Source organism: Sphingobacteriales bacterium (genome assembly GCA_016700115.1).
GTDB lineage: Bacteria > Bacteroidota > Bacteroidia > Chitinophagales > UBA2359 > UBA2359.
In genome coordinates this window covers 807,400-865,070 of record CP064999.1, presented here as the reverse complement: position 1 = coordinate 865,070, position 57,671 = coordinate 807,400, and the positions used below count along the sequence as shown (strand labels likewise).

Below are 57,671 nucleotides of genomic sequence, written 5' to 3'. Positions count from 1 at the left end.
GTTGATGCTGTTCCAGTAATATCGCAAGTATTCTTCAAATTTTTCATCCCCTAATTTCCCGGCTATTTTGCTCCAAATATTTTCCAGTTCTTCAATTTCTGAAATGTGAGGTTTCGTTTCATCAACAACTGAAAATAAATAATTTTTTAATAAATCAGATGATGATAACTGAACGCCTCTTGCATTCAGCGTTTCAAAAACTTTAAATGCGTTTAGCTGATCCGTTACCTCAATAACTGTAAAAAAAAGTTTGTCCACAATATTCTCAATAAATGCTGCCAAACTCTCCCTGTTAAAAAATCCTTTTTTATCCTGTTGTAATACCAAAGGAAACATTCCCTCATGTGCTTTTCGGAAGTGTTGGTGTTCCGTAAGGGCAATGTTTTTAGCAGGACTAAATGCTGTTTATAATAATCATCGCTGTTTCGGTTTAATTTTAACTTATTGTTTGAAATTAAAGTAACAGGGTCTATATAACCTATATAGCTGTTTAGTAAGCTATCATTTCTTTTAGTATTATTTTCAGGATCAACTCCTGCTTCAATCAATTCTTTTAAACACTTTAATGTGGCAAGTATCAACAAACTCAGGGTGGTTAATCTTTGCTGACCATCAATGATATGGAACTCTTTGTTATTGGATGTTTGCAGCACTAAATATCCCATATAATGCTCATTATCTTCATTTGCCAATAGTGCATTTATATCTTGCCACAAGTCATCCCAATGTTCAGCCTCCCAGGAGTAGTCTCTTTGAAATTTTGGAATTTCATACCGCAACCCATTTCCCATTAACTGCCGGTAGGTCTTATTCGAAGTTCCTTGAATCCCTTTCATCGTTTTTTTGTATTTTCAAATGCTTGATTTGCTTCTTTGTAACAGGCAAAGCGGCCAACGCCAAATCTTTTTCGCCAATATCAAATAACCACTTGTTGCTAAACAAAAACTTCAAAACATTTCGGAGTTGTGCTTGCAAACCTTTGCCGGTTTTTGCCTAATTTCTATGTTCATTCGCCTATCTCCTCTCCTCTTTTTGCTCAATATGGCAACCTCAGTGCACACTAAAATAGCTACTTTAAGGTAAGGACATTCACTTTTTTATCTCCATTTCAGCCATTTGGCGTTAATAATTTATGCTGATTTATGATGTCAAAAGTAGTAACTTGTTTTGAATTATTGCCATTTAATTGACCAAAGTTTCTACAAACAGTTCACCTGGCAGCAGGTAAACAGGAAAGAGCTCCGGAGCTGTGTTGATAAATTTGGTGCAAAAGAATGCTTTATTTCTCTTTCACCTCCACAAAAGGCGAGCGGAGCAGAAAACCTGCTTTTTGCCGTTCTGTGTCGGCAAATTCTTTGAGACCGTAGGTGATTTCATCGGGATTTACCGGATGCCAGGTGCCGAAGATTCTATCCCAAAAAGTGAATACATCTCCATAATGACTGTCGGTAAATTTTTGGTTGTCGGAATGATGTATTTTATGCCAGCCCGGAGTTGAAAATACAGTTCGCCCGTATTTTTCGAACCAATCCGGAAACTTAATATTGCTGTGCTGAACGATGACAAAAACCAAAGCAATGGTTCCGTAAAGAATGAAGGAGGTCATGGAAACTCCCAAAACAAGGATGGCGACACAAAAATAGACTCCCTGCGAATAAATCACATCGAAGGGATGAAAACGCAGCGAGGAAGAAGTGTTCAGATAGAGGTCGGAATGATGGACTCTGTGAAACCGCCATAAAAAAGGGATTTTATGCTGAAGGTTATGGTTGCAATAGCTTCCGAAATCAATCAGCAATATGGTGGCGATGATTTCTACTGCCGGCGGCAAAGCAATTTGGTTAAATAGTCCAATCTGATGGTCGGTAGCATATACAACGGTCATGACCACAATGCTTCCGACAATGATATTGACAACAATGGAGATAAAAGTAAGGATGAAATTGTGCAGGTCGTGTTGTTTTTTGTTCGCCGGTTTAGTCAGATAAGGGCGTATATTTTCTATGCTATACAACGCGATTAACAAGCTAAACAAGATGACAGGTTGGAGGTCGGCTAAAGTTTGCATGGTTTTTATATGTTTTGGTGAATGATGATAAAAGAGGTTTAATTTACTTTTGGCAATTCAGAGGCATGTAAATAAGCCAATCTCCATTTGTTGCTGACGAGTTGCCAAAGTATGGAAATGGCAGTTAGCCCGGACGTGGAAGTGCTTCCGTCTTTCAAATAATCAGTTTCGACAGCGGTAAAAGTTTCTATCACGTTTTCGGCATTAATGATTAAAAAATCGCGTTCTTTTACCTGATAGTCAAAGCTTTGAAGCCCGTTTTCGATGCCTGCCTTGATTCTGTTTTCCAGCATTTCGTAAGTTTTGATTTCTCCGTTCCAGATATTCCGGTAATCGGGCGAATGGAGATGAATGGCTACTCCACGCATCAATTCTCCCTGTCTTAGCAGGTTAAGCAGGTTTTGTTCTGCCTGAATGACTTCTTCGATGATTTTATCTTTTTCCATATCGCAATTGTTTTAAACAGATAGGTTAGTATGTAAAACCATTAAAATAGCTTTTGTCAAAGAGATGTCAGGCATTGAATTTAAAAACTGCATGTAGATACAGCAGGTCTTTTAAAAGTTCGGATTGGGGCAGATAAAATTTTTACCGGACGGTATCTCGGGCAGAGTCAAAAATATGGAGATGGCTGACGAGGTTGTTTGTTCGAAAAAATACCAAAACCGTAGTGGAGGCACAACGGCCGGGAAATTCAGAAGAATTGACGTTAAACCCTTCAACCACTGAGAGGTTTTCGCAACTGTTTATATCGGAAATGTTTAATTTTGATCCATGATTTAAGTCGTCTAAAATTTCATTTTCAACAATTGAGCTGCCCGTTGCCATTTTACCACTTGTAAAACGAACTTTTAAGCTTGGGTTGAAGTGCCTGAAAAATTGGTTTCGGATGGACGTATCTTTATAAAGGTTTTCCATCGAATACCGGTAGTAATCCGACCATTCTTTTGACCGGTTCATCGCTTTATTTCCGGCATCCTGATGAATACGATAAAGCGAGGACAGTTTTTCTCTTGCAGCCGACAACCTGCTTCGAACCGTTCCGACCGGAATGCCCAAAATGACGGCTATTTCTTCGTAGCTGTTGAAACTGCTGAAATATCTCAAAATCAGGCAGGATTGAAGTTCGCCCGACAACCGGCTTATCAACGAATATAAAACCTGTTGGTTGGAGCTTTGGTCAAATTGCAGGTGGATACTGTCGTAAATGTCAGAGTCCGTTCCGGCAAAACGCTGCAACCGGTGCAGCGATTTTTCTTTTCTCAACAATAAATGGCAATGGTTGAGCAAAATTTTCTTCAACCACGGATAGAATGAAGCATGTTGGCGCAGTGTGTGGATATTCGTAAAAGCAGAAATAAAGGTGTCTTGAAGGGCATCCTGAGCATTGCCGGAATTACCGCAAACCCGAAGGGCATGAAGGTAAAGATAGGGTCGAAACCATTGAAATGCCGCCCCAAACGATTGGGCATCGCCATTCATCGCCGTCTGAATATGATGTTTGATGGGTTCGGATATTTCTAACGCTTTCATACTGTTGACGTTTAACCTGTTGCGTTAAAATGGCGGATTTGTAAGAAAGGGAAACCGGGAAAAGACCTTTTCAATTGAATATACCGTGTTTTTGACTGATCTGCCGGGGTCTTTCAACAAATGTACGGTTCTGATTGCAGATTTTAATGTGGTCAACCTTCAAAAAAAGCTAAAAATCGGGAAATTGCCGGACCGGTTGTTTATCATTTGCACTTCCGATGTTCTTTTCCTGTTTTTGGCGCATAATTTTATGGGTTGGTAATACCACTCATTTTCAGGGATTAACCCTTTGACAGGATATCCTTCCATGATAATAACATTGAATTAAAAACAGCCCGAAACACCAGTTTTGGTTACTGTGGTGAAAACATGCAGCACAACCCTACGGTCAAAAACGCCACCCCGCAAATCAAAAACGGCGTTGGTTCTGTCAAAAACCAACTACCTGCCCCCTGTTTTACCCCTGCCCTGTTCGGTTTTTACTAAAAGTCACTGAAAAAAAGGGTCAAAAAGGTTTCAATTAAAACTTCTAAAATTACAATTTTAAGAAAGAAAATGATGATTTTAAGGAATAAAATTGCAATTAAAATCTCCCAAACCACAATTAAATTTTTTGAAATTGCAATTGAATCGAAGAAAAAAGAGATTTTAAAGAGGAAAATGTCAATTGAAAAGAAGAAAATTGAAATTTTAGCCTCAAAAATTGATTTTTAGCTCTTTAAAATTGCAATTTAAAAGGGTAAAATTGCAATTTAAATGTTTAAAATCGCAATTAAAATCTTTAAAAAAGCAATGTTTTTAAGCGGCAAATCGAAAAGCTGAGGCGAATCTACGGGTTTGGGACTTAGGAAGTATCGGGGAGTTTTTTGTTGCTAAGTTAGCGGGTTCGGGGTTAAAAAAACAGGAGTTTTACCTCAAACTGTCATAGATGGTTTTGAGTTGAGAATCGCCAAAGCCATAGATTCCTTCTTTCTCTGAAAAAACGGAAAACACGGTTTGAAAATCGGCGGCTTGGGAGTTTATCAGTTCCTGCACGAACCTTTCGGGTCTGCCTAAAGTATGGTCTGCCGGAAACCGGTCTGTATGTGCGCGGCATACTTCTTCCAAAAATCGGAAGCAACGGGATTTAAGTTTGGACAAAGTTGTCAATAGTCCGAGGTTGTGGTGTTGATAGGCGATCCATAAATTTATACCAAGTTCTAAGTCTTTGGGTTCAAACAATACCTTGTCGAGGTATGCCTGTTCAAGAATTTCGGGAGTTGCGATTCCAAAACCTTTCCACCGGTCTGCTTCGTTGTCTGTGATTGGAAAAATACGGTAAAGGGTTAAGTCGGAACGATTGGAGAGCAAAAAAAGGACAAACCACAGATTGACCTGACAAAACAAGTCGTTTTCAAACCAAAGACAGACTTCCGCATTGCGGGGCAGGTTATTTAGTTTGTTCAACTCGCTGACAGTTCTGGTTTTATATTCCTGAGGTGAAACCCGATAGGTTGATGAGATAAACATTGCCCGTTTTTCCCAAAACTCGTCCAAATTTCCGGCACTGACATCACCGACAATCAAACATTCGCGGCAAACAATAAAGTCAGGAGGTATAGTGGTCTGACTTAACTGTGTGGCAAGACTATCGCCGTTCAGGATATGGAAAGGAGTCATGGTTTTGATGATTTATGGTAAAGGTTTCGGTTGAAGCGGGTGTTTTTTGGCTAACCGGATGGCATAGTTGTTTATTGAATCACAAATTTTCGTTTCGCTACGATTTTTCCCTTCGGGTTGATGACAGATATCCAATACATTCCCTTTTCCCAGTTGGAGGTGTCGGTGTAAAAACGGGTTTGATGAACTGGGCTTTGAAAAACGGTTTGTCCGGAAAGGTTGGTTATGATGAGCAAAAAACCGGAAAGGTTTTCAAATTCGGTAAGGTCAACAATGATTTGGTTGCCGGCGGGGTTTGGATAGATAAAAAGCGCCGGTTCCTGAGTTTCGGGCATGGAAAGTCCGGTTGTGCCGGTTACGGTTAAAACTGTGTCAAAACTGGCAATCGTGGCATCAAAGCCGCTAATCGGGCAAACGCTGCCCTGATGATATTCTATGCGCAGCGTGTAATTGCCAACCGGAAAAACTCCTATCTTAAATGTATCAATACTGTTGCAAGGGGTGGTTAGCCAGTACCCGCAATAAGTGGGTATAATGAGTATCATGGTATCTTCTATCATGGTTTGATAGGAATAAACCATGCCATAAGAACATTCTCCGAAATAGGACAAGTCAGATACAATGATGATGCTGTCGTTTTCGGCAGGGTTTTCGGGAAAAATGGAAATTTGGTTGACCTGTTGTGCCTGTAAGGTTAAAAAGAAATTTAAAAAAGGAATTAACAATAAGTGCCTGAGTTTCATGGTAAGGATTTTAAGAATGAACTTTAAGTTGACAAATTCTTTTTTAATCAAAAATGAACAGAGATAAAAAAAGAATCGGAGTTGGCATCAGGTTAGATTTAATGAATTTAAAAATCTTTTTTTCACAATTCAAAAATCTTCCCTGTTTGGCAATTCAATCAAGGTAGATTGAGAAGCGGCACATAGTTTTTCCAATCCGTTGTTGACCACAAACACATCTGAACGGCAAACCGTCAGGGTTTTTCCATATTTCAAAACGCGCGATTTTCCGATCAACAATTCCCCTTTTGCCGGCGAAAGCAAATTGAGTTTAAACTCAACGGTCAGTACGGAAGAGTTATTTTGCATCAGAGAAAAGGCTGCATAACCGGCTGCATTATCTGCAACAGTGCCGACAATTCCGGCATGGAAAAAAGCATGTTGTTGGGTGATGTTGATATTATAAAGGACCTGAATTTCGCAATAACCCGGTTCTATCAGGCCGAGTTGGGCCTGAATATGTTCCATAAATTTTTGGCGGGCAAAACTTTTTATGACCCTTTCTTTATAGTTGTTGTCTTTAGGTATGAACTGCATCGGAATGCCATATTTTGATGTGGGTTGAGGGTAAAGTTAATAGATTTTCAGAAAATGTTTCAAAGCCGGTTGCCGGTTGTTGATCTGTTCATGTTTGTGGAATTAAAACGATGAAATTTGTAAAATTTGCAGGCAAAACCATTTCGTCTAAAAAATCAAGGCGTTAGGCCGGTGTTTTGTCCAGCCTGACAAAGGAGTTTCAAGGGCTGTTGTTTGACCGTTGAAAATCAATTCGGAACCGATTTAATAAATTTAATAACCCCTGACATATAGCGTTCCTGATCGTCATACATACACATGTGGCTGCCGTTTTCACAGAGTAAAAACTGACCATTAGGAAGTTCTTTGCTCATCCATTCCATATATTTCGGATCCATGGTGTCGTGAGTAGCGCCAATGACGAGGGTAGGAACCTGAATGTTTTTCAACTCTTTGCTCACATCCCAGGTAGCAAGTTTGCCGGCAATACCAAACTCGCTTGGCCCCTGCATGATGACATACAAATCGCTGTTCAGTTTGTTGAAAGGACGGCTCACGGGCTCCGGCCATTCTTCTAATCTCAGGATATGTTTTGCATAAAAATTGGGCAGGAGTAATTCCATGTATTCGGGGTTTTCAAAATCGCCTTTTTCTTCAATAGCCCTGATTTTCTGGAGCACATCAGGGGGCAGTTTTTTTGCCAACACCTCATCGGCATATTTTCCGTATTCGGGTGCACTTGCCATCATGTTTGAAATAATCAGCCCTTTCAGATGTTGCTGATGCTTCAGTGCATACTCCATGGCGAGAATGCCGCCCCATGAATGTCCGAGCAGGTAAAAATTGCTTTTATCTAACCGTAAGGCATTTCTAACCTGCTCCACTTCGTCCACATAGCGCGCCAAATCGTAGAGTGAGGTGTCTTTTGGGTTGTCCGAGTTGCCACAGGCCAACTGATCGTAGTAAATAAATTCAATCCCTTCTTTTGGGAAAAAGCTTTCAAAAAATTCAAAGTATTCGTGGGACAATCCGGGTCCGCCATTGAGCAACAAAACTTTTTGAGACGGATTATTGCCAAAACGCTTTGTCCAAACGTTAAATTCTCCTTTTGGAGTGTTGATGCGGATGGTCTTTACCCCGCCTGTTTGTATGCCATGCTCATAAGGGGTAAAGTATGAGGGTGTATTTTCTTCAATAGCCGTTTTCGGTTGGGTTGTGCATGAGGTGAGTGCAGAATAAATGGTCAGCAAACAGATGAAAAGTAGAGTTTGGGGTTTCATAAGCCTAAAATTTTGTTAGAGGAGGTTAATATGGCAATATAGCCGTAAAATATGCACAACTTACAAAGCTTTTTACTCAAATTACGCCTCCCCTGCCCGAAAAGATTTGTTCCATCCAAGTCTTCGGGTGAAAACACCGATTGCACATTCAATATAGTCTCAAAACAGCTGAATTTGATTACAGCTATTGTGTTTGCCCCTCTATGCAACAAATTTAGCTGATGATTTTCAAAATAACATCGGGATTGCACGGATGCCTCACAGAGGTTTATTCTTTTCTCTGTACAATTTTTACACAGAGGTTCACAGAGGCATCACAGAGTTACACAGAGGTTTATTCTTTTCTCTGTAGTTCTATGTGTAAAAAAATCTCTGCGGTTCTCTGTGCTATTATTTACACAGAGGTTCACAGAGGCATCACAGAGTTACACAGAGGTTTATTCTTTTCTCTGTAGTTCTATGTGTAAAAAAATCTCTGCGGTTCTCTGTGCTATTATTTACACAGAGGTTCACAGAGGCATCACAGAGTTGCACAGAGGGTTATTCTTTTCTCTGCGGTTCTCCGTGCAAAAAAATCTCTGCGGTTCTCTGTGCTATTATTTACACAGAGGTTTATTCTTTTCTCTGCGGTTCTTCGTGCAAAAAAATCTCTGTGGTTCTCTGTGCTATTATACGAAAATGACATTTTAAGCAGCCCAAAAGGTATTTAAGCAGATATATTGGTAACTACAGATAGATTTTACCATATCCGGTGTAATGTTATTTATTGTTTCAGTAAAGAAGTTGCTGATTAGTTCAAGGCTTGTGAAGTGTTTGTTGGTGAACTTTCTTTTGATGTGGTGCCATATTTTTTCAGCTGGATTGAGTTCGGGACTGTAAGGAGGCAGAAAGACAAGAAAAATATTTTCGGGTATTTTGAGCTTTTTTGCCTTGTGGAAAGCCCCGTTGTCTAAAACAATGATTTTGTATTCAGCAGGAGTTTGAAGGGAAAATTCATGGAGAAACACCTGAAAGGTATTTGCACTGCAACAAGGCATTTCCAACTGAAACTGATCCCTGTTACGGGAGAAAATGCTCCGAAAAGATAAGTGTATTGAAACACCTGCTGAAAATTGCAAACCGGCTGTATGCCTTTGGCGGTCAATCCCCTCCCGTGCCTGGTATGCAGACCAAAGCGGCTCTCGTCCTGAAAGTATAAATTTATGCTGTCATAGCATGGCGGAACAGACAACGCTATTTCCGCTATTTTTGAACTAAAGTTTTTTAAAAAAAACTACAGCCTCCGCATCCTTTTTCACATGACTTTTGCGTGCTGCCTTCACTTTGCTGCCAAATTTCCTGCCCGCATATTTTAGTAGCGTGTTATACTTCAATAGTTCGGTAAAAAAGTGTTTACATTGTACAAAAGAAAGGTAAAACGATTATTTTTAATTGACAGAAAAAAAACAAACCGTTTTACCTATGAAAGCAGAAACCTTCACAGTGGCAATATTACGAAAAATGAGCGATATTGGTATGAGCCAAAAGAAATTTATAATACACATTGTTGTTTTATTATTGAGTATTCGCAGCCGGATAAATTACCTGATGCTGTCACGTTATGGGAAATATAGCGAAAAAAGCTACCGCTTGAATTTTGAAAAAAGACTTTGATTTTGAGACCTTTAACAGAGAGTTAATTCTTTCAAATTGTAGCAACTCCCTGCTGTGGATATTTGATCCGAGCCATATTGCCAAAAGCGGGAAGCATACGCCGGGTGTGGGCTATTTTTGGTCGGGCTGTGCCAGTTCAGTGAAATGGGGTTTGGAGTTAAGTGCCTTAGCGATAGGGGATATAGAAAACCAGACAGCACTGCATTACCATGCCTGGCAGACCGAGTGGCAAAAGGGACGGAAAGTTTGCGAATATGGTATGCGAAGCTGCTTTGCAGTCGGGCGTTGGAATTGCAGCAGATGACCAAAATATTGACGGCAGATGCCTTTTTCTCCAAAAACCTTTTGTGGATATGGTTTGCGCTGCCGGCTTTACCTTCGTTAGTCGCTTACAACACAATAGCTACCTGCGCTATGCATATACAGGCGAACAAAAACCGGGTAGGGGACGGCGCAAAGAGTATGGCGGGAAAATTGACCTCAGAAACCTGGATGTAGCACATTTTACCATACTCAAAAAGGTGGATCATGAAATTGTTTATGAAGGCATTGCCCATGTGCGCAGTTTGAAACGTTGGTGTAAATTAGTCGTTGTTCATGTACTGCGCAATGGAGCAGTAAGCAAAGTAGCCGCCTATTTTTCAACCGATAAGGATATGGAAGGCTTAGTCGTTTACCAATGTTACAAAATGCGCTATCAAATAGAGTTTCTATTCAGAGATGCCAAGACCCACCTGGGGTTGGAACACTCACAAAGCAGACAGAAAGATGCCCTTAATTTTCATTTCAATATAAGCCTTTCTACAATCAATGTGGCCAAAGCAGCTCACTGGCTCAACATTCCCAAAAATGAAAGAGGACCTTTCTCAATGGCAGACATTAAAACGCAATATATCAACGAATTGCTACTCGACCGATTAATTTCCTTGTATGGCAAAGACCCATCTGTGGAAAAAAATAAACCCGAAATCAAAAAACTATACCAATTAGGGCGTATTGCCGCTTAGAATTTTACCGAACTATTGATACTTAACTTCCTTTTTAAATTCCTGCTCTACCCATTGCTGCAACTCTATATACCCCGCCAAACCATTATTGGGATCCTTTAACTTCTCTTCTATTCTATCTTGTTCTTCTTGCGTAAACACCGAGTGTCTGCCTGTTTTTCCTTTTCTGCCATTGTGAAGCAAGGCTTCTATTCCCCCTGTTCTATAATTTTTACGCCATGTGTTAATACTTTGACCCCATACCCCTACTCGCGCTTCTTCGTAATACCTTTTTCTCCGACCTTCTTCATCTCTATCAACATCAACAGTCGTAAACGAATCATCGCAGGTGACTGACGAAGTAGTTTCCTTATTTCCTCAAAACTCTCTTTTACAGGTATATATAGTGCCTTTGACATAACTATGACTCGGTTTTAAAATGACAAAGATAAAATTAATAACACAATTACTAAATCAAGGCTAAATTGTTTTTCATTTCTGTATTATTTACACAGAGGTTCACAGAGGCATCACAGAGTTACACAGAGGTTTATTCTTTCTCTGTGGTTCTCCGTGCAAAAAAATCTCTGAGGTTCTCTGTGCTATTATTTACACAAAGGTTCACAGAGGCATCACAGAGTTACACAGAGGTTTATTCTTTCTCTGAGGTTCTCCGTGCAAAAAAAATCTCTGAGGTTCTCTGTGCTATTATTTTCATAGAGGCATCACAGAGTTACACAGAGGGTTATTCTTTTCTCTGTGGTTCTCCGTGTAAAAAAATCTCTGAGGTTCTCTGTGCTATTATTTACACAGAGGTTCACAGAGGCATCACAGAGTTACACAGAGAGTTATTCTTTCTCTGAGGTTCTCTGTGCTATTATTTTCATAGAGGCATCACAGAGTTACACAGAGGGTTATTCTTTTCTCTGTGGTTCTCCTTTCAAAAAATCTCTGTGGTTCTCAGTGCAATTTATTCACAGAGTTATACCGACTGCACATTCAATTTATTGTCCAATATCTACTGCATCTGATTGCGTCAGTTTCGTTTGCCCGTCTATTCGAAAAAAATATCAACTCATTTTCAAGGTAACATTTTGATACCAAACGATTCTACGAGTCTATTCCTTTTTGGTGGTGGAACAGTTTTGCCATGTTCTTGATAGGCTTATATGCAGGGAAAAAAAGGTTTTTCCAAAGAATAAACGAGATAAAACCCTCCTTAACAAAACTTTGGGTTGTTGCCGGCTTTTGTGCTATTGCGGGTAATGCAGTTTTTGTTTGGGCCTATCATCTTCAAAACCTATTTGTGCCTAACCTGTACAATGTGGTTTATGCAGGAACGCAGATTATAGCGATTCCGGGGATGACCTTGTATTATATATTGTCGTTTTGTTTGGTTGCCGGCAGTCAGTTTGGAACGAAACTGTTTAGATTGTTTGCACCTATGGGGAAAATTGCCCTGAGCAACTATGTTCTTCAATCGCTCATTCAGAACATCCTGCTGTTTGGGTTCGGATTTGGATTATACGGAACTGTATCACCGGCACAGGGCATTCTTTGGTGCCTTGGAATATATAGTGCTCAGTTAATATTCAGCCATTAGCATGTTTCAAAATTTTCTTACGGCCCTTTAGAGTGGATTTTGCGTAACCTTACCTATTCCAACCTCAAAACAGCAAAAAACCGTTAACCGGGCAATCCCAAATACAGAGTTGCGGGGAAAATCTAAAAGTGTAAGAATCGCAAGGCGCAGATTTTGAAAAAACTTAAAGGTCGGCATCATACTCTGTTTGAAGGTCGCGAAGAAATTCATCCATTGCGCTGTTGACCTGATCGGGCTCTTCAATGGTAGAACTATGTCCGGCACCTTTTAAAATGAGCAATTGGGCATTGGGAATTTGGCTGTGTATGCGCTCGGCTTTGGCAGGAACGGTTGCGATATCCTGATCGCCAACCATGACTAAAGTGGGAGCGGTAATTTTTTTCAGTTCGTCAAAAACAGGTTTCCGGTCAATCACGCCATCCACTGCTCTGACAATGGTTTTGGGATTTTTTTCAACATACATTCTCCACTTATCCCGTTCGGCTTTTCTGACCGGGTTGTTCAGAAAATTTTGTCCAAACATAATTTTCATTATTCGTCTTGCAATAGGGGCTGCCCCAAACAGCCTGTAAATTACAGTCAACAACCGGTATTTGAAAACAAAAGGCTCTTCGTCAGCGGAAGTTTCCAATAGAATCAGCGATTTGACCAAATCGGGATACCGGACTGCCAAACGCATTGCCACAAACCCTCCCATAGATAAACCGACAATATGACAACTTCCCAGTTGAAGGGCATTGATGAGTTGAACAGCATCTTCAGTCAGGGTGTCCATATCATAACCGGTTTCGGTTAATTCGCTTTGCCCCTGCCCTCTGTGGTCATAAGCCACACAACGGTATCTGTTTTTGAAATAATTGATTTGCGCACCAAACATTTGAGAATTGAGCAGTAATCCGTGGCTAAACAGGATGGTTTCTTCTCCTTCACCGTGAATTTCATAATACAGTTTTACATCGTTGACAGTAACAAAGGGCATAAAAAATTTCGTTTAATTAAAAATGCCTGTCAGGGAGCGCAATTTAAAGTGAATTTCACCGATAAAGGTAAACATTTTGATATCAACCGATGTTTTTTGTTTCTAACAATATACTTTTATCTAATAAAGGCAGGCAAACGCATAGAATTATCAAATAGCCTCTCGTCTTTCGTCCGTTTAAAGTGTTAATTTAACTGTTTTAGCATACGTTTTACAAAATCACACTTTTTGGATGCATATGCCATGATATTTTTTTTGATTACTCATTATTTAATTATGTTTGCTGCCACAAATATAGGACTTTCCTGATGAAAATTAATTTCAATTTTCTGATTTTATTGTTTGGGTGTTTGATTAGTTTCGGCGCAGCCGGACAAACTGCTTCAGTGCAAACGGACCCGATTTCCAAAACGCTGCATTATTTGTTTCAACACGTCAACTATTTGTCTGCCGATAGTCTCGAAGGAAGACAAACCGGTTCGAAAGGGGAACAAATGGCCTATCGCTATATTTCCGAACAGTTCAGGCTAATCGGACTTCAACCCAAAGGCAGTTCGGATAGTTATTTGCAGCCTTTTACTTTTGTGGCAGGACGCAGTTATACAGGAACCAACAAAATCACAATCGGCAAAACCGTTTTTGAACCTGAAAAAGACTATTTCGCCCTTCCGGAATCAGGCATTGGACAAGTTAAAGCTAAAGTGGTCAATGTAGGATTTGGAATAGATGCCCCCGATTTGAAGTATTCCGATTATGAAGACAAGAAAGATTTAAAAGGTAAAATATTTTTAATCAACCTGTCATCCCCCGATGGCATTCATCCTCACTCGAAATATCTGAATTATTCGGGGGTGAATATAAAAATAGCAACGGCAGTCGAAAAAGGCGCTTCTGCCATCTTATTTTACAATATTGACCCTACCCTTCCCGATCCTGAAAACAAAATGAATGCCAAGGTAATTGCTGCCGGTATTCCGGTTATATTCATTCTTAAGGACTCCTACAAAAAAATTGAAACAACAAACCCCAAGCTATCCGCAAACATTCAGTTAAACCTTCAGAAAAACGAACGTACCGGACATAATGTGATCGGATATTTGGACAACAAGGCGCAAAACACAGTGGTCATCGGCGCACACTACGATCATTTGGGATATGGTGAAAGCGGAGGCTCACTTCATGCCGGACAACCGGCAATTCATAACGGCGCAGACGATAATGCAAGCGGGGTTGCCGCAGTCATAGAACTGGCACGCGCATTAACTAAGTTTCCTGAAACCCAAAACAATAATTACCTGTTTATTGCTTTTTCGGGAGAAGAACTCGGTTTGTACGGCTCCAATTATTTTGTTCAAAATCCCACCATTCCCTTGAACACGGTCAATTATATGTTCAATTATGATATGGTAGGGCGTTTGGATACACAATCCCGTGCTTTGACCATCAACAGTGTCGGAACTTCTCCGCAATGGGCTTCCCTCAAATCTTTGGAGGTTGGCAACCTCCACCTGATTACCACTGAGTCCGGAATTGGACCATCAGACCACACTTCTTTTTTTTGGCAAAAAATACCGGCACTTCACTTTTTTACCGGACTGCATACCGATTATCATAAACCTTCGGATGATGCACAGTTAGTAAACTTCGAAGGTATAGAAACGGTTGTCAACTTTACACTCAAAGCTATTCAGACGTTTAATCAAAGCGATAAACTGACCTTTACCCCCACCAAAACCGAAGAAAGCAAGAAAGCACCCAAATATAAAGTTACACTCGGTATCATGCCAGATTACGCTTTTGAAGGCACAGGCGTTAAAATTACCGGAGTTATTGACGGAAGACCGGCACAAACAGCCGGGCTTGAAGCAGGAGACATCATCCTCCAGATCAATGAAACAGAGGTAAAAGATATGTACTCTTATATGGATGCTCTCAGCAAATTTAAAACAGGGGATAAGGCTACGATTATTATAAAAAGATTGTCTGAAACGCAAAAAATAAATGTGTTTTTTTGAAAAAAAGAAAAAAATCTGTATTTTTGCAAATTAGTATAGAACCTTTGCGAAATTTATCAGGTTTTTCCTTTAAATTTGGGGAACAGTTTAAATGTATTGCCTTTTAAATAAAAAACAGCAACAATGTTGATATTGGGCATAGATACAAGTACCCGTATATGTTCGGTAGCTTTGTCTTTAAAAGGCGAAACGCTGGATTATATAGAAAATTCAGAGGGTATGTTACATGCTTCGGTCATTACCCTTCAAATACAAGAGATAGTTAAAAGAAACGGGTATGAAATCAGTCAATTGGATGCAGTTGCCCTCAGTAAAGGACCCGGATCATATACCGGACTGAGGATAGGAACTTCTGCAGCAAAGGGGTTATGCTATGCTTTAGATATTCCGTTGGTTGGTGTCGGTACTTTGGAAGCTCTTGCCTGGAAAGTTTCAAACAATATAAATGAAACTTATGCGTATTATATGCCTATGATAGATGCCATGCGAATGGAAGTATATACGGCTGTTTACACCGCTTCTTTAGAATGTGTTGAAGAACCAGGCGCAACCATAGTTACTCCTGCAACATTTGAAAGTTTTTTTAACGAAAGAACCTGTTATTATTTTGGTAACGGTGCCTCAAAATGCACAGAAACCCTGACCTCTTCCAATGCGGTTTATGTGCCCGGACAAGAATGTTCAGCTTCAAACCTTTCAACAATAGCCTATCAAAAAATTAATTCAAACGAAACAGAAAATGTTGCGTATTTTTACCCCGAATACATTAAGCAATATCATTTTGTAAAACAGAAAAATTTGTAAATCATCACCTTTTTATTTTCATCAACCAAAAAATTTTCACAATGGGAACACAATCTAAAAAAACCGAAGCACAAGTTGTTCTGCGTGCAGGTTCAAGCAATCCGATCACCCTTGACTATACCGTTTTGCGCAAAGCTGTATTGGTTTTGCGGGCGGTAAACCACAAACTTCGCCAGTCAATCGTTATCTTGTTAGAAGAAAACAAACGCATGACAGTTACTGAAATTTATGTAAAATTAAGGCTTGAGCAATCAGTAGCTTCTCAGCATTTGGCCATCCTTAGAAGAGCCGGCGTAGTTAATACCGAACGTATGGGTAAATTTATTTACTATTCATTGAACCACGATCGCATTGCCGAAATCACTGCTTTTATCGAAGACCTTACCAAGTAATAGGTATTCTTAAATTAATTCAAATTTCAATGGCAGTATTGTTATCTTTTTTATAACAGTACTGCCATTTTTTATTTTTTTCGGTAAATTAAAACTTTTTCATTTTAATTTTATAGATTTGTATCAGTTTTAAGAACTTTAATGTAGCTTTTACGTATTTAATAATTACTACTTTAACAACAAGGCTGCCACAAATATAAGATAAGACGGTCGTGTTTTTTCTTCTATATTATAGATATTTAAGCGACATTGACCAAATCTGTTGGCATAAACCCGTCTGCGAATTGAGTATTAAAAATTGAATCGGGCGATTTTCGTACCAATTTAATAACTGTTTTGACCGTAAAACGCGTATTACAGAGTATTTTGAGGTCTAAAATGCTAAAGTTAGGGTTATTGTATTTAACCTGATATTGTGCCTGCAAAATTTTAGCCGTCAAGGTAGCGGTAAAGCATAGATTAACAAAATTGGTCAGATTTTTCGAGGTGTAGTTTTGAAATCGGATAGTCCGAAAAATTGTTTGGCATCCCGAAAGTCAAACTCAATCTGAAAACGCAAACTATAATAATCTATCATAGTTTGCCAGTCGAGGTTAGGGTCGGTGGTGCAAAATTTAGAGAAGGCTACTTTTTGGGTTTTCAAATTGGTTATTTTTACTATCCCCACATTTAACAGGTTTTTGCTTAAGGATTTGTTGTAACAGGGCAGTTGCCATATCTGAGTAAGGAGACCATTTTCGGTTTTGGTGTCTTTCAGTTCTTGGTTATCAAGGTTGTTCAAATCTACTTTTTCTCCGTATTTTTTGGGTCTTCCCCGATGTTTTGGGGCTACTGGGTCTGAGTAGGCATAGACGAGGGCGGCATTTACAGGCAAACGGGTAATCAGGTGGAAGTCCGGTCTTTGTTACCGCAGAGAAATAATCTGCCGAGGCATAAGCACAGTCTGCTACCATATAGGTCAGGTTGATGCCCGGTAAGCACGAAAGCAACTTGTTTAACAAGGCGGTGAATGCCCGAAAGGATGCCGTAGGATTGGGCTGCTTGGGTCGGTTTTTGCTGCCTTGCTTCCTGCCACGAACCAAACATCTGCCTTCGGCACTGCGCTGCTGCCAGCTAATGCCTTCTTTTTCTGTTCCGCTATCCGCTTCCTGTCCCCCTCTGTCTGTACGACTTGCTCTACCACCATCGGATATGATTTCCGTTTCCCCACAGCTATCAGAGAAGCACAAAAAAAACAAATCCCGAATATGGGGCATTTCTGAATGCTGCTCCAAAACTTCGACAAACCATAGGTCTTGTCCCGACTTTTCCCTTCTACCACTTCGTCTATGGCTATAATATAATTCTCCTCCGGTTGATACACCCACTTCAAAAACAACTTCATACGAATGCGCTCCCACAGGTAGTCCTCTGACATAAAACGAAACCAAGTGCGAACAGAGTAGTTACTATAGCGGCATAAACTCCGTACACTTACTCCATATCGAATACACATAAAACAGTACAGAAAATCCCTTAATTGTAATATCTTTGCTACTGACAGGATGTCTTTATATAACTCTAAAGGCAGAATGTTGGGAGGCATATACTTTGATTTTGGGTTTGCAATTCGCAAAATTACAAAGATATCGCCTCCCTTCTTTTTTTTAATGTGTGGCAGCCATGTTGACTTTAACATAAATTTTTTCTAAAAACCTGTTCTTATGCCTACAATCAATCAACGAAAACTTGACAAAGCAACTGAACTGCTTAGGGCTATTGCTCACCCGCTCAGAATTTCCATGATAAAATATCTGGATGAAAAAGGGGTAACTAACGTAAATAAAATTTATAGTTCGCTTCAGTTAGAACAATCCATCACCTCTCAGCATCTCAAAATACTGAGAACAACAGATTTGGTGAATACTAAAAAAGAGGGCAAGTTTATTTTCTACAATGTGAACTATGACAATATAGTCAACATCAATCAGTCATTAGCTAATTTCTACCCCCAAACCAAAAAGACAAAGGTTAAGGAATTAGTTGAGTGATAACATTACAGAATTCTGAAACAGCAACATTAAAAAAGGCAGCCAAAGCAACAGGGCTGCCTTTTTTTGTTGAAAAAAAATTCAAAACCTCGATAGAAACAGAGATAGTCCTGTTCAGAATATGGTGCAGAATAACTAAATAAAATCAGGAGGGATGTTTCAAGATCAGGAAAGCAGGATAATAAAAGCCCTCAAAAAACAAAAAATCCAATTCCGAATTAAAAAGCTGTAATTATTGCCCAAATCTAAAGTTTAACTTTAATTAACAATCAACGGGTTGGTTTTTAGAAAGCCGGTATCATAAGTTGAAGCGAACCAAAAGTTTAAATTTTTTACCAAAAAAGGCAGCAGGTCTTGGGTTGAAGGGTTAAAGCCAACACATGTTGGTAATGAAACTGATACTGATGCAATACAGTTTTTGGAATACCTAACCATTATTTTGCAGAGGTTTTATATGGTTTCGGGGAAACAAATTTTAAGATTAAAAAAATAGTAATTCAAACTATGAAATTGTTTAACCTACCTTCCGCACCCCCTATTCCAATTTGTAGTATTTTTGAATTTCCTCAGAAAAGAGACCTAAAATGCGCCTGTGTAGGTCTTTAACATTGATGATGAGAGTTTTGTTTTCGTTTAATATGTACAGTATATGTATTCCTGTAAACAAAGCAAATATCCATCGCATCGTGGGTTTATCTGTTGGTTTTTGTGACTGATTGGGAACTGTTTGGTTGTTTTTTTGCAATTGTTCTCTCAATTCTTTCTCCAAACAACTATAAACGGTCAGGCACATAGCCATCAGCATCAAAATAACCTCTAATCGTTCAGGCTTCTTGACAAACATGGTGGATGCCATAAATTGCTTGTCTTTCATAAAACGAAAACCGCGCTCAACTTTTGCCTGCCCCTTATAGCCGGCAAGCAGTTCTGTGTCGGAAAATTCTTCTTCAAAAGTGTTGCTTGCCAGAATAAACCTACCCAATTTGGAGACGGACTGTTGGTAATCCGCCGGGCAGCAAACATAATCACCCTTTATCCGCCAACCTACCAGTTCCTTTACTGCATCTTTAGACGGTTTCCCCTTTTGTTTAAAGCCCTTTACGCCGCAGAGTTGCATTTCGTACAGGCAGCCATACTTCAAGTCCGCAACAAATTTATTCGCTGCTTTTTTGAGCATCTGCCTGACAGTTATATACTGTTCCCGATAACTTCTCAAATGCCTTATATTCCTTTATACTGCCACTCAAAAATTGCTTGTTAAAGGTTTTCTTCTCCCGCTCGTGCGCTTGTTCCGAGCGGACGATTAGCCAGCGTTGTGGAACATCGGCATAGTTGGTGCGAACAGAAACGTACTGATAGCCCGAATACTCCTCCCGGTCAAAGAATCCCATTTCTGCCGTTTCGGTGTTTAAAATGAGTGCTTTCGCCGCTTTGTTCGTTTCCGGTACACGAGTGAGCCATTTTTGTCCGGCAAGGCTTTGAAGGGTTGTCTGGGTATATAGCGCACTGTCTGCCACCCAGCACTGCGGCTCCATACCCTCTGCGCTCAAACTTGCCGCATATTTTTCGATAAAGGCTCTGAAACTTGTCTTATCATCTGTATTCCCACTCAATGCTTCCATCATCAAGGGAATACCCGAAGTATTTTCAACTAACAAGTTCAGCATTACTTGTTTCAGATCAGGGCGATGGTCGCGACTGTAGCCTTGACGAACTTCTAAACAGTCCTCACAACCTGATGACGGGTAGTTGCCATCTACATGAAAACTGGTGCTGTCTAAATGATAAAAACGAGGTGATTTATCCAAACCCATCTTCTGTGCAGCCTGTTTGCCAAATTCCATAAAAAACTCACTCACCCCAAACTCGTAGATAGCATCTAAACTTCTGCCCAACCGATCATCGTTCAGCATCCTGGCTTCTACCCCCTCACCTAAAAGGTGCGCCACAGGTTTGTCTTCAAAAAATGAGGAAACCATGTACAGCCGCCTCTCAGAAAATCCTAAACCTATTAAAATCAATGCTTTTAAGCAGATCCCAGTACTAACTTTTTGTCGCTCTTCATCTCCCCAAATTAATCTGTCTGTTAACCCAACAACTCCAAGCTTATCGCACATACCTGCTACTATGCCTAAGTGAGACAAATTTACACTCTCAAATTGTGTTTCCATTAATTATGATTACTTGTTTAACTCAAGTATCCGAATAATTCCCGAATTTTAAACATTAGGGGTGCGGAAGGTAGGGTTTAATTTAGCCTTTTGTTAAGAGATTGTGAATCCAAAAAAAAAATTTAACCTTTTTTTACACTAAAAACTATCTATTTCCAAAATTAAACTTAGTTTTGCCCTCAACTATATTCATTAACTTGCACATAAAACCTTAAAAACAAGGAAAAAAGACACTCAAAATAGTAAGTAAAAATATCTGTCAAGAATAAATTACTGAACGCAAATGAGTTATGCGTTCAGTAATTTATTAATATTTTTTTTGACAACTTATAGTTTAAAAACAAACACAATTTAAAGAGAAGAACGGTTTAGCTTGCGGATTTGATAAAATCACAGCCATTAAATTTGAAACCCTAACAAAAAATATACCATAACAGTCAGATAAAAGCCAAAATCTTCCAACAAAGACGTACTTCAAAATTTGTTTAAATCATTCAAGAAAAATCAAATTATAGTCAATGCCTTTTTTGTTACAGAATTTATATCGTTATTTATTGCCCCTTATTATGGTTTGCCTTTGGATTTCCTGCTCTCAGGATAAAGATGAAAGTGTGAAAAAAGAAAAGCCAAAACCATCTGCAAATGCTTCTTTGGGCATAGGAACAGATACCTTACCTACTGAAAGGCAACTGCAGAGATACACGGCAGCATTAGAAAGTTTGGAACGATTTCAACAAGAACAAAAAGATCCGATGACACCTGAAATGAAACAGGAACTCGAAGAAAAATTTAAAGCCTTTAAACATAAAATTGACTCATTGCAATCGCTCATTCCTAAATAAAAAATATTTAGATATGAAAAATAAAACTACCCAATCAAGAACAAACTATTTGTATGCTTTACAAAACTCCTTTAGCATGTTAAACCAACAACGTAAAAAAGTAAACAGTTTTAATATGAAAAGAATCTTACCCAACCAACTTGAAAGCAGCAGGCTATTTTCTGTGCTTTTTTTGCTTTCTTTCTTCTTGCTCATTGCAGAAACAACAATGGCACAATGTGTAACCTGTACGGGAACCCGTACCGTTCGTGTAACAGGGATTGATATAACCGATTGCGACGATGGAGCATGCGGCGACCCTGACCCCGATATTACTCTGAACGGTGTTTTGTTTTCCGCCGATGGAGTTTGCGGTGCATTTCCACTAACCCCATTTGTACCGGGTGTCATTATTGTTACCACTTCAGCCACCAACATTACGATCGGTGTTGTTGCAACAGAAGATGATGGCGGTGGATTGTGCGGAGGTGATGATTCTGTGGTAAATACAACCTGGAATATTGATACTTCAATACCCGCATATAATCAATCAGAATTTTTTCCTGATGATAATAGCGATGGACAGGATTATGATTTTACAGTGTATTATGAAGTATTGTGTGCTACAGAAGGAGGTCCGGATATTATAGGAGCTGACGGACCATTCTGTGTGAACGATCCTAATGTAAGTCTTAATACAGACCCTTCCGTAACCGGCACTTTTAGTGGTACTGGTGTTACTGATGGAGCCGGAAGCACAGGAACTTTTAGCCCAAGTTCAGCAGGTGCCGGCACTCATACAATTTCATTCACGCCCACAGGTTGTCCTACTCCGGTTACAATGTTGGCAACAGTATATCCAAGTTATAGCCCGGCATTTACCTTGCCGACAAATGCTTGTGTGGGCGGGTTATCAATGACCTTAAGCCTGACCACAGCAGTAGGAGCCCCTCCTGCCGGAGTAACTGCCACGCAATTGGCGGATTGGTATGGAGACGGCGTAACAGACAATCCTGCAAATGCCAATGGTTCTTTTGATCCTGCAACCGCTGGTGTTGGCATTCATACGGTTTGTGTTGATGTAGGGGTTTCCTCTTGCCTCGCTACTTTTTGCCAAACCATACAGGTATTTCCCGCAGCAAATTCAACAATGACCACGCCAACGGTTTGCGTTACAGGTGCTTCGGGCAGTTTTACACTGACAGGCTTGTTTAACGCTACCACTACTACCGGAGGCACATTTAGCACACCGGTAACTATTTTAGGCGGTGGAACTTATACTATAAGCGGCAATGAATTATTATATACCAACCTGAATCCAAACGTGTTAAACACCGTTCAGGTAGAATATTCAGTGTCCACATTTACAGGAGCATTAGGAACTTGTACGGCTACCAGCAATACCACGTTCTCATTCCGTTATATTGATTCGTTTTATGATGCACCTAGTTCTTTTTGTTTGCAGGATGGAACGATTACTATGACCGACTTTCTGCCTGCCACCTCAACAAGCGGAGGCACCTGGAGCATGAATTCAGGGGGCGGGTTTAATAATACAGTGATTAACACTTCCGGCGTATTTGATGCATTAACTGCATTTAATGCAAGTTTGTCATCCAATTATGTTACGATCAGATATACAGTTACACTTTCGGGATGTACCTACACTCATGATGAAATAGTGTTGATAACTTCCGATTGCAATTGCCCGGAAATTTCGTCTTTACAGTTAAGTGCAATAGATTTATGTACCGGCTCTAATTTTAATGTAGCCGCTATTGTTGATGAAGCATTATTAGGACAGCCAATTTCTTTTGCTTATGTACTGGCATCATCAGTTGCGGTAAATCCTTATGCAGGAGCGCCGTTTACTGCATTAGGCACCGGTATAGTAACAGGTACAACTCCAACAGCAAGTAATACTTTTGGTCTTCCGGCCAACAATACTTGTGAGCCGATACAATATAGGGTAGTTGCCTATTTATCCGGTTCAGCAATTACCAATTTGTCTCTTTCTGCCGAATGTCGGCCGGTTGTCGTTGCTACGATTACAGTATGGCCGAATCCTGCTACGGTAGCAGTTCCAGTTGTAACGACGGTTGATTGTGTGTCCACAATTACGGTTAATTGCGGAGGTTCAGGAAATCCGCAAGGATTCACGGTTTCACCGGCTACTTACGTTGCCAACGAAAACGATCTTGCAACCTCTATCAATGTAACGATTAGTGCGGGAGTTGGAAGCCCCTGTGCAGATTTTAACACTACTGCAAATATCCCTACCTGCAATATTGATTGCCCTGATATTTACGATATTATTACTTCTAATCAGGACTTATGCACAGTTACACCTTTTACGGCATCCCAACTTTTTACGGTCAGCGTTGCTACAGAAGCAGAATTGGTGGGTAGCAGAATTTTCTTTAGTTACGCCTTGTCAAGCACATTAGATCCGTATGCAGGAGGTGTTACAATTTTCCCGACCTCACCTACAGGCGCATTGGTTACTACAACAGCCGGCGGTGTGCACAGAGCAACTTTGGCAACTGCCTCTTTACCGGCTAATAATACCTGTAACCCGATTACTTATTTTGTGTATGGCTATATTAATTTAGCAAGCGTTCCGGCACCGGGTATTCCGGCAAACTGCCGTCCTCTTGCTATCATTCCGGTTACTGTTTGGCCAAATCCCGAAGCTCCTGCTTTTGCTCCCGGATTGGTAACCACCACCGATGGATGTACTTCCTATTTTGTTTACTCAGCTTGCCCCAACTGGTTGGTCAATCCCGACGGATTTACCGCCAATATTGGGGATGCAAATAATAATGGAGTTGAAGACGATCTTAGCGTAACTGTTACGGTTACCGTAGGAGGAGGCGTAGCTCCTGCTTGTGAGTTTAATACAACTCAAACGGTACCGGAATGTTGGCAGGGAGAGCTGACCGGTATGGTATTGCCAACTGCTGCCGGAGTTGGCGGAGGCGTTCGTAATGAACCAATTGATGATCCAACGACTCACTCGTTTACGCATGGCACCTGCCCTCCTGATGGAAGTGCTACAGTACTGGCATTTTGTGATTACTTAGACCATAACCTTCAACCGACCTATCAGGGCGATGATGAACTTTACGATGGAGTTACTGCCGATTACCTCGATTGCGGTCAGGTTGAAGTTCGCGGTATGGGAGGCAATCCGTTCGATTCCCCCAATGCAGGGTACGATTACAGGGTAGAGCGCGAATTAGCGGGAGTATTTTCTCTGTTTACCCCGACCAATATCACTACAACTGTTGTGTTTACTGATGCGGTTCAAGGAACTTGGCCGGTAAATGCTACCCGCGCCGGAACGCTTAATTTCTTCGGCTTACCCGATGGCTACTATCGCGTTATCATTACTGATGAGGATGCTAACAGTTACAATGTTTATTTTTATGTTCATTGTAACAGACCAGAATTGACCACACAACCAACGATGACTCATAGTTCGAACCTTTTCGACCCGGCAGGCGCTTTGTCTTATGCTCCGGTTCCCGTGCCGGATGCCGTGGTTGTGGTTGATGCTCAGCGTTTGTGCTTATTGGGTGATAATACGGTAACTTTAAATGCGGCTATTGCGTCATTTGACCCGACTACTTTGGCAGATGCAACAACAGGAGCATTGGTTAACCCCGATAATTTGTGTTTTGATGGAGGATCTTATGCAGGCGGTACGGTGAATCTCGTTCCGGCCTTCTTGCAATCAACCGTACAATATATATGGTCAGTTTCTCCAAACTTAGATGTTACAATCTCTGACCCCAATATCGCCAATCCGGTATTAACATTTACCAATTCCGTAACCCGTTCTTACGAAATTAATGTGATCGCAATAGACCGTTTTGGTTGTGAACTGACTGAAACTTTACTGCTAACTGTTGACCCACCGGTAGATGCAGATTTGGAAGACAGAACAATCTGCTTTGACACCGATCTTCAATACGACTTAACCCACATGTTTGCAGATGCTGCATTAGGGGTAGTTTCACCCGGATTGCCCGGACAAACGGTTCAAGGCGCTACAACAACCGGCGGTGTATTTGAGTTGGTCAGTGCGTTAGATCATCTTGGTGCAGATGTTTCAGGGTTGACTACGATTACAGCAGGAAACGAATTGTTTTATCCGGTTGCAGGTATTTACACCATTCGCTACTATATAGACAATAACGGAAACACCAGCGGACTTGACAATAATTGCGAAGATGAATCCACGGCTGTACTGTATATCATCCCGCAGCCGGAAATTACTTTTGATGTGATTGATGGTTTATGCCTTGGTGATGACGATTATCCAAGAGATCTCCGTCCTTATTATGCGCTTGCTGTTCCCCCCGGAACGGTAACAATTTTTCCCGGCGATCCGGTGTTTACTATCGCACCTGCTTCAGCAGCAAACGCAACAATTAATCCTGACGGAACAGGATTCCAACCGACATTGGGATATTACGGACCTGTTGAAGTTTGTGTTACCTCTTCTTACACATTGAATGGGGTACTTTGTACAGATACTAAATGCGACATTATTCAGATTTTGGAACCCATTACACACGTAAGAGTGTGTAATTGTACCGGAACTCAAAACTTTAATTTGGACATCACCCTTAATGGCGGATTACCCGAATTGTTTGCAACGGGTCCGGAATCTTTCTATAATATTGATTTCATTTTAGGGGTTACATCACCGGCTACTCCTCCTACAGATGTCATTGCAGGAGGCACTTTTACGGTAACAGTTGTCGGTGGTATGCCTTATATTATAAGGATAACCGATGGAGTAGGATGTGAGTACTATGTAACCGGTACTTGCGGTACAGACGGCCCCGTTGATTATTTAGGGTTAAATGGCAATTACTGCCAGAATGATCCTCCGACTACACTATACGACTACCGCTTCTTTGATTTGGAAATAGGCAACGAACCTCCGCTCTTATGCGATGGTTTCAACCTGTTGGAACTTTATACCTGGGAAATCAACTCAAACTTCGGCGGATTCGTCAATGGTACAGATGTCAATGGTTTGGATGACGACCTCACCAACCCCGGTCAGGCAGTCTTTATCCCACAAAATGCAGGCCCGGGTATGCATGTCATCCGATATTGTATAGACTATTCTCAATGCCCCGATTATAATCAGGCTTTGGGACAGTGCATAGTTTGTACCGAAAAAGTAGTTTACGTATATCCCGAATTTGACCCATCCTTTGAAACTAACGTTCCGGCAGTTATATGCGTTTCTCCTGCAACCCCGGTTTCTCTTGTTTTAGACGATATTGCCAATGTTGCAGCAACTTTTGCAACCTATGAACCAATATTTGATCCCAACGGAACAAATGCTATTCCCGATGTTCAGGAATATATTCAATGGTCCGTAAATGGCAACCCGCTTGGTACCTTACCCGATGGAAGTGCTGATTTTGTACCTACGGAAGTAGGTGTTAACATCATTAGGGTAGTAGTTGGATATCAGGACTGTGCTTATGAAGCACAAAGAGCCGTACAAGTTGTGGAGAGTGTTAACGCTACACTTGGTTCCGATATCACCATTTGCTCTAATGCAAGTCAGCAATTTAACCTGACTCAACTATTTATTCCTGCCATCACTACTCAGGGAGGCACTTGGTCGGTTGTTGGAGCTGCTCCTACAGGAACGGCAGTTAGCGGTGATGTACTGAGCTATGATGTTGACCTAATAGATCCCGTATCTGTAATTACTGTTCGTTATTCGGTAGGAGACCCAGCTAATGGCACTACAGACCCTGCAGACGGTGATTGCTATGGAGAAGATGATGTGGAGATTACACTTAACCGAACTCCCGATACCAGAAACTTTGATCTTCCGGATGTCGCTTGTTCCGGTGATCCAAATTTAGTTTTGGCTGATTACTTGCAGCCAATTGCAGGAGCAACAGGTTCGTTTACTTCTACGGCAGTGTTAACTGCAGGCGATACTGAATTTGACCTTTCTGCCACCGGACCCGGTATATATACAGTTACTTATACAGAATCAGTTGGCACACCTCCCAATGATTGTGTGAACAGCATTACTGAAACCATCACAATTTTAGAAGGAAGCGGTATCGTATCGTTACCTTCTGCTACCATTCAGGTTTGTATTGACCAGTTACCTTATGATTTGACAACATTACAGGGAGGATCAACTCCCGGTGGAACATGGAGCGGTCCGGGAGTAGTTGGTAACACTTTAACTGTACCAACTACCGGTAATTATCCGGTTACTTATTGTGTAAACAATCAGGCATGTCAGGAATGTCAGACTATGATGATTCAGGTTGTGCCTACTGTTGTGTTACCTCCTGTATTAGATAGCCAAAACATTTGTATCAATCCTTCTGATTTGGCAAGCTTTGCTGATTTTGAACAATTCGATTTATCGGTTTTGCTTGGAGGAGGAACTCCCGGGGGAACATGGACATTAGGAATTTTGCCTATTGGATCAGTGGCGGTTATTGAAGACGATGTGTTAAATTATCGTATCGTTGATGGTGGTGCTGAGCTTAATTATACATTTGTGATTAGCTATACTGTTGGTATAGATGGTGCCGGCGGAGCTTGCGAAGATGCAACTGCCGTTGGAGATATTACCGTTCATGTTGTAAATCCTGAATGGGATGGACCATCATCGCTATGTACCTCTCAAGGAAGCATTACGCTCAATGACTATTTTATACCCGAAAATATTGTAGGTACTATCGGAACAACACCTAATGGTACCTGGCATATTCAGAATGCAGATGGAACACCTTATACCGGAACCTCTTTTGTCGGTCAGTTTTCACCAACTGCAACATGGAATACAGGAACTGAAACTCCCGGTTTATATGCTGTAACCTGGGTGATAGATGGCACTCAAGCAGCTTGCTTTGGCACATCTCATACCGAAATTATTGCTATTGAAAGTTGCACCTGCCCGCAGTTTAACATCTTAACAGCTACTGCAAACAACCTCTGTGAAGATAGTTCAAACAGCACAACAGTAACCGTTTTTGCAGATCCCGTTTTTGCAGGTGCACAAGTAAACTTTGGCGCAACCTTGAGCGAACTTGGCGCTGATAATCCTTACGCTTCTCCTCCGGGAATTAGCCTTGGATTTTCAGGAGCAGTTGTGGTATCCAGTACTGTTCAGGCATCTTTCACCTTCAGCAATTCAGATTTAGGAGCTACCCCTGATTGTGACCCGGTACAATTCACCATTTACGCATATCTGAACGATCCAACTTCAGTAATAGGAATGGATGCAGCATGTGAACCTTTTGCAATCAGAACAATAACGGTTTACCCTGATCCAACAGATGCCATTTTGACTACTACAACAAACGAGTGTATTACTACTATTACAAGTAGTTGTCCTAATTTTATAGTATCTCCTGCTACTTACGTTGCCTCTCCCGGTGATCCTGCCACAAATATTACAGTTACAGTAAGTGGCGGTACAGGAAACCCCTGTGCGCCTGAAGTAGTTACAGACGTTGCAATTCCGGCTTGCGACCAAAATTGTCCTGATATTGATGACTTGCAAACTAATCTGCCAATTGCCTGTGGTGACGGAAACGCACAATTCAGCTTCCTGGCATTAGTTGATGCGGAACTAAACGGAGTGGATCTGGTTTTTGGATACAGTTCAAGCCTGATTAACAATCCGAATGAATTACCCGGCACTTTGACAGTTTTGGGAATTAATCCCGTAAGTTTGGTTGCAGGCTCTTATCAGGCATCATTGGATAATATTGCTATGCCAACACCGCCTCCCGGAACTTGCGGACCAACAACTTACATTATTTATGCTTTTGTAACAGATGCCGATGCAATTGCAGCAGGACTTACAGCCGACTGCAGACCCAAAGCTATGACTTCAGTTACAATATATCCGGATCCGGCTACCATTACGGTAAATGCCGTTCCAACAACCGATGGTTTGTCATGTACCTACCAACTTGTACCCTCCTGCCCGGGCTTCTTTGTCTATCCCAACGCATATACAGCCAATCCCGGCGATTTGGCAACAAGTGTAGACGTTCAGGTCACCAATGGAGCTGACAGTCCCTGTGCAGTGAGTATCAATCCGGTGAATGTTCTAATTCCGGCTTGTGATGCCTGTCAAATTGGTTTTGATGCCCCCAACCTGGTTTGTGCAGACCCCGCAACTATTAATCTCGATGATTATACAGTATTTACAGGTGGTACCTGGACAATTGAAAATATTGGTATTGCAGGAGGTACAATTGACGGTGGTGTTTCAGGCAATATAGGCATTCTTGATTTAAGCACGGTAAACTATATTGGAGGAGCTGCTTTATTGGAAATATCCTACACACTTCCGTCAACATCTACCTGTTCGGTTACCACCGAAACTCAGTTTATTACAGTTTATGAACCGGTAAACATTACATTAGATCCTTCACCGGTAACTGATTTTTGTTTAGGTGGCGCACCTCTTCCTTATGATATTGACAACTATTTAAACGCACCAACCACACTCGGAGGAACATGGACGGTTTCCGGCCCGGATGCAGCATCTCTAACCGGATCCATCTTCGATCCTTCACTGGCCGGTACCTATGTATTTACTTACAGTGTCAGCAATGAATTGTGTGAAGCAACTGCAAGTGTTACAGTTACAGTTCATCCTGAATTGGTAGTCAATATCGGTACTATAACTATTTGTGAAAGCCCGAGCGGAACCATCAATCTGTTGGCTATGTTAGAACCCGGCACAACAGAAGGCGGAACATTTACGGTCGGTACTTTGACAGGAGTATCAAGTGCTACACTTAGTCCTTCAGAAACACAATTGGTTTATACAATTGAGCCTACGGCAACACCGCCCTACTCAATAGAAATAACTTATGATGTAGCCAATCCTGCAGCACCCGGAGCTTGTGATGCCGCAACCGGTACAGCGCTTGTTATCATTACCGGTTCATCAGGAACAGGGTTCGATCTTCCCGATCAATGGTGTGCCGAAGGAACTTTTGATTTAAGCAGTTATACGGCACTTCTTGGCGGTGAATGGACATTGGTTTCCGGAGGTGGAAGCATAGCAGGTAATATATATACCCCTGATTTAGGTTTCAACGGATTAATTCAAATTGAATATCAACCATCCGCAGGTGGTTGTGGTACTCCTACTACTGAAACTATGGAAGTGTTTGATCCTGTTTCAGTAACTATTGACCCATCTCCCGGAATTGACTTCTGCATAGGTGTACCTGATTTGCCCTTTGATGTTGATAACTATCTGTTTCCTCCGACAACTCTTGGAGGAACATGGACATCAGTAGGTCCGGATCCAACTGCGCTAAGCGGTTCAAGTTTTAATCCGACATTACCGGGTACTTATGTCTTGACTTATAGTGTATCCAATGGTTTGTGTAACGCAAACGGATCAATTACCGTAACAGTCTATCCTGCTTTAACAGTTGCAATTACTGATGTGACAGTTTGCGAAAGCCCAAGCGGAACCGTCAACTTGTTAAGTATGTTGGATCCTTCAACTACACCGGGCGGAACCTTTACGATAGGTGCAACAGCAGGCGTAACTGCAAACTTAAGTCCTTCACTCAATCAGTTGGAATACTTAGTAATACCCGGTAATACCTCTCCCTATACCATAGAAATAAACTATACGGTTACCAATCCTGCTGCTCCGGCAGGTTGTGATATCGAAACTGGGGATGCAACCATCTTTATTCAGGGCGCTCTTGAAACAGGCTTTGACCTACCGGACGCATGGTGTGCAGATGGATTATTTGACTTGAGTGCCTTTACTGCTGTTGGTGGTGGTTTATGGACACTTATAAGTGGACCTGGCACAATTTTAGGAAATATTTATACCCCGGATCCGGGCATAAGCGGGTTAGTTGAAATTCAATATCAACCAGCTCCGGGTGGATGTGGTGTTCCTAAAACTGAATACATGGCTGTATATGCTCCGGTTTCTGCTGATTTAAATGCGGCAACTGATGAGTTGTGCTTAGGCAGTACCATAGACCTGACAACCTATTATTCAGTTGGAACAGATCCGAGTGGTGTATGGACATCAAGCGGTCCTGACGCAACAGCAGTTAGCGGAACGACTTTCGATCCTTCATTGCCCGGCACGTATGTGTTGACTTACAGTGTGAGCAATGGCTTATGCAATGACAGCGACAATATCGTAATTACAGTTTATCCGGCATTGGATGCCACAATTAACCCGATATTGGTTTGTGAAAGTCCGAGCGGTACCATCAATCTGGTAGCTATGTTTGGAGCGACTACAACCACAGGAGGTACATGGACAGTAATTGGAGGCGGTACGACAGCAACTGTAATCGGTATCAGCAATAACGTATTGACCTATACCATACCTTCAGCAGGAACTTCACCTTATACCATTCAGTTGACTTATACAGTTGATGGAGTAGCCTTATTGCCGGCACCTTGTGCAACAGTAACAAGCGCACCGACAACGATAACGATAAGCGGAGCAACTGAAACGGGCTTTGACTTACCCTCAACCTGGTGTGAAGACAATGGAGATATTACACTGGCAAACTTTACAGCAGTAGGCGGAGGAACCTGGTACTTGATGAGTCAAAATGGAGTACCGAGCGTACCTCCTACCGGCGTAGTGATACCCGGCGGCGTGGTAAGTGTTGGTACATTGGCTTATGTGGGTGGTGCTTCGACCTTAGAAATTCGTTATCAACCCGGTGAAGGTGGATGCGGTGTACCGATGACCGAGTTCATTACCGTATCTGAAGGAGTTGATGCTACCTTAAATGCAGCAACAGATGAGTTGTGTTTAGGAAGTACTATTGATTTGACAACTTATTATAATGGCGGCACGACAACTGTTGGCGGTACTTGGACATCAAACGGTCCTGATGCAACAGCAGTTAGCGGAACAACTTTCGATCCTTCATTGCCCGGCACGTATGTGTTGACCTATACGGTTAGCAATGGTGTATGCAGCGACAGCGAGAACATCGTGGTAACGGTTTATCCGGCATTAGATTCAACAATAGAAGATATTACTATTTGCGAAAGTCCGAGTGGAACAGTTAACCTGGCAGCTATGTTGACTCCTGCCACCACAACCGGTGGAACCTTTACAGTACAAGGCTTTACAGGAGTTGCAAGTGCAACCTTAAGCCCGTCAGGTACTCAATTGGTTTATACCATATTGCCGAGCGGCACACCACCTTATACTATTGATGTAGAATATACAGTAACAGGAGGCAGTTTGACAATTCCTTGCGCAACAACAACTACAGTAGCAACCATCATCATCACCGGAGCTACCGAAACAGGATTTGACCTTCCTGATGCTTGGTGTGCAGATGAAGAATTAAACCTTGATTTATATACTGCAGTTGGCGGTGGCGAATGGACTTTAGCAACCGGAAGCGCAGGAACAATAGCAGGAAGCATATTTACCCCTTCAACAACCTTTGACGGTATTGTTCAAATAGATTATCAACCCGTAGATGGAGGTTGTGGAAGTCCTTCTTCCGAATTTATTTGGCTGTATTCACCGGTTGATGCAACTTTGGTAGCTAATCCTAATGAATTCTGTCTTGGCAGTGCCGACTTACCGTTTAACCTGACAGATTATTACACAGGCGGTACAACGCCCGGAGGTACGTGGACATCAAGCGGACCGGATGCTAATGCAGTAAGTGGTACCAGTTTCAACCCGATATTGCCCGGAACTTATGTATTGATTTATAGCGTGAGCAACGGCGTATGTAACGACAGTGAAAGTGTAGTAGTAACGGTTTACCCGGCATTGGATTCTACAATCGAAGACATCACGGTTTGCGAAAGTCCGAGCGGCACAATCAATCTGACTGCTATGATGACTCCTACTACTACTGCCGGTGGAACATTTGCCGTCATAGGCTTCAACGGAGTTGCCAGTGCAGACCTAAGCCCGTCAGGCACTCAATTGGTTTATACCATCCTTCCAAGCGGAATCCCACCTTATACCATTGATGTAGAATATACAGTAACCGGTGGCAGCGCAACTGTTCCTTGTGCAACGACCACAACAGTAGCAACCATCGTCATTACCGGAGCGACGGAAACAGGCTTTGATTTGCCGGATGCATGGTGTGCCGAAGGCGACTTTGACTTGTCGGCATACACAGCAGTAGGCGGTGGTGAATGGACTTTGATTGACGGAGCAGCCGGAACAATAGTACTAAATATCTATACTCCTGCAGCCGACTTCACAGGTTTGGTACAGATAGATTACCAACCTGCGGCAGGTGGCTGCGGCAGCCCGAGTACTGAATTTATGTGGGTATATGCACCTGTGGATGCAATCTTAGATTCCAGTCCGGGAGTTGAATTCTGTCTTGGAAGTGCGGATTTACCATTTGATTTGAATAATTACACGAACGCAGGAGCAACACCGGGTGGCACTTGGACCTCAAGCGGACCGGATGCAACCGCAGTAAGCGGTACGACCTTTAACCCGAGTTTACCCGGTGTATATGTATTGACTTATAGTGTAAGCAACGGCGTATGCAGCGACAGCGAAAGCATCGTGGTAACGGTTTATCCGGCGTTGGATTCTACGATTGAAGACATTACAGTCTGTGAAAGTCCGAGCGGCACGATCAACCTGAGTGCAATGATGACCCCATCCACGACAGGAGGCGGAACGTTTAGCATAGGAACACTAACGGGAGTAGCGAGTGCGACTTTAAGTCCGTCAGGCACCCAGTTGGTATATACGATATTACCGAGTGGAACACCGCCCTACACAATTGAGGTAGAATATACAGTAACAGGCGGCAGTGCGACAGTGCCTTGTGCAACAACGACAACTGTTGCAACCATCGTCATTACCGGAGCGACGGAAACTGGCTTTGATTTGCCGGATGCATGGTGTGCCGAAGGCACCTTTGATTTGGAAGATTATACAGCTCTTGGTGGTGGTGAGTGGAGTTTGGTAGATGGAACAGCAGGAACTATTTTAGGAAATATTTATACCCCCGCTCCAAACTTCAGCGGATTGGTGCAAGTTGATTACCAACCGGTTGCCGGTGGATGCGGAAGCCCGTCGACTGAATTTATGTGGGTATATGCACCTGTGGATGCAACCTTAGATCCAAGTCCGGGAGTTGAATTCTGTCTTGGAAGTGCGGACTTACCGTTTGATTTGAATAATTACACGAACGCAGGAGCAACACCGGGCGGAACGTGGACATCAAGCGGACCGGATGCGACTGCAGTAAGCGGTACAACCTTTAACCCGAGTTTACCCGGTGTATATGTATTGACTTACAGTGTGAGCAACGGCGTATGCAGCGACAGTGAAAGCATCGTGGTAACGGTTTACCCGGCATTGGATTCTACGATTGAAGACATCACAGTCTGTGAAAGTCCGAGCGGCACGATCAACCTGAGTGCGATGATGACCCCATCCACGACAGGAGGCGGAACGTTTAGCATAGGAACACTAACGGGAGTAGCGAGTGCGACTTTAAGTCCGTCAGGCACCCAGTTGGTATATACGATATTACCGAGTGGAACACCGCCCTACACAATTGAGGTAGAATATACAGTAACAGGCGGCAGTGCGACAGTGCCTTGTGCAACAACAACAACTGTTGCAACCATCGTCATTACCGGAGCGACGGAAACAGGCTTTGATTTGCCCGATGCATGGTGTGCCGAAGGCACCTTTGATTTGGAAGATTATACAGCTCTTGGTGGTGGTGAGTGGAGTTTGGTAGATGGAACAGCAGGAACTATTTTAGGAAATATTTATACCCCCGCTCCAAACTTCAGCGGATTGGTGCAAATTGATTACCAACCGGCAGCAGGTGGCTGCGGTAGCCCGAGTACTGAATTTATGTGGGTATATGCACCTGTGGATGCAACCTTAGATCCCAGTCCGGGAGTTGAGTTTTGTTTAGGCAGCGCGGACTTACCGTTTGATTTGAATAATTACACGAACGCAGGAGCAACACCGGGCGGAACGTGGACATCAAGCGGACCGGATGCTACCGCAGTAAGCGGCACGACCTTTAACCCGAGTTTACCCGGTGTATATGTATTGACTTACAGTGTGAGCAACGGCGTATGCAGCGACAGCGAAAGCATCGTGGTAACGGTTTACCCGGCGTTGGATTCTACGATTGAAGACATCATGGTCTGTGAAAGTCCGAGCGGCACGATCAACCTGAGTGCAATGATGACCCCATCCACGACAGGAGGCGGAACGTTTAGCATAGGAACACTAACGGGAGTAGCGAGTGCGACCTTAAGTCCGTCAGGCGCCCAGTTGGTATATACGATATTACCGAGTGGAACACCGCCCTACACAATTGAGGTAGAATATACAGTAACAGGCGGCAGTGCGACAGTGCCTTGTGCAACAACAACAACAGTAGCAACGATTGTCATCACCGGAGCAACGGAAACAGGCTATGACCTGCCGGATGCATGGTGTGCCGAAGGCGACTTTGACTTGTCGGCATACACAGCAGTAGGCGGTGGTGAATGGACACTGATAACCGTAGGAGCCGGAACAATAGCAGGCAGTATCTATACCCCTGCAGCCGACTTCACAGGTTTGGTACAGATAGATTACCAACCTGCGGCAGGTGGCTGCGGTAGCCCGAGTACTGAATTTATGTGGGTATATGCACCTGTGGATGCAACCTTAGATTCCAGTCCGGGAGTTGAGTTCTGTTTAGGCAGTGCAGACTTACCGTTTGATTTGAATAATTACACGAACGCAGGAGCAACACCGGGCGGCACCTGGACATCAAGCGGACCGGATGCTACCGCAGTAAGCGGCACGACCTTTAACCCGAGTTTACCCGGTGTATATGTATTGACTTACAGTGTGAGCAACGGCGTATGCAGCGACAGTGAAAGCATCGTGGTAACGGTTTACCCGGCGTTGGATCTTACGATTGAAGACATCACGGTCTGTGAAAGTCCGAGCGGCACGATCAACCTGAGTGCGATGATGACCCCCATCCACGACAGGAGGCGGAACGTTTAGCATAGGAACACTAACGGGAGTAGCGAGTGCGACTTTAAGTCCGTCAGGCACCCAGTTGGTATATACGATATTACCGAGTGGAACACCGCCCTACACAATTGAGGTAGAATATACCGTAACAGGCGGCAGTGCGACAGTGCCTTGTGCAACAACGACAACTGTTGCAACCATCGTCATCACCGGAGCAACGGAAACAGGCTATGACCTGCCGGATGCATGGTGTGCAGAAGGCGACTTTGACTTGTCGGCATACACAGCAGTAGGCGGTGGTGAATGGACTTTGATAACCGTAGGAGCCGGAACAATAGCAGGCAGTATCTATACCCCTGCAGCCGACTTCACAGGTTTGGTACAGATAGATTACCAACCTGCGGCAGGTGGCTGCGGTAGCCCGAGTACTGAATTTATGTGGGTATATGCACCTGTGGATGCAACCTTAGATCCAAGTCCGGGAGTTGAGTTCTGTTTAGGCAGTGCAGACTTACCGTTTGATTTGAATAATTACACGAACGCAGGAGCAACACCGGGCGGCACCTGGACATCAAGCGGACCGGATGCTACCGCAGTAAGCGGCACGACCTTTAACCCGAGTTTACCCGGTGTATATGTATTGACTTACAGTGTGAGCAACGGCGTATGCAGCGACAGCGAAAGCATCGTGGTAACGGTTTACCCGGCGTTGGATTCTACGATCGAAGACATCACGGTCTGTGAAAGTCCGAGCGGCACGATCAACCTGAGTGCAATGATGACCCCATCCACGACAGGAGGCGGAACGTTTAGCATAGGAACACTAACGGGAGTAGCGAGTGCGACCTTAAGTCCGTCGGGCGCCCAGTTGGTATATACGATATTACCGAGTGGAACACCGCCCTACACAATTGAGGTAGAATATACAGTAACAGGCGGCAGTGCGACAGTGCCTTGTGCAACAACAACAACAGTAGCAACGATTGTCATCACCGGAGCAACGGAAACAGGCTATGACCTGCCGGATGCATGGTGTGCCGAAGGCGACTTTGACTTGTCGGCATACACAGCAGTAGGCGGTGGTGAATGGACACTGATAACCGTAGGAGCCGGAACAATAGCAGGCAGTATCTATACCCCTGCAGCCGACTTCACAGGTTTGGTACAGATAGATTACCAACCTGCGGCAGGTGGCTGCGGTAGCCCGAGTACTGAATTTATGTGGGTATATGCACCTGTGGATGCAACCTTAGATTCCAGTCCGGGAGTTGAGTTCTGTTTAGGCAGTGCAGACTTACCGTTTGATTTGAATAATTACACGAACGCAGGAGCAACACCGGGCGGCACCTGGACCTCAAGCGGACCGGATGCAACCGCAGTAAGCGGCACGACCTTTAACCCGAGTTTACCCGGTGTATATGTATTGACTTACAGTGTGAGCAACGGCGTATGCAGCGACAGTGAAAGCATCGTGGTAACGGTTTACCCGGCGTTGGATTCTACGATTGAAGACATCACGGTCTGTGAAAGTCCGAGCGGCACGATCAACCTGAGTGCAATGATGACCCCATCCACGACAGGAGGCGGAACGTTTAGCATAGGAACACTAACGGGAGTAGCGAGTGCGACTTTAAGTCCGTCAGGCACCCAGTTGGTATATACGATATTACCGAGTGGAACACCGCCCTACACAATTGAGGTAGAATATACGGTAACAGGCGGCAGTGCGACAGTGCCTTGTGCAACAACGACAACTGTTGCAACCATCGTCATCACCGGAGCAACGGAAACAGGCTATGACCTGCCGGATGCATGGTGTGCCGAAGGCGACTTTGACTTGTCGGCCTACACAGCAGTAGGCGGTGGTGAATGGACTTTGATAACCGTAGGAGCCGGAACAATAGCAGGCAGTATCTATACCCCTGCAGCCGACTTCACAGGTTTGGTACAGATAGATTACCAACCTGCGGCGAGGTGGCTGCTGCAGCCCGAGTACTGAATTTATGGCAGTTTACGCACCTGTGGATGCAACTTTGGTAGCCACCCCGGATGAGTTCTGTTTGGGCAGTGGAGATTTACCCTTTGATTTAACGACCTATTATACCGCCGGCACGACGACAGGCGGCACCTGGACCTCAAGCGGACCGGATGCTAATGCAGTAAGCGGTACGACCTTTAACCCGAGTTTACCCGGTGTATATGTATTGACTTACAGTGTGAGCAATGGCGTATGCAGCGACAGCGAGAGCATCGTGGTAACGGTTTACCCGGCGTTGGATCCTACGATCGAAGACATCACAGTCTGTGAAAGTCCGAGCGCACGATCAACTTGACTGCGATGATGACCCCATCAACGACAACAGGCGGAACGTTTAGCATAGGAACACTAACGGGAGTAGCGAGTGCGACCTTAAGCCCGTCAGGCACCCAGTTGGTATATACGATATTACCGAGTGGAACACCGCCCTACACAATTGAGGTAGAATATACCGTAACAGGCGGCAGTGCGACAGTGCCTTGTGCAACAACGACAACTGTTGCAACCATCGTCATCACCGGAGCAACGGAAACAGGCTATGACCTGCCGGATGCATGGTGTGCCGAAGGCGACTTTGACTTGTCGGCCTACACAGCAGTAGGCGGTGGTGAATGGACTTTGATAACCGTAGGAGCCGGAACAATAGCAGGCAGTATCTATACCCCTGCAGCCGACTTCACAGGTTTGGTACAGATAGATTACCAACCTGCAGCAGGTGGCTGCGGCAGCCCGAGTACTGAATTTATGGCAGTTTACGCACCTGTGGATGCAACTTTGGTAGCCACCCCGGATGAGTTCTGTTTGGGCAGTGGAGATTTACCCTTTGATTTAACGACCTATTATACCGCCGGCACGACGACAGGCGGCACCTGGACCTCAAGCGGACCGGATGCTAATGCAGTAAGCGGTACGACCTTTAACCCGAGTTTACCCGGTGTATATGTATTGACTTACAGTGTGAGCAATGGCGTATGCAGCGACAGCGAGAGCATCGTGGTAACGGTTTACCCGGCGTTGGATTCTACGATCGAAGACATCACAGTCTGTGAAAGTCCGAGCGGCACGATCAACTTGACTGCGATGATGACCCCATCAACGACAACAGGCGGAACGTTTAGCATAGGAACACTAACGGGAGTAGCGAGTGCGACCTTAAGCCCGTCAGGCACCCAGTTGGTATATACGATATTACCGAGTGGAACACCGCCCTACACAATTGAGGTAGAATATACGGTAACAGGCGGCAGTGCGACAGTGCCTTGTGCAACAACGACAACAGTAGCAACGATTGTCATCACCGGAGCAACGGAAACAGGCTATGACCTGCCGGATGCATGGTGTGCAGAAGGCGACTTTGACTTGTCGGCATACACAGCAGTAGGCGGTGGTGAATGGACTTTGATAACCGTAGGAGCCGGAACAATAGCAGGCAGTATCTATACCCCTGCAGCCGACTTCACAGGTTTGGTACAGATAGATTACCAACCGGCAGCAGGTGGCTGCGGAAGCCCGAGTACTGAATTTATGTGGGTATATGCACCTGTGGATGCAACCTTAGATCCCAGTCCGGGAGTTGAGTTCTGTTTAGGCAGTGCAGACTTACCGTTTGATTTGACCAACTACCTGAACGCAGGAGCAACACCGGGCGGCACCTGGACATCAAGCGGACCGGATGCGACTGCAGTAAGCGGCACGACCTTTAACCCGAGTTTACCCGGTGTATATGTATTGACTTACAGTGTGAGCAATGGCGTATGCAGCGACAGCGAGAGCATCGTGGTAACGGTTTACCCGGCGTTGGATTCTACGATCGAAGACATCACAGTCTGTGAAAGTCCGAGCGGCACGATCAACTTGACTGCGATGATGACCCCATCAACGACAACAGGCGGAACGTTTAGCATAGGAACACTAACGGGAGTAGCGAGTGCGACCTTAAGCCCGTCAGGCACCCAGTTGGTATATACGATATTACCGAGTGGAACACCGCCCTACACAATTGAGGTAGAATATACCGTAACAGGCGGCAGTGCGACAGTGCCTTGTGCAACAACAACAACAGTAGCAACGATTGTCATCACCGGAGCAACGGAAACAGGCTATGACCTGCCGGATGCATGGTGTGCCGAAGGCGACTTTGACTTGTCGGCATACACAGCAGTAGGCGGTGGTGAATGGACTTTGATAACCGTAGGAGCCGGAACAATAGCAGGCAGTATCTATACCCCTGCAGCCGACTTCACAGGTTTGGTACAGATAGATTACCAACCTGCAGCAGGTGGCTGCGGTAGCCCGAGTACTGAATTTATGGCAGTTTATGCACCTGTGGATGCAACCTTAGATCCTAGTCCGGGAGTTGAGTTCTGTTTAGGCAGTGCAGACTTACCATTTGATTTGACCAACTACCTGAACGCAGGAGCAACACCGGGCGGCATCTGGACTTCAAGCGGACCGGATGCAACCGCAGTAAGCGGCACGACCTTTAACCCGAGTTTACCCGGTGTATATGTATTGACTTACAGTGTGAGCAATGGCGTATGCAGCGACAGCGAAAGCATCGTGGTAACAGTTTACCCGGCATTGGATTCTACCATAGAAGATGTAACAGTTTGTGAAAGTCCGAGCGGCACGATCAACCTGAGTGCAATGATGACCCCATCCACGACAGGAGGCGGAACGTTTAGCATAGGAACACTAACGGGAGTAGCGAGTGCGACCTTAAGCCCGTCAGGCACCCAGTTGGTATATACGATATTACCGAGTGGAACACCGCCCTACACAATTGAGGTAGAATATACCGTAACAGGCGGCAGTGCGACAGTGCCTTGTGCAACAACGACAACAGTAGCCATGATCGTCATCACCGGAGCAACGGAAACAGGCTATGACCTGCCGGATGCATGGTGTGCTGAAGGCGACTTTGACTTGTCGGCCTACACAGCAGTAGGCGGTGGTGAATGGACTTTGATAACCGTAGGAGCCGGAACAATAGCAGGCAGTATCTATACCCCTGCAGCCGACTTCACAGGTTTGGTACAGATAGATTACCAACCGGCAGCAGGTGGCTGCGGTAGCCCGAGTACTGAATTTATGTGGGTATATGCACCTGTGGATGCAACCTTAGATCCTAGTCCGGGAGTTGAGTTCTGTTTAGGCAGTGCAGACTTACCATTTGATTTGAATAATTACACGAACGCAGGAGCAACACCGGGCGGCACCTGGACCTCAAGCGGACCGGATGCGACCGCAGTAAGCGGCACGACCTTTAACCCGAGTTTACCCGGTGTATATGTATTGACTTACAGTGTGAGCAACGGCGTATGCAGCGACAGTGAAAGCATCGTGGTAACGGTTTACCCGGCGTTGGATTCTACGATTGAAGACATCACGGTCTGTGAAAGTCCGAGCGGCACGATCAACCTGAGTGCAATGATGACCCCATCCACGACAGGAGGCGGAACGTTTAGCATAGGAACACTAACGGGAGTAGCGAGTGCGACTTTAAGTCCGTCAGGCACCCAGTTGGTATATACGATATTACCGAGTGGAACACCGCCCTACACAATTGAGGTAGAATATACGGTAACAGGCGGCAGTGCGACAGTGCCTTGTGCAACAACGACAACAGTAGCAACGATTGTCATCACCGGAGCAACGGAAACAGGCTATGACCTGCCGGATGCATGGTGTGCAGAAGGCGACTTTGACTTGTCGGCATACACAGCAGTAGGCGGTGGTGAATGGACACTGATAACCGTAGGAGCCGGAACAATAGCAGGCAGTATCTATACCCCTGCAGCCGACTTCACAGGTTTGGTACAGATAGATTACCAACCGGCAGCAGGTGGCTGCGGAAGCCCGAGTACTGAATTTATGTGGGTATATGCACCTGTGGATGCAACCTTAGATCCCAGTCCGGGAGTTGAGTTCTGTTTAGGCAGCGCGGACTTACCGTTTGATTTGACCAACTACCTGAACGCAGGAGCAACACCGGGCGGCACCTGGACCTCAAGCGGACCGGATGCGACTGCAGTAAGCGGCACGACCTTTAACCCGAGTTTACCCGGTGTATATGTATTGACTTACAGTGTGAGCAACGGCGTATGCAGCGACAGTGAAAGCATCGTGGTAACGGTTTACCCGGCGTTGGATTCTACGATTGAAGACATCACGGTCTGTGAAAGTCCGAGCGGCACGATCAACCTGAGTGCAATGATGACCCCATCCACGACAGGAGGCGGAACGTTTAGCATAGGAACACTAACGGGAGTAGCGAGTGCGACTTTAAGTCCGTCAGGCACCCAGTTGGTATATACGATATTACCGAGTGGAACACCGCCCTACACAATTGAGGTAGAATATACGGTAACAGGCGGCAGTGCGACAGTGCCTTGTGCAACAACGACAACTGTTGCAACCATCGTCATCACCGGAGCAACGGAAACAGGCTATGACCTGCCGGATGCATGGTGTGCAGAAGGCGACTTTGACTTGTCGGCATACACAGCAGTAGGCGGTGGTGAATGGACTTTGATAACCGTAGGAGCCGGAACAATAGCAGGCAGTACTTATACCCCTGCAGCCGACTTCACAGGTTTGGTACAGATAGATTACCAACCGGCAGCAGGTGGCTGCGGAAGTCCGAGTACTGAATTTATGGCAGTTTATGCACCGGTGGATGCAACTTTGGTAGCCACCCCGGATGAGTTCTGTTTGGGCAGTGGAGATTTACCCTTTGATTTAACGACTTATTATACCGCCGGCACGACGACAGGCGGCACCTGGACATCAAGCGGACCGGATGCAACCGCAGTAAGTGGTACGACCTTTAACCCGAGTTTACCCGGTGTATATGTATTGACTTACAGTGTGAGCAACGGCGTATGCAGCGACAGTGAAAGCATCGTGGTAACGGTTTACCCGGCGTTGGATTCTACGATTGAAGACATCACGGTCTGTGAAAGTCCGAGCGGCACGATCAACCTGAGTGCAATGATGACCCCATCCACGACAGGAGGCGGAACGTTTAGCATAGGAACACTAACGGGAGTAGCGAGTGCGACTTTAAGCCCGTCAGGCACCCAGTTGGTATATACGATATTACCGAGTGGAACACCGCCATATACAATTGAGGTAGAATATACGGTAACAGGTGGAAGCGCGACAGCACCCTGTGCGACGACAACAACTGTTGCAACCATTGTCATCACCGGAGCGACGGAAACGGGCTTTGATTTGCCGGATGCATGGTGTGCAGAAGGCGACTTTGATTTGTCGGCCTACACAGCATTGGGTGGTGGTGAATGGACACTCGTAACAGTTGGAGCCGGAACGATAACGGGCAGTATCTATACTCCTGCAGCGGACTTCACGGGCTTGGTACAGATGGATTACCAACCTGCAGCAGGTGGCTGCGGAAGTCCGAGTACTGAATTTATGGCAGTTTATGCACCGGTGGATGCAACTTTGGTAGCCACCCCGGATGAGTTCTGTTTGGGCAGTGGAGATTTACCCTTTGATTTAACGACTTACTATACCGCCGGCACGACGACAGGCGGCACCTGGACATCAAGCGGACCGGATGCAACCGCAGTAAGCGGTACGACCTTTAACCCGAGTTTACCCGGTGTATATGTATTGACTTACAGTGTGAGCAACGGCGTATGCAGCGACAGCGAAAGCATCGTGGTAACGGTTTACCCGGCGTTGGATTCTACGATTGAAGACATCACGGTTTGTGAAAGTCCGAGCGGCACGATTAACTTAGAAGCAATGCTTACTCCAACAACTACAGTTGGCGGCACATTTACGATAGAAAGCAGCACGGGCATAGCCAGTGCAACGTTAAGCCCGTCTGGCACTCAGTTGGTTTACACGATCTTGCCGAGCGGCACCCCGCCGTACACAGTAACTGTAAGATATACGGTAACAGGAAGCAGCGCAACAACACCATGTGCAACTACATTTACTGAAGCAACTATCGTTATTACCGGAGCGACGGAAACGGGCTTTGATTTACCGGATGCCTGGTGTGCAGAAGGCGACTTTGATTTGTCGGCCTACACAGCATTGGGTGGTGGTGAATGGACACTCGTAACAGTTGGAGCCGGAACGATAACGGGCAGTATCTATACTCCTGCAGCCGACTTCACGGGCTTGGTACAGATAGATTACCAACCTGCAGCAGGTGGTTGTGGAAGTCCGAGCACCCAGTTCATGCAAGTATATGCACCTGTAGATGCAACGTTAACCGGCGTACCTGATGATTTGTGTATGTTTACCGATACCCCGTTAGACCTGAGTACCTTATATGGTCCGACGACGACAGTAGGCGGAACCTGGACAATCATTGGTCCTGACGGAGCAAATCCGTTCCCGTTGGGAAGCACAAACTTCGAACCAATTGTAGCCGGATGGTATTCTTTGATTTACACAGTTACAAACGGAGTATGCACGGACAGTGACGGGTTCCAGGTATATGTACATCCGCCACTCAATGCAACCATAGAAGATGTAACAATCTGTGAAAGCCCAAGCGGTACGGTGAACTTGTCATCCATGATGATACCGAACACCATAGCAGGGTTTAACTTAGACGGTACAACTCCGGGTGGTGTATGGGCTTATGAAGCAGTTGGTTCAACAATACCGGCTTCTAATGTAACCATCAGCAATGATGTGTTGACCTTTACGATACCGTCAGGACTTACCCCACCTTATACTATCAATGTTAGCTATACTTTAAACGGTTTACCCGGTGCCCCCGCACCGTGTGATACAGATAGCGATCAGGCATTGATTACTATCACCGGAGCGACAGAAACAGGCTTTGACCTACCATCAACCTGGTGTGAAGATAGTGGTGACATTGATTTGTCTAACTACACGGCAGTTGGCGGCGGAACCTGGTACTTAATGAGTGAGAACGGTGTACCGAGTGTACCTGCAACCGGCGTAGTGATACCCGGCGGTGTGGTAACCGTAGGCACATTGGCTTATGCAGGTGGTGCTTCGACCTTAGAAATACGATACCAACCCGGTGAAGGCGGTTGCGGTGTTCCGATGACCGAGTTTATTACCGTATCAGAAGGAGTTGATGCAACTTTGACAGGTGTGCCCTCCGATTTGTGTATGCTTACCGATACGCCATTTGAATTGAGCAACTTATACGGACCTGGAACGACTGTTGGTGGTACATGGACCATCATTGGTCCTGACGGAGCAAATCCATTCCCGTTGGGAAGCACAGGCTTTGCGCCTGTTGTAGCCGGATGGTACTCATTGATTTACACAGTTACAAACGGAGTATGTTCTGACAGCGATGGATTCCAGGTTTATGTACATCCACCGCTAAATGCAACCATAGAAGATGTAACAATCTGTGAAAGCCCAAGCGGTATGGTGAACTTGTCATCCATGATGATACCGAACACCATAGCAGGCTTTAACTTAGACGGAACAACTCCGGGTGGTGTATGGGCTTATGAAGCAGTAGGTTCAACAATACCGGCTTCTAATGTAACCATCAGCAATGATGTGTTGACCTTTACGATACCGTCAGGACTTACCCCACCTTATACTATCAATGTAAGCTATACCTTAAACGGATTTTTTGGAGCGCCGGCGCCATGTGATACAGATAGCGATCAGGCATTGATTACTATCACCGGAGCGACAGAAACAGGCTTTGACCTTCCATCAACCTGGTGTGAAGATAGTGGTGACATTGATTTGTCTAACTACACGGCAGTTGGCGGCGGAACCTGGTACTTAATGAGTGAGAACGGTGTACCGAGTGTACCTGCAACCGGCGTAGTGATACCCGGCGGTGTGGTAACCGTAGGCACATTGGCTTATGCAGGTGGTGCTTCGACCTTAGAAATACGATACCAACCTGGTGAAGGCGGTTGCGGTGTTCCGATGACCGAGTTTATTACCGTATCAGAAGGAGTTGATGCAACTTTGACAGGTGTGCCCTCCGATTTGTGTATGCTTACCGATACGCCATTTGAATTGAGCAACTTATACGGACCTGGAACGACTGTTGGTGGTACATGGACCATCATTGGTCCTGACGGTGCAAATCCATTCCCGTTGGGAAGCACAGACTTTGCTCCTGTTGTAGCCGGGTGGTATTCTTTGATTTACACAGTTACAAATGGAGTATGTACAGACAGCGATGGATTCCAGGTATATGTACATCCACCGCTCAATGCAACCATAGAAGATGTAACAATCTGTGAAAGCCCGAGCGGTATGGTGAACTTGTCATCCATGATGATCCCCAACACGATTGCAGGCTTTAACTTAGATGGTACGACCCCCGGTGGATTATGGGCTTATGAGGCAGTAGGATCAACCATACCAGCCGCCAACGTCAGCATCAGCAATGATGTGTTGTTCTATACCATACCTCCAGGGCTTACACCACCTTATACGATCAATGTTAGCTATTCTCTGACCGGTTTTACTGGAGCTCCTGCACCATGTGATACAGACACCGATCAGGCATTGATTACTATCACCGGAGCGACGGAAACAGGCTTCGATTTGCCGGATGCATGGTGTGCAGAAGATAACTTTAACCTGGCTGCATACACTGCATTAGGCGGAGGTGAATGGACATTGGTAACAGTTGGTGCCGGCACAATAGCAGGCAATATCTATACCCCTGCAGCCGACTTCACAGGTTTGGTACAGATAGATTACCAACCTGCAGCAGGCGGTTGCGGCAGCCCGAGTACTGAATTTATGGCAGTTTATGCACCTGTGGATGCAACTTTAGATCCAAGTCCGGGAGTTGAGTTCTGTTTAGGCAGTGCAGACTTACCGTTTGATTTGACCAACTACCTGAACGCTGGAGCAACACCGGGCGGCACCTGGACTTCAAGCGGACCGGATGCGACCGCAGTAAGCGGCACGACCTTTAACCCGAGTTTACCCGGTGTATATGTATTGACTTACAGTGTGAGCAACGGCGTATGCAGCGACAGCGAAAGCATCGTGGTAACGGTTTACCCGGCGTTGGATTCTACGATTGAAGACATTACAGTCTGTGAAAGTCCGAGCGGCACGATTAACTTAGAATCAATGCTTACTCCGACAACTACATCCGGCGGAACATTTGCAATTCAAAGCAGCACAGGAGTAGCAAGCGCTACTTTAAGTCCGTCAGGTACCCAGTTGGTATATACCATCTTGCCGAGCGGCACGCCTCCGTACACCATTACGATGGAATATACGGTAACAGGCGGCAGTGCGACAGTACCTTGTGCCACGACAACGACAGTAGCGACAATCGTCATCACCGGAGCGACGGAAACGGGCTTCGATTTGCCGGATGCATGGTGTGCAGAAGATAACTTTAACCTGGCTGCATACACTGCATTAGGTGGAGGTGAATGGACGCTGGTAACAGTTGGTGCCGGTTCTATAGTAGGCAATATCTATACCCCTGCAGCTGACTTCACAGGTTTGGTACAGATAGATTACCAACCGGCAGCAGGCGGTTGCGGTAGCCCGAGTACTGAATTTATGGCTGTTTACGCACCGGTGGATGCTACTTTGGTCGCCACCCCGGATGAATTCTGTTTGGGCAGTGCGGACTTACCATTTGATCTGACGACCTATTATACAGCCGGCACAACGACTGGTGGAACGTGGAGTTCAAGCGGACCGGATGCAAATGCAATTAGCGGAAATACATTCAATCCGAGTTTACCCGGTGTATATGTATTGACCTATAGTGTGAGCAATGGTGTATGCAGCGACAGCGAAAGCGTTGTGGTAACGGTTTACCCGGCGTTGGATTCTACGATAGAAGACATCACGGTCTGTGAAAGTCCAAGCGGCACAATCAACTTAGAAGCAATGCTTACTCCGACAACCACTGCCGGAGGTACATTTGCGATCCAAAGCAGCACGGGCATTGCGAGTGCTACATTAAGTCCGTCAGGCACCCAATTGGTATATACCATCCTGCCGAGCGGTACCCCGCCATATACCATTACCATGGAATATACAGTGACGGGCGGTAGTGCAACTTCGCCTTGTGCCACGACAACAACGGTAGCAACAATCGTCATCACCGGAGCGACAGAAACGGGCTTTGATTTGCCGGATGCATGGTGTGCTGAAGGTGACTTTGACTTGTTGGCTTACACTGCATTGGGTGGAGGCGAATGGACACTGGTAACCGTTGGTGCTGGAACGATAACCGGCAGTACTTATACCCCCGCAGCGAATTTCACAGGTTTGGTACAGATAGATTATCAACCTGCTGCCGGTGGCTGTGGTAGTCCTATGAGTGAATTTATGTGGGTATATGAGCAGGTAGATGCTACTTTGGATCCAAGTCCGGGCGTTGAGTTCTGTTTAGGTAGTGGCGACTTGCCATTTGATTTGACCAACTACCTGAACGCAGGAACAACACCGGGTGGAACCTGGACATCTAGCGGACCAGATGCCACTGCAGTCAGCGGAGCTTCATTTAACCCGTCTTTACCCGGAACCTATGTCTTAACATATAGTGTGAGCAACGGCGTATGCAGCGACAGCGAAAGCATCGTAGTAACTGTTTACCCGGCAATTGATGTAACCATCAATCCTATCACAGTTTGTGAAAGCCCGAGCGGCACTATTAACTTAGTGGCTATGTTCGGTTCTACAACAACTCCAGGTGGCACATGGACTGTTATTGCCGGCGGTACAACAGCAACGGTGGTAAGTATCAACAACGGAATATTGACTTATACGATACCATCAGCAGGCACTCCTCCATATACCATTCAGTTGACTTATACAGTTGAGGGAGCTTCAGGAATGCCGGCACCTTGTGCAACAGCAACAAGCGCTCCGACTACCATTACCATTACGGGAGCAACCGAAACAGGATTTGACTTGCCGGATGAATGGTGTGCTAATGATGGCAACATCAACTTAGCTAACTATACCGCTACTGGTGGTGGAACCTGGTATGTTATCAGCGAAAATGGTATTCCAAGCGTACCATCTACAGGTGTTATTATACCGGGTGGGGTTTTGGATGTAAACACATTAGCATATACAAATCCGCCATCAGGTTCTGGTACACCGGGTCTGTCTATTTTGGAAATATTCTATCAACCGGCTCCTGATGGTTGTGGAGTACCCAAAACGGAAGTGATAACAATTCATGAAGCTGTTGATGCTACCTTAGATCCGGTTGCAACCAATCAGAATTCAGATTTCTGTATGGGTTCATCTGATTTACCATTTGACCTGACTATTTTATACAATGCCACTACCACAACAGGCGGTGTCTGGACATCATTAGGTCCTGATGTTACTGCAGTGAATGGTACAGTATTTAATCCGTCATTACCCGGTACATATATTTTGACCTATACAGTAACAAACGGCACTTGTTGGGACACTGATGGATATACTGTTATCGTTTATCCTGAACTTGACGCTACAATTGAAGACTTAACCCTTTGTGAATCACCAAGTGGAACAGTTGACTTGACAGCGTTATTGACACCGACAACCACTCCGGGTGGAACATGGTCAATTCTGAGCGAATCCGGAATGGAAACTATCAGTTTCAGTCCATCCGGCAACTTGTTGATATATACTATAACCCCGGGTTCTACACCGCCTTATACCATCAACATTCGCTACACATTAACCAGTAGCAGTACTACTGTTCCTTGTGCGACAACGTTTGATGATGCGGTTATCACAATTACAGGAGCGACCGAAACAGGTTTCGACTTGCCGGATGTATGGTGTGCTGCTGATGGCGAAATAGATCTGAATACTTATACCATAAATGGTGGTGGTGTTTGGACAGTGGTCAGTGTAAATGGTATTACCAGTACACCGCTACCGTACTCAGTTTCAGGGCCTGGTGCTGTGTTGAATATTCCGGTGATTGGCGCAATTGCCGGTTGGGGATTAGATCCATTTGCAAACTTTGCAGTGGTAAATGTTCACTATCAACCCGCAGCAGGTGGATGTGGTATTCCAATTACAGAAGTCATTACCATCTATGAAGATGTTGACCCAAGTTGGACTCCAGAACCAATTTGCGAAGCCGACTTGCCGTTTGACTTGAATACTTTAATAACCGGAACACCGGGTGGAACATGGAGCGGTACCGGGGTAACTCCGGGCGGCATATTTAATCCGTTAATCCCGGGTCTTTACTCAATAACCTATACCGTAGGCTTCCATCCTTGTGAAGAGTCTGAAACACACGATATCATTGTATATCCAGAATTGGTAAATGTTATCGAAGATATTACAGTATGTGAGTCTCCTTCAGGTACCATCAACTTGATGGCAATGCTTGGACCGGATACTCCCGATGATGGAACCTGGACAGTGGTCAGTACTACATTGAGCATCCCACCGGTTATTAACAACAATGTGTTGACTTACTTCATCACATTTGCAGATGTTGAACCTTACACCATCTTGATACAATATTCATTGGATCTTGATGTGCCTTTCCCGATTGGTACGCCTTGTAATCCTGCCGATGCTTTTGCTACCATTACTATAGATGGAGTTAGTGAAACAGGATTTGACTTACCGGATGTATGGTGTGCTGTAGATGGCCCCATAGATTTGACCGATTATACTGCAGTCGGTGGTGGCTCTTATGCTTTAGTTACCGATCCTGAAGTTTCGATTGGAACAACCTATACCCCAATACCCGGAGTAAGCTACTTAGTTGGTATTACCTATACCCCCATCCCCGGTGGTTGCGGAATGCCTATCACTGAATGGGTTGAAATCTTAGCAGACCTTGATCCTTATTGGGATAACCCGATTGTATTGTGTCAGGACCAATTGCCCTACCAACTTGAAGCCCTTAACCCGGGTGGTGTTTGGTCAGGACCCGGTATCACTCCGGATGGTTTGTTTGGTCAGGATCCTCAATATTATGTAGTTGAATTCTCAACCGGCTCTATCATTGCTAATGATCCGTTGAACGTAAACCATATATACTCTTATACTGAGGATGGAATGTTGATCAGTACTATTGATCCCGGTACTCCGAGCAATTACTTCCAGTTCATTCCAAACGGTGCACAAACTGATGTTGAGTTATCAACAAATGGTGGAAACACAGTAGGTACTGCAGGAGTAGAATTTGTTTATAATGGTGGTGCTTTGTTCGACATGGTCAGCGTAGTATTAACAGCGGGAACAGCAGGAACCAATGGAACTAACGGCGGCTCTGTCTTTGAGGCATACGATGCAGGCAACGTACTTGTAGGTACGGTAACGGTGCCCAACGGTGGTGCGGTGTTGGTTAACTTCCCGCCATCTTTCGAGGATATTACAAGAGTAGTATGGAGACTTCAAGCCGGAGATCCACGTACACGAATTGAAGAAATTACTTTCTTGGATAAGAGTGCTCCTGTACCTCCCGGTAACTATCAGATCACATACACCATCGGTGAAGTGCCTTGTGAACAGTCATTAACTCAAATTATTGAGGTAGTGCCTATCAGAAGTACGGAAATTGATGACATTGAAGTTTGTCAGTCGCCCTCCGGAACCATCAACCTGAGCGCAATGCTAACTCCAACAACTACACCGGGTGGAACTTGGTTTGTCAGTTCACACAATTTAGCTATTGCACCGACTATCACAAATGATGTCTTGAACTATCAAATATCATTTGTTGATGTGCCTCCTTATGAAATAACCATAGAGTATAGTTTACCAACAATAGGTGGAGTATTTAACCCGGGTCCTTGTAACCCATTACCAAGTTTAGCGGTAATCACCATCACCAACACAACGGAAACAGGATTTGATTTGCCGGATACTTGGTGCGTTACAGATGGCCCAATTGACCTGACAAGTTACACCACAATTGGCGGAGGAACTTATTCTTTAGTTACAAGTCCCGAAATTCCGTTGGCAGGTAACATATTTATCCCGCAAAACGGACAAGGTTTGGTAGGTATTACTTATACTCCAATTCCTAACGGATGCGGAACTCCAAGTACTGAGTTCATTCAGATTATTGACCTGCTTGATGTGACCATTCTCGATCCGGGTGATCCATTCTGCCCGAATGGTCCTGTTGTAGATTTGGAGGCATCTGTTACCACTTCCATACCTTATCCTGTGGGAACTGTGATGACTTACATTCCTAATACTACGATTACTATACCTGCCGGTACAACGGTACTCTATAGTGTAGGCTCTCAGGTCTTGTATGTCAATGCAAGTGTCTTTACGGAAGGTGCGTTACAAGCTGTTGCAGCAGGCACCATCAGAAGTCACGGACCCGGCACACCGGTATCCTATCCTAATGCAACGATGGTTACATTGTTGAATGGTTCGACCATCACCTATACCGGTGTAACAGTTGTAAACTCTCCGGCAACAGGTTTCTGGTATGGAGTTGGTATCACCAATTCATTGATTGGATTGTTTAATCCGGCAGTGGCAGGTGAAGGTACTCATACGATTACCTATATTATCAACCAATTTGGTTGCGTTGCTCAGGATACCATCGAAATCATTGTTGCAGATGTTGTAGATCCTGTTTTCACTTCCTGCCCGGTTGTTAATCCGGTAAATACGACTTCTTGCTCGGGATTTGTAGCAGTACCCAATCCTACTGTTGCTGACAACTGTAATGGTATTGATCATGTGGACTTTGTTGCGGTACATACAGCAGGCGTATTCCCGGGTGGTGTACCGCCGGGAGTCGGTACCACTATCAATTCAGGTGTATTATTCCCTATCGGATTTGGCGCTAACCCGCTCTTGCTATTCCCCAATAGTGCTGCCAGTGGGGTCTATCCGGTCGGAACAACAACGATAACCTGGACTGTTTATGACCTGGCAGGCAATTCAGCAACCTGTTCTACCAATGTTATCGTCATTGATAATCAAATACCAGGCATCTTCTGCCCATCTAACGTAGTTACCAATACGGCACCTAACCTTTGCGAAGCAACCATTACCACACCGCCGCCGTTTACCAGCGACAATTGTGGTGTGTTCAGCATTAGTTTCACGGCCTTCCATATTACCAATACAGGTGGCGATCCGATTAACCCGCCGGTAGCTATTGATCCAAACGGCGCTGCTCCTAACGGAGGTGCACCGGGTACAGTAAATGCCAGTGGTACTTATCCTGGAGGTGTTTCATTGGTAACCTGGACGGTAACCGATGCCAGTGGTAATACTAATTCCTGCAGTATAACCGTAACAGTGAATGATAATCAAGCGCCGATATTCGTATTCTGCCCGCCAAACATTACGATTAACACCGCAGTAGGTCCTCCGGGTCAGTTATTCTGCTCTGCAATTGCAACCTGGGATACGCCAATTGTTAGTGATAATTGTAGTGCAAGTGTGGATCAGGCAATCATTGATGCTTATCAGCAAGCTTTGGCAGATTGGCAAATTGCTCAGGACGCATTATTCACTGCATCGAATACGCTTCAAGCTGCAATTGCAGTGTTGAATGCTGCACAGGTGAACTTCGCAGCCAACCCGACCAACCCAATTCTGGCGGCTGCAGTAGCTCTTGCCCAAGCAGATGTCAACTCAGCGCAGGCTGCATTTAATCTTGTGTTTACGTTATATACAAATGCATATAACGCACTGTTAGCTGCTCAGGCAGCATTAACAGCCGCACAAAATGCCGCAGATCTGACACTGACCAGCAACTATCAGCCTGGAACAGAATTCCCTGAAGGCGTTACAACTGTAATCTATACGGTAACAGATGCAGCCGGAAATACTGCCACTTGCAGCTTTACGGTTACTGTGGTGGATAATGAGTTACCAACTCTTGTTTGCCCGGCCAACGTAACTGCAACCAGTATCTTTGGACAATGCTATGGTTATGCAGCTGTTGGATTACCCACCAACTTGTCCGATAACTGCGGAATAACCCAAGACCCGATGAATAGTTGGAACTGGGGTCATAATGCAAGCGATATTTATCCTGTAGGTGTAACTACTGTTGTTTGGTCAATTGTGGATATCAACGGAAACACCGGCACATGCAGCATGACAGTAACAATTGTAGATGTTGAAGCTCCAACAATTGTATTCTGTCCGGAAGATACTACGCTACCGTTCCCGTATAATCAATACTATGATTATTATACTGTTACTGCACCAGGTTTATGCAGCGCTGATATCACTATAGCTCCGTTGGTAACTACCGATAACTGCGGAATAGCAACTGTTGTCAATAACTTTAACGGAACCGCAAACGCTTCGGGTACTTATCCGCAAGGAACAACGGTTGTAATATGGACGGTTACGGATGTAAACGGAAATACTTCTACCTGCCAGACAATTGTTCATGTAGCGGATAATCAACCGCCAAGCATTACTTGTCCGCCGCCGTTAGAGGTATGTACTTCTGATTGTACCAACAATGCAACCGGTGAGTTTATAAACTTACCATTGCCAACGTTCTCAGATAATTGTAGTATATCTGTTATTGCCAACAGCTTTACCAATATAGCAGGCGTAACAGCATTATTCCCGTCAGGCTTCCTTTATAGTGGTGATGGCACCTATCCAATAGGTACAACCAACGTAGTTTGGACCATTGTGGATGTAAGCGGAAATGCTAATAGTTGTACGTTCTCTGTTACGGTGAACAAATGTTGTCAGGCAGATGCAGGAACACTTACAGTTTCGGGTGCTGCATGTCCGTTTGATCCGGTTGTTGCTTCAGCTACAGGCTTCCCAACTTCATCCACTGTATGTTCGGCAGTACCCGATCCTTATACTTATGCTTACATAGTAACTGATGTTAATGGTGTAATAGTTGATATGAATACCACCGGCAACTTTACAGCACTTGGCGCAGGTTTAGCAGCCGGAAATTACATCATGTACGGTTATAGTGAAGGAGGAGTTAATCCACCTGTACCGACACCGTCAGTAGGCATGAATATCAGTGATATCGGTTCTACCAGTATTGGATGTTTCGATCTGACCAATGGAATTCCGTTTGCCATACCTTCTGCGTTCCCGACCGAACCGCTTGTAACCAGTATGTATCAAGGCAATGGTATTGTACCTACCTTCTATAATGTGGTAATGTTGGAAGTTTACGGCGGTACTCAACCCTACAACTACAACTGGACTGGCTTGAGCGGTTACGTACAATGGGCAGTTAATCAGAACGCCAACAATACCGGAGTTATCATCACTGTGGTTTACGCAGACAATGCTACCTGGGATTTAGTGGTAACTGATGCCAATGGCTGTTCCGACACCTCATTAGAGTTTGACAATATTCCGGATACAGTTAACCCATCTGCATTGCTTGACATCTATGACTACACTGTGGCTTCGAGTGCAAGCAATATAGCCAATGGCTCTGTTACGGTATATGTAGAAGGCGGCACACCTTGTGGTACCGGTCTGAACCAATACCAATACGAATGGTCTGGTCCTACTAACTGGACTAACCCGTTTGGCGGTCCTGTCAGTGGCGGTCCGAGTTTCAACTTAACCAACTTGCCTTCAGGATGGTATGTGGTAACAGTTACCGATTGTGATGGACAGGAAACCATTGGATGGTATTGGGTGCCCAAACAAATCAGAGGTAGAGGTAAATTGGCTGACGGTCAGTCCATAATGGCTTATCCGAATCCATTTGATCATCAAACCACTATCGAATTCTCCGTTAATGCAACCGGTAACGCTAAGTTGACAGTGTTTGCACTTGATGGAAAAGAAGTGGGTACCTTGTTCAAAGGCGAAGCAACCAACGATGAAGTGTACAGCGTTCAATTTAATGCCGAACACTTGCCCGCCGGTATGTATATTGTAGAGTTAAGTGCTGCAGATGGCAGCAAAGAACGCTACAAACTTATACTTGGCACCAAGTAACCGGTTTTTTAATAAGTAAAGAAAAAGGGCGGCACAAGAAATTGTGTCGCCCTTTTTGGTTTTGAGCCCTTTTCATACTAAGTCTTCATGACTAAACATCGTAAAAATGATGAGTTTCTGTTTCATAATCCCGAATGACTGATATATAGGTGGCTATGAAATGCAACTCACCATCATCATTCCGAAGGAATGTAATATAAGGCGGTAAAGGAATTTGTTATACACAATTTTCATGCCTACGACATTGTACTTGACATATATCGTCCGGTATTAGGGTTGTGCAGTGCAATTAGATTGGGCTAATAAGAAGATGCAATCCAAATAACTCCCAAAGTTTACAAATTTATTTATGAATAAATACGGGATGAAAATTCATAAATAGAAAATCACATCGCCTTAATCTTTGGTTTGTAAGTTTTCAGATTCAACCCGAAGGGTATCAGCTATTTGATAGTTGTTTCGGATAGAGGAATTACGTGAAATCATTTCTCCAAGAAATCCGCCGACAAACAATTGAGTACCTATAATCATACACAAAATTCCGAAATAGAACAAAGGTCTGTCGGTCATGCCGTATTGTTCGTAAGCCAATTTTGCAAAAGAGAGGTATGCGGCGATGATGAATCCCAGGAAAAAGGTAATTAACCCGAGAGTGCCAAAAAAGTGCATAGGTTTTTTCCCAAAACGGCCCATGAACGTAATGGTAATCAGATCGAGAAAGCCGTTAACAAAACGCTCTAATCCGAATTTGGTGCTTCCGTATTTGCGGGCTTGGTGGGTAACGACCTTTTCGCCAATGCGGGTAAACCCTTCCCATTTGGCGATAGCAGGGATGTACCGGTGCATTTCGCCGTAAACTTCGATGTTTTTGACAACCTCCTGTTGATAAGCTTTTAGTCCACAGTTCATATCGTGCAGTTTAATACCTGTAATCCAACGGGTAACTGCGTTATAAAGCTTAGTGGGAATTGTTTTACTGAGAGGGTCGTATCTTTTTTGTTTCCAGCCTGAAACCAAATGATACTGATCTTTGGTAATCATCTGATAAAGTTCAGGAATTTCGTCCGGACTATCCTGAAGGTCAGCATCCATGGTGATGACCACGTTTCCGAGAGTGGTGGCAAACCCTTCATTCAGAGCAGCCGATTTGCCATAATTGCGACGGAATTGTATGCCCCTTAAAGTCGGGTAAGTTTCTGACAATTGCAAAATAACTTCCCATGAATTGTCGGTACTACCATCGTCAATCATGATAACTTCATAACTCAACCTGTTTTCAAGGCATACCCGATCTATCCAAGCCATGAGTTCGGGTAGAGATTCCTGTTCGTTAAGCAGGGGTATGACAATAGAAACATCGGGGTTGGTCATAATAAGAGAGATTAACAGGAAAAATACAAAGACTAACTACGTGTTTAAAGTAAAGC

At 44.4% G+C, this 57,671-nt stretch carries 28 protein-coding genes and 1 pseudogene (1 of these 29 running past the window's edge); 13 read left to right on the top strand and 16 right to left on the bottom strand.

Annotation, left to right across the window (positions count from 1 at the left end):
• From IPM47_02920 to IPM47_02880, 9 genes and pseudogenes are all read right to left on the bottom strand, one after another.
• Positions 1 to 836: pseudogene (locus tag IPM47_02920) on the bottom strand (DUF262 domain-containing protein) (it extends 848 nt beyond the left edge of the window).
• 443 nt (positions 837 to 1,279) lie between these two features.
• Positions 1,280 to 2,068 carry a sterol desaturase family protein gene (locus IPM47_02915; GenBank protein QQS29923.1) on the bottom strand — a complete coding sequence of 263 codons (789 nt, stop codon included), beginning with the start codon at positions 2,066 to 2,068 and terminating at the stop codon, positions 1,280 to 1,282.
• Positions 2,069 to 2,106: 38 nt separating this feature from the next.
• Positions 2,107 to 2,514 carry a hypothetical protein gene (locus IPM47_02910; protein ID QQS29922.1) on the bottom strand — a complete coding sequence of 136 codons (408 nt, stop codon included), beginning with the start codon at positions 2,512 to 2,514 and terminating at the stop codon, positions 2,107 to 2,109.
• Positions 2,515 to 2,656: 142 nt separating this feature from the next.
• The gene (locus IPM47_02905) at positions 2,657 to 3,601 is read right to left on the bottom strand and encodes an RNA polymerase sigma factor (protein ID QQS29921.1); all 945 of its coding nucleotides are present in this window, start codon (positions 3,599 to 3,601) and stop codon (positions 2,657 to 2,659) included.
• A 909-nt stretch (positions 3,602 to 4,510) separates the two neighbouring features.
• Positions 4,511 to 5,260: a DUF1835 domain-containing protein gene (locus IPM47_02900; protein QQS29920.1), complete on the bottom strand. Its 750-nt coding sequence runs from the start codon at positions 5,258 to 5,260 to the stop codon at positions 4,511 to 4,513.
• Between the two features lie 71 nt (positions 5,261 to 5,331).
• Positions 5,332 to 6,003 (bottom strand): T9SS type A sorting domain-containing protein, encoded by a 672-nt coding sequence (locus tag IPM47_02895; protein QQS29919.1) that lies wholly within the window; start codon positions 6,001 to 6,003, stop codon positions 5,332 to 5,334.
• A gap of 129 nt (positions 6,004 to 6,132) precedes the next feature.
• Positions 6,133 to 6,579: a PaaI family thioesterase gene (locus IPM47_02890; GenBank protein ID QQS29918.1), complete on the bottom strand. Its 447-nt coding sequence runs from the start codon at positions 6,577 to 6,579 to the stop codon at positions 6,133 to 6,135.
• 227 nt (positions 6,580 to 6,806) lie between these two features.
• On the bottom strand, positions 6,807 to 7,838 hold the full coding sequence (locus IPM47_02885) for a proline iminopeptidase-family hydrolase (protein QQS29917.1): 1,032 nt from the start codon (positions 7,836 to 7,838) through the stop codon (positions 6,807 to 6,809).
• A gap of 686 nt (positions 7,839 to 8,524) precedes the next feature.
• Entirely contained in the window at positions 8,525 to 8,875 is a 351-nt protein-coding gene (locus tag IPM47_02880; protein ID QQS29916.1) for a transposase, read from the bottom strand.
• Between the two features lie 424 nt (positions 8,876 to 9,299).
• Between IPM47_02880 and IPM47_02875 the strand changes: the two genes are divergently transcribed.
• The 4 genes from IPM47_02875 (at position 9,300) to IPM47_02860 (ending at position 12,080) form a co-directional block, all read left to right on the top strand.
• A complete protein-coding gene (locus tag IPM47_02875; protein QQS29915.1) occupies positions 9,300 to 9,491 on the top strand; it encodes a hypothetical protein in 192 nt (63 codons plus the stop codon).
• On the top strand, positions 9,475 to 9,795 hold the full coding sequence (locus IPM47_02870; protein QQS29914.1) for a hypothetical protein: 321 nt from the start codon (positions 9,475 to 9,477) through the stop codon (positions 9,793 to 9,795). Before IPM47_02875 ends, IPM47_02870 begins: the two co-directional genes overlap by 17 nt.
• On the top strand, positions 9,746 to 10,498 hold the full coding sequence (locus IPM47_02865; protein ID QQS29913.1) for a transposase: 753 nt from the start codon (positions 9,746 to 9,748) through the stop codon (positions 10,496 to 10,498). Before IPM47_02870 ends, IPM47_02865 begins: the two co-directional genes overlap by 50 nt.
• A gap of 1,129 nt (positions 10,499 to 11,627) precedes the next feature.
• Positions 11,628 to 12,080, top strand: coding sequence for a DUF418 domain-containing protein (locus tag IPM47_02860; GenBank protein QQS29912.1), 453 nt, complete (start codon positions 11,628 to 11,630; stop codon positions 12,078 to 12,080).
• Between the two features lie 163 nt (positions 12,081 to 12,243).
• On the opposite strand, the gene IPM47_02855 is transcribed toward IPM47_02860, so the two are convergent.
• Positions 12,244 to 13,059: an alpha/beta hydrolase gene (locus IPM47_02855; GenBank protein ID QQS29911.1), complete on the bottom strand. Its 816-nt coding sequence runs from the start codon at positions 13,057 to 13,059 to the stop codon at positions 12,244 to 12,246.
• Positions 13,060 to 13,367: 308 nt separating this feature from the next.
• Here IPM47_02855 and IPM47_02850 point away from each other — a divergent pair, with 308 nt between their 5' ends.
• The 3 genes from IPM47_02850 (at position 13,368) to IPM47_02840 (ending at position 16,270) form a co-directional block, all read left to right on the top strand.
• Positions 13,368 to 15,074 carry a M28 family peptidase gene (locus tag IPM47_02850; protein QQS29910.1) on the top strand — a complete coding sequence of 569 codons (1,707 nt, stop codon included), beginning with the start codon at positions 13,368 to 13,370 and terminating at the stop codon, positions 15,072 to 15,074.
• Positions 15,075 to 15,197: 123 nt separating this feature from the next.
• Positions 15,198 to 15,878, top strand: coding sequence for a tRNA (adenosine(37)-N6)-threonylcarbamoyltransferase complex dimerization subunit type 1 TsaB (gene tsaB, locus IPM47_02845; protein QQS29909.1), 681 nt, complete (start codon positions 15,198 to 15,200; stop codon positions 15,876 to 15,878).
• A gap of 41 nt (positions 15,879 to 15,919) precedes the next feature.
• Complete coding sequence (locus IPM47_02840; protein QQS29908.1) at positions 15,920 to 16,270, top strand: helix-turn-helix transcriptional regulator; 351 nt, start codon at positions 15,920 to 15,922, stop codon at positions 16,268 to 16,270.
• 239 nt (positions 16,271 to 16,509) lie between these two features.
• On the opposite strand, the gene IPM47_02835 is transcribed toward IPM47_02840, so the two are convergent.
• From IPM47_02835 to IPM47_02825, 3 genes are all read right to left on the bottom strand, one after another.
• Complete coding sequence (locus IPM47_02835) at positions 16,510 to 16,710, bottom strand: hypothetical protein (GenBank protein QQS29907.1); 201 nt, start codon at positions 16,708 to 16,710, stop codon at positions 16,510 to 16,512.
• A gap of 32 nt (positions 16,711 to 16,742) precedes the next feature.
• Complete coding sequence (locus IPM47_02830; GenBank protein QQS29906.1) at positions 16,743 to 17,144, bottom strand: hypothetical protein; 402 nt, start codon at positions 17,142 to 17,144, stop codon at positions 16,743 to 16,745.
• 120 nt (positions 17,145 to 17,264) lie between these two features.
• Complete coding sequence (locus IPM47_02825; GenBank protein ID QQS29905.1) at positions 17,265 to 17,855, bottom strand: hypothetical protein; 591 nt, start codon at positions 17,853 to 17,855, stop codon at positions 17,265 to 17,267.
• 118 nt (positions 17,856 to 17,973) lie between these two features.
• Between IPM47_02825 and IPM47_02820 the strand changes: the two genes are divergently transcribed.
• Complete coding sequence (locus IPM47_02820; protein ID QQS29904.1) at positions 17,974 to 18,300, top strand: helix-turn-helix transcriptional regulator; 327 nt, start codon at positions 17,974 to 17,976, stop codon at positions 18,298 to 18,300.
• Positions 18,301 to 18,835: 535 nt separating this feature from the next.
• Here the strand turns inward: IPM47_02820 and IPM47_02815 are convergent.
• On the bottom strand, positions 18,836 to 19,477 hold the full coding sequence (locus IPM47_02815; protein QQS29903.1) for an IS1634 family transposase: 642 nt from the start codon (positions 19,475 to 19,477) through the stop codon (positions 18,836 to 18,838).
• Positions 19,455 to 20,471 carry an IS1634 family transposase gene (locus IPM47_02810; GenBank protein QQS29902.1) on the bottom strand — a complete coding sequence of 339 codons (1,017 nt, stop codon included), beginning with the start codon at positions 20,469 to 20,471 and terminating at the stop codon, positions 19,455 to 19,457. Before IPM47_02810 ends, IPM47_02815 begins: the two co-directional genes overlap by 23 nt.
• Before the next feature lie 611 nt (positions 20,472 to 21,082).
• Here IPM47_02810 and IPM47_02805 point away from each other — a divergent pair.
• The 5 genes from IPM47_02805 to IPM47_02785 all read left to right on the top strand — a co-directional run bounded on the left by IPM47_02805 (position 21,083) and on the right by IPM47_02785 (position 56,244).
• Complete coding sequence (locus tag IPM47_02805; GenBank protein ID QQS29901.1) at positions 21,083 to 21,313, top strand: hypothetical protein; 231 nt, start codon at positions 21,083 to 21,085, stop codon at positions 21,311 to 21,313.
• Between the two features lie 115 nt (positions 21,314 to 21,428).
• Complete coding sequence (locus IPM47_02800) at positions 21,429 to 36,353, top strand: hypothetical protein (protein ID QQS29900.1); 14,925 nt, start codon at positions 21,429 to 21,431, stop codon at positions 36,351 to 36,353.
• A 55-nt stretch (positions 36,354 to 36,408) separates the two neighbouring features.
• The gene (locus tag IPM47_02795; GenBank protein ID QQS29899.1) at positions 36,409 to 38,322 is read left to right on the top strand and encodes a hypothetical protein; all 1,914 of its coding nucleotides are present in this window, start codon (positions 36,409 to 36,411) and stop codon (positions 38,320 to 38,322) included.
• A 4-nt stretch (positions 38,323 to 38,326) separates the two neighbouring features.
• Complete coding sequence (locus IPM47_02790) at positions 38,327 to 38,656, top strand: hypothetical protein (protein ID QQS29898.1); 330 nt, start codon at positions 38,327 to 38,329, stop codon at positions 38,654 to 38,656.
• Between the two features lie 5 nt (positions 38,657 to 38,661).
• Positions 38,662 to 56,244 carry an HYR domain-containing protein gene (locus IPM47_02785; GenBank protein ID QQS29897.1) on the top strand — a complete coding sequence of 5,861 codons (17,583 nt, stop codon included), beginning with the start codon at positions 38,662 to 38,664 and terminating at the stop codon, positions 56,242 to 56,244.
• A gap of 396 nt (positions 56,245 to 56,640) precedes the next feature.
• Here IPM47_02785 and IPM47_02780 read toward each other — a convergent pair whose 3' ends face one another.
• The gene (locus IPM47_02780; GenBank protein ID QQS29896.1) at positions 56,641 to 57,615 is read right to left on the bottom strand and encodes a glycosyltransferase family 2 protein; all 975 of its coding nucleotides are present in this window, start codon (positions 57,613 to 57,615) and stop codon (positions 56,641 to 56,643) included.
• Positions 57,616 to 57,671 lie beyond the last annotated feature (56 nt).

Coding starts and splice junctions, on each gene's coding strand:
- IPM47_02840 (QQS29908.1), top strand. CDS start 15,920: ATGGGAACACAATCTAAAAAAACCGAAGCACAAGTTGTTCTGCGTGCA.
- IPM47_02820 (QQS29904.1), top strand. CDS start 17,974: ATGCCTACAATCAATCAACGAAAACTTGACAAAGCAACTGAACTGCTT.
- IPM47_02855 (QQS29911.1), bottom strand. CDS start 13,059: ATGCCCTTTGTTACTGTCAACGATGTAAAACTGTATTATGAAATTCAC.
- IPM47_02800 (QQS29900.1), top strand. CDS start 21,429: ATGAAAAGAATCTTACCCAACCAACTTGAAAGCAGCAGGCTATTTTCT.
- IPM47_02810 (QQS29902.1), bottom strand. CDS start 20,471: ATGGAAACACAATTTGAGAGTGTAAATTTGTCTCACTTAGGCATAGTA.
- IPM47_02890 (QQS29918.1), bottom strand. CDS start 6,579: ATGCAGTTCATACCTAAAGACAACAACTATAAAGAAAGGGTCATAAAA.
- IPM47_02825 (QQS29905.1), bottom strand. CDS start 17,855: ATGCCTCCCAACATTCTGCCTTTAGAGTTATATAAAGACATCCTGTCA.
- IPM47_02860 (QQS29912.1), top strand. CDS start 11,628: ATGTTCTTGATAGGCTTATATGCAGGGAAAAAAAGGTTTTTCCAAAGA.
- IPM47_02885 (QQS29917.1), bottom strand. CDS start 7,838: ATGAAACCCCAAACTCTACTTTTCATCTGTTTGCTGACCATTTATTCT.
- IPM47_02915 (QQS29923.1), bottom strand. CDS start 2,068: ATGCAAACTTTAGCCGACCTCCAACCTGTCATCTTGTTTAGCTTGTTA.
- IPM47_02900 (QQS29920.1), bottom strand. CDS start 5,260: ATGACTCCTTTCCATATCCTGAACGGCGATAGTCTTGCCACACAGTTA.
- IPM47_02910 (QQS29922.1), bottom strand. CDS start 2,514: ATGGAAAAAGATAAAATCATCGAAGAAGTCATTCAGGCAGAACAAAAC.
- IPM47_02850 (QQS29910.1), top strand. CDS start 13,368: ATGAAAATTAATTTCAATTTTCTGATTTTATTGTTTGGGTGTTTGATT.
- IPM47_02780 (QQS29896.1), bottom strand. CDS start 57,615: ATGACCAACCCCGATGTTTCTATTGTCATACCCCTGCTTAACGAACAG.
- IPM47_02785 (QQS29897.1), top strand. CDS start 38,662: ATGATGACCCCATCAACGACAACAGGCGGAACGTTTAGCATAGGAACA.
- IPM47_02880 (QQS29916.1), bottom strand. CDS start 8,875: ATGCCTTGTTGCAGTGCAAATACCTTTCAGGTGTTTCTCCATGAATTT.
- IPM47_02865 (QQS29913.1), top strand. CDS start 9,746: ATGGTATGCGAAGCTGCTTTGCAGTCGGGCGTTGGAATTGCAGCAGAT.
- IPM47_02815 (QQS29903.1), bottom strand. CDS start 19,477: ATGCTCAAAAAAGCAGCGAATAAATTTGTTGCGGACTTGAAGTATGGC.
- IPM47_02905 (QQS29921.1), bottom strand. CDS start 3,601: ATGAAAGCGTTAGAAATATCCGAACCCATCAAACATCATATTCAGACG.
- tsaB (QQS29909.1), top strand. CDS start 15,198: ATGTTGATATTGGGCATAGATACAAGTACCCGTATATGTTCGGTAGCT.
- IPM47_02790 (QQS29898.1), top strand. CDS start 38,327: ATGGCAGTTTACGCACCTGTGGATGCAACTTTGGTAGCCACCCCGGAT.
- IPM47_02895 (QQS29919.1), bottom strand. CDS start 6,003: ATGAAACTCAGGCACTTATTGTTAATTCCTTTTTTAAATTTCTTTTTA.
- IPM47_02875 (QQS29915.1), top strand. CDS start 9,300: ATGAAAGCAGAAACCTTCACAGTGGCAATATTACGAAAAATGAGCGAT.